This is a genomic window from Fodinibius sp., from assembly GCF_041642155.1.
Classification (GTDB): Bacteria; Bacteroidota; Rhodothermia; order Balneolales; family Balneolaceae; genus Fodinibius.
In genome coordinates this window covers 1-45,092 of record NZ_JBEPWZ010000003.1, presented here as the reverse complement: position 1 = coordinate 45,092, position 45,092 = coordinate 1, and the positions used below count along the sequence as shown (strand labels likewise).

Annotated in this window: 26 protein-coding genes; 10 read left to right on the top strand and 16 right to left on the bottom strand. The window is 45.6% G+C overall.

The window, feature by feature from the left end; translation table 11 throughout:
• The 6 genes from ACESLU_RS00620 to ACESLU_RS00595 all read right to left on the bottom strand — a co-directional run.
• Window positions 1-1,181, bottom strand: a 1,181-nt coding sequence (locus ACESLU_RS00620) for a hypothetical protein (protein ID WP_372633676.1), incomplete at its 3' end; no start/stop codon positions are given.
• A gap of 242 nt (window positions 1,182-1,423) precedes the next feature.
• On the bottom strand, window positions 1,424-2,635 hold the full coding sequence (locus tag ACESLU_RS00615) for a hypothetical protein (protein ID WP_372633674.1): 1,212 nt from the start codon (window positions 2,633-2,635) through the stop codon (window positions 1,424-1,426).
• 966 nt (window positions 2,636-3,601) lie between these two features.
• Window positions 3,602-13,258 carry a neuraminidase-like domain-containing protein gene (locus ACESLU_RS00610; protein ID WP_372633671.1) on the bottom strand — a complete coding sequence of 3,219 codons (9,657 nt, stop codon included), beginning with the start codon at window positions 13,256-13,258 and terminating at the stop codon, window positions 3,602-3,604.
• Between the two features lie 185 nt (window positions 13,259-13,443).
• Window positions 13,444-21,615, bottom strand: a complete 8,172-nt coding sequence (locus ACESLU_RS00605) for a SpvB/TcaC N-terminal domain-containing protein (protein ID WP_372633668.1) — start codon at window positions 21,613-21,615, stop codon at window positions 13,444-13,446.
• A 383-nt stretch (window positions 21,616-21,998) separates the two neighbouring features.
• The gene (locus tag ACESLU_RS00600; RefSeq protein WP_372633666.1) at window positions 21,999-22,310 is read right to left on the bottom strand and encodes a type I restriction enzyme endonuclease domain-containing protein; all 312 of its coding nucleotides are present in this window, start codon (window positions 22,308-22,310) and stop codon (window positions 21,999-22,001) included.
• A 230-nt stretch (window positions 22,311-22,540) separates the two neighbouring features.
• Window positions 22,541-22,738, bottom strand: a complete 198-nt coding sequence (locus ACESLU_RS00595) for a hypothetical protein (RefSeq protein WP_372633663.1) — start codon at window positions 22,736-22,738, stop codon at window positions 22,541-22,543.
• Between the two features lie 427 nt (window positions 22,739-23,165).
• On the opposite strand from ACESLU_RS00595, the gene ACESLU_RS00590 reads away from it, so the two are divergent.
• The 3 genes from ACESLU_RS00590 to ACESLU_RS00580 all read left to right on the top strand — a co-directional run bounded on the left by ACESLU_RS00590 (window position 23,166) and on the right by ACESLU_RS00580 (window position 25,940).
• A complete protein-coding gene (locus ACESLU_RS00590; RefSeq protein WP_372633661.1) occupies window positions 23,166-23,963 on the top strand; it encodes a tryptophan-rich sensory protein in 798 nt (265 codons plus the stop codon).
• A gap of 217 nt (window positions 23,964-24,180) precedes the next feature.
• Window positions 24,181-25,263: an App1 family protein gene (locus ACESLU_RS00585; RefSeq protein ID WP_372633658.1), complete on the top strand. Its 1,083-nt coding sequence runs from the start codon at window positions 24,181-24,183 to the stop codon at window positions 25,261-25,263.
• A gap of 329 nt (window positions 25,264-25,592) precedes the next feature.
• On the top strand, window positions 25,593-25,940 hold the full coding sequence (locus tag ACESLU_RS00580; protein WP_372633655.1) for a DUF6122 family protein: 348 nt from the start codon (window positions 25,593-25,595) through the stop codon (window positions 25,938-25,940).
• Between the two features lie 82 nt (window positions 25,941-26,022).
• Here ACESLU_RS00580 and ACESLU_RS00575 read toward each other — a convergent pair whose 3' ends face one another.
• The 9 genes from ACESLU_RS00575 to ACESLU_RS00535 all read right to left on the bottom strand — a co-directional run bounded on the left by ACESLU_RS00575 (window position 26,023) and on the right by ACESLU_RS00535 (window position 34,012).
• A complete protein-coding gene (locus tag ACESLU_RS00575; protein WP_372633653.1) occupies window positions 26,023-26,970 on the bottom strand; it encodes a YihY/virulence factor BrkB family protein in 948 nt (315 codons plus the stop codon).
• Complete coding sequence (locus tag ACESLU_RS00570; protein ID WP_372633650.1) at window positions 26,963-27,322, bottom strand: hypothetical protein; 360 nt, start codon at window positions 27,320-27,322, stop codon at window positions 26,963-26,965. Before ACESLU_RS00570 ends, ACESLU_RS00575 begins: the two co-directional genes overlap by 8 nt.
• A 150-nt stretch (window positions 27,323-27,472) precedes the next feature.
• Window positions 27,473-27,694 (bottom strand): hypothetical protein, encoded by a 222-nt coding sequence (locus tag ACESLU_RS00565; RefSeq protein WP_372633648.1) that lies wholly within the window; start codon window positions 27,692-27,694, stop codon window positions 27,473-27,475.
• 800 nt (window positions 27,695-28,494) lie between these two features.
• A complete protein-coding gene (locus ACESLU_RS00560) occupies window positions 28,495-29,343 on the bottom strand; it encodes an HAD family hydrolase (protein WP_372633646.1) in 849 nt (282 codons plus the stop codon).
• A 4-nt stretch (window positions 29,344-29,347) separates the two neighbouring features.
• Window positions 29,348-30,043, bottom strand: a complete 696-nt coding sequence (locus ACESLU_RS00555) for an SDR family oxidoreductase (protein ID WP_372633643.1) — start codon at window positions 30,041-30,043, stop codon at window positions 29,348-29,350.
• A 6-nt stretch (window positions 30,044-30,049) separates the two neighbouring features.
• The gene (locus ACESLU_RS00550; protein WP_372633640.1) at window positions 30,050-30,757 is read right to left on the bottom strand and encodes a phosphoribosylaminoimidazolesuccinocarboxamide synthase; all 708 of its coding nucleotides are present in this window, start codon (window positions 30,755-30,757) and stop codon (window positions 30,050-30,052) included.
• Window positions 30,758-30,776: 19 nt separating this feature from the next.
• Window positions 30,777-32,252, bottom strand: a complete 1,476-nt coding sequence (locus ACESLU_RS00545; protein WP_372633638.1) for a hypothetical protein — start codon at window positions 32,250-32,252, stop codon at window positions 30,777-30,779.
• A gap of 1 nt (window position 32,253) precedes the next feature.
• Window positions 32,254-32,658 (bottom strand): hypothetical protein, encoded by a 405-nt coding sequence (locus ACESLU_RS00540; protein WP_372633635.1) that lies wholly within the window; start codon window positions 32,656-32,658, stop codon window positions 32,254-32,256.
• Between the two features lie 391 nt (window positions 32,659-33,049).
• Window positions 33,050-34,012 (bottom strand): NAD-dependent epimerase/dehydratase family protein, encoded by a 963-nt coding sequence (locus ACESLU_RS00535; RefSeq protein WP_372633632.1) that lies wholly within the window; start codon window positions 34,010-34,012, stop codon window positions 33,050-33,052.
• A 1,458-nt stretch (window positions 34,013-35,470) separates the two neighbouring features.
• Between ACESLU_RS00535 and ACESLU_RS00530 the strand changes: the two genes are divergently transcribed.
• Entirely contained in the window at window positions 35,471-37,660 is a 2,190-nt protein-coding gene (locus ACESLU_RS00530) for a DUF5916 domain-containing protein (protein ID WP_372633629.1), read from the top strand.
• A 92-nt stretch (window positions 37,661-37,752) separates the two neighbouring features.
• Here ACESLU_RS00530 and ACESLU_RS00525 read toward each other — a convergent pair whose 3' ends face one another.
• Window positions 37,753-39,099, bottom strand: coding sequence for a Gfo/Idh/MocA family protein (locus ACESLU_RS00525; protein ID WP_372633626.1), 1,347 nt, complete (start codon window positions 39,097-39,099; stop codon window positions 37,753-37,755).
• A 432-nt stretch (window positions 39,100-39,531) separates the two neighbouring features.
• On the opposite strand from ACESLU_RS00525, the gene ACESLU_RS00520 reads away from it, so the two are divergent.
• The 6 genes from ACESLU_RS00520 to ACESLU_RS00495 form a co-directional block, all read left to right on the top strand.
• The gene (locus ACESLU_RS00520) at window positions 39,532-39,711 is read left to right on the top strand and encodes a hypothetical protein (protein WP_372633623.1); all 180 of its coding nucleotides are present in this window, start codon (window positions 39,532-39,534) and stop codon (window positions 39,709-39,711) included.
• A 259-nt stretch (window positions 39,712-39,970) separates the two neighbouring features.
• Entirely contained in the window at window positions 39,971-40,294 is a 324-nt protein-coding gene (locus ACESLU_RS00515) for a hypothetical protein (RefSeq protein WP_372633620.1), read from the top strand.
• Between the two features lie 19 nt (window positions 40,295-40,313).
• Window positions 40,314-42,008 carry a TrkA family potassium uptake protein gene (locus tag ACESLU_RS00510; protein ID WP_372633617.1) on the top strand — a complete coding sequence of 565 codons (1,695 nt, stop codon included), beginning with the start codon at window positions 40,314-40,316 and terminating at the stop codon, window positions 42,006-42,008.
• Between the two features lie 160 nt (window positions 42,009-42,168).
• Complete coding sequence (gene mnmG / locus ACESLU_RS00505; protein WP_372633614.1) at window positions 42,169-44,058, top strand: tRNA uridine-5-carboxymethylaminomethyl(34) synthesis enzyme MnmG; 1,890 nt, start codon at window positions 42,169-42,171, stop codon at window positions 44,056-44,058.
• Between the two features lie 12 nt (window positions 44,059-44,070).
• The gene (locus ACESLU_RS00500) at window positions 44,071-44,706 is read left to right on the top strand and encodes a 16S rRNA (guanine(527)-N(7))-methyltransferase RsmG (RefSeq protein ID WP_372633612.1); all 636 of its coding nucleotides are present in this window, start codon (window positions 44,071-44,073) and stop codon (window positions 44,704-44,706) included.
• 123 nt (window positions 44,707-44,829) lie between these two features.
• The coding region (locus ACESLU_RS00495) for a helix-turn-helix transcriptional regulator (protein WP_372633609.1) at window positions 44,830-45,092 on the top strand (263 nt) is incomplete at its 3' end.

Here is a 45,092-nt window from a genome sequence, read left to right as displayed (position 1 = left end):
AAATTCAATGTAAAGAGCTCGTCTCCCTTTTCGTTGTTTACTTCTATATCAGAAAGATAACGGGTTTCGTATTTCGATTGGTAGGCATCCGGATCATTGGTGGGCGTTGCCTTATATGGATCGGCGTATTCCCGGGGACTTTTGGGTGTGGAGTCATCGTAGGTTTTTTCTTTATAATTAAAATGTATGGTCCGGCCCAGTACACCTGTGACCTTACTGAGGTAAGTGGCTTTGATATAGGGTAATCCATCGGCACCGACATTTTGAAGTACCTGTTCATATTCAAAAGTCACCCGGTCGTTCCAAATGGTGTAAGAAGAAGCAAAGTGCCATACTTTAGCATACTGGGTCTGTAGACGCTTATCGGAATCCGAGCTGCTGTGAGTAAGGATACCGGGACCATGCCAATTCCCGATGCGAACTCCCCATTCGATGGTTTTGTTACGGGACGATTTGACGCCATCGGTAACGGTGAGATTGCCTCCGAATACACTGGTTATCCCATTGGAAAAGGTAATTTCCCAGCGCTCAAACTGTTCATAATAGCGAATACGGGAGAAATCGTAACCCTGCATTTCGTATGAATAGCCTCCGTCAAATACTTTGATCTTCGAAGCCGCGCTCGCCAAGCTCAGCCGGAGGACGAATTCATTTACGGGATCGGTGATTTGCCAGCAGCTTCCGGCCGTTTGAACAGTGACTGAGGAAGAAGTATCTGTCCGGAGTCCCTGGGTAAGCAGGGCTGCAGATAGTGCTTTGCTGAAATTTTGATTATCAAGATCATCTGCCAGGCTCTTATCGATCTCACCTCTTAACCAGGATTTATTATTGCGATAGAGCCGATTTCGAATCCCAGTCCGAACAAAATAATAAATATTGTCTTCCCGGGTTCCTGTCCCGTTGGTTTCAACTTCTATCCGGTCTACAGGCATATCCCAGCCTAATCCAAGAATAGAAGTGGGAGCCGTCAGATTGCGAGTGACGGCCTGCTTACTGATATTACTCTTGTATAAGGCCGCAACCTGAAGATCCAAACCGTTTCGACCGGTGAGGGAAACCAGCGGAATCTTGAAATTTACATCTCCCCTGAAAAGATTGACCGTCTTTGCAATTTGATCACTGCTGTTATCAAATTGAAAGGGATGTATCTGTGGCGTCTGAAGTATGTCTTGCGAATCCAATTCCCAATGATTTAATGATTAGGATGATCAAATCTTCCGGCCTTTGGGTCGGAATAAATTGAAAGAAGGTATGCAAAAACACCTATATTTCCTTTAATGGGATTAGAGACTCCGACATACATCCTACGTAGTTTTGCTACTTTAACGTCATATTCGGATGTAACGAGGGTCTATGGTAAGAACAAACTAACCTTTGCGTACCTTCTTTATATAGTTAATCCCCAAGCTTGCAGCGGGAATGTTCATTTTTCAGTAACATAAATAGTTCCCGGAGCCCCTGTCTGTGAGCCGGGTTTTCCGTTACCACCGGAATTGCCAGCATTACCTCCGCTTCCGTTAGAACCGCTACTTCCTGTAGGGCAACCGGAAGCGCCACCACCACTTCCCCCCTTGCCACCTTTACCGGGATCGCCACCGGGACCGCCCAATCCCCCATTACCCGGATTGGCAACAGAGCTTTGTTTAACTATTTTTTGGGCATTGCCGGTTGGAACGGTCACATAAATATCATTGCCGGCTACGGCATCGCCACCGGTTCCACCATCGCCACCCGTGCCCCCATTGGCACCATCGCCACCATCAGCACCATCTGTATGTTCACAACCACAGGTTGCTCCATCACCACCGTTACCACCATCACCTCCATTACCTCCTTTACCGCCTTGTCCACCTTGTCCACCGTCGCCGGAGCGGGTGTAGATAACAAACTGATCAGCACTTCCTCCTATGCCTCCCGAACCAATAGTAATATTGGCTGTGAGAGATGGAAGTCCTTGCCCCCCTGTTTTACCCTGTGAACCTGTACCTCCGCTGCTTCCATTCGCACCGGGCTTTCCGTTATCTCCGGCGATACCCCCGCCTGAGCCACAAGTACCATCTTTCCCTTTTTTCCCTTTGGCACCATCACCCCCTTTGTCTGCCTGTGTAGGGGTAGTTCCCGTTACTCCGAAAATGCCGAGATCATAATTCGGTCCTTTAGTGGATCCCGAATTTCGAATTAGCTTTTGTACATCCATTTTCAGTACCGTATTGGCAATTTTGATGGATGAACCTGCTTCCATCGTCAGTGTACCAATGTTTAAAACAACAGGACTGGTTGAAGTTCCTAAATCCCATTCTTCTCCGGGCCCAAGCTTTTTGTCTGGCAAAGAGGCTACCTGAACATCCATTGGAAATTTTCCAGCAATCTGAGTACGCTCCTTATCGCTCAGAGATACATCGCTAAATACATGATCCTGGGCCTTCTTCGCTAATTGCTGGGTTAACGTTTGGTGTATATCAGGGTCGATCCCACTCGGTCTCTCCATCCGGATATCTTCGCTTAAGCCATCGTGAAGCAATTCTTTCAGCTCCTCGATATTTTTCACTGTTACCTTATGAGAAATGCTTTCTCCCTTTTTGAGCTTATCTACATCCTGTCTCAGCTGTTTTGCTTTTTCTAAGAAACCATCCATTTTTTTGTAGTTTTAATAGGATTATAATTATTACAAGAAAATAATATATTTGCTACAATAAAATAATAAATATATATATTTTCCAAACAATTACGAATTTCACTTACAAGTATCAGATGAATATTTTATGGCTTCCTTTACTTTAGTTGCCCAATCTGTTGTATGTGGCCTGGCCTGACAGATTATGTTAGCCCCATCGGCTAATGATCTATATAGAACTGAGAAGGGATCATTTAATGCCAGTTTTGTGGTTCCTCAATTTCTGTAGTATATTTTAGATAATTAAAGTTGCCCTGCCGGATATGCGCTATGCCGTTATATCTCTTGAATATAGTCTTTTCTGGAAACAAATAATTTTGATTATTCATCATTATTTATAGAAGCAGAATTAATAAGTGAAAACTTCAAAAGAGTGAATAATCAACTGAGTGATACTAACTTAGCCGCCGAATTTATCAAAGGATTATTTCGAGATATTATTTATAGATAATTTGTATATTCGGAACTTGAAGCTTGGCAAGAAGCATCAGTATTACTTTGCTTTGGTGCGTATCAAAGTTGGGTTACGACTTACATTAACTCTTGTGCTGGCCTCGTTGATATTAGCAATATGATTTCAAGAAGGGTGTATGCTTACCCGAAAGTTGACCGTTTGAAAGTAGATAAAATTGGCTACTAAACCTGTTCCAAGTGGCATAGGCATTGTAGAAGTCTCGAACACAGTTACTGGAAAATTGTTCTTAAGCTTTTACGCGTATTACGCCGGTCTAATTTTTCTGCTTGCTTTTAGTATAGTTGCTGCCCGAGCAATCCATCAATTACTGCATAATTTTCACTGGGAAGAAAAAAATTAGGAGATATCAGATTCATTTTAGGCAACCTAAAACAGCATAGTAGTTTCCACACAAACTTCACTACGTTCTTTTTATTTCTTGAATATACGTTACATCAATCCCCCCCAATTGATTACTCTTTTATCTTTACAGTAAGAACCACAAAAATATCATCCATGATCTTATCCACATCAGCTACAGAAACATTTGACTGATCGACAGAAACTCCTGCCTCAGAATGCAGGTCATTATATAAGGCTATCAGTTCTTGCTTGCTGAATTCAATAGTAGATGACAGGCTTTCCTCACTAATGGAGACATTAGCTCCGGAGGTATCAAAAGATGCATGAGGAATTTTATCCTGAAAGCCCATTATACCGTTATTCTTCTTTAGTATTTCGCTTCCTGCAGGTGATTGGTTATCCGCCCCAAGCTTGAGTTCTGCAGAAATGGGGCCTGCACCGCCACTTCCGTCTGAATAATATTCTGACCACTTCTTATCCAGCTTAAACCCAGCAACTATCTGTTTTAGCTCAAGCTTTTCCTGGTGCAGGAAGTATGGAAAATGGCGATTATCCAGCTGGACGGTAATTTTCTGCTTATCTCCGTCATGGGTGCGGTACATTTGTCTGAATTCGGATGCATATTCCTGTTTCAGGCTGAAGCCGCGGCTAACGCCGCTGTCACTTGCGAGTTTATTGAATTCTTCGCGTAAATTATCGACCACCTTGTCCCGAAAAGCCCCGTCCTCTTTCGCCGTATAGCTGATATGAACCAGAACATCCGAAATACTGTCATAATCAAATGAACGGAACGTATCCGGAAGCTGTAATTTCCAGTCACTCACTGCTCCTGCACCTTCAAAAGGCATATATCGCTCCTGGTTAAAACTCAGTTCGAATACACCGCCATCATTCTGGGCCTGGCTGGTGGCAATGGAGGTATTCCGCGAGCGAGGTTCTCTCTTCAATTGATCCTCTCCCTGTCTCGGCTCTTCCCGTATATATGCCTGCAATAAGGTGAGTTTCGCATTTACATTCACGTATGGGCCTGTAACACAAGGGATAGTAAGCCGAACAGACTTGATGCGGCGTTTGTACTGCCCGGGATATGCAACATCGAAAAATGGTTCCGCTATTTTAAACTCACAGTTCCCATTCTCACGAAGTTTTTGTAGCGCAAGCGGATCAATCTGTGCCAGCGAAAAGGATTGATTTACCTCATAATCGCGCTGATTATTTTCCAAATAAGCCTTGTCCATCTCTTGTAACTGGATCATCAGCTTTTCTCCTGAAAGCAGTCCCTGGTGTTCACCATCCCAGTTGTCAACCGCAATAAAGTTTGTTGTCTCATCGTCCATTTCGTATTGGTAAGCCTTTTCTGCCATCTGGGCAACTTCAAGGGCCATGTGATAGGCATTACGGTACAGCTTTTTAACCTCAGAAGATAACCAGTTATACAATCCAAGGTTTGAAAACTTGCTTTCATAGAACTCGTAAACTTCTTCGGTCTGTTCCATCTGTTTTTCATGGATTTCAAGTTCTTTCTCAGCAATATCGGCTCGTATCTCTGCTGCGGCAATATCTTTTTCGATACGATCGACTTCCATATCAGCCATATCCCGCTGAAATTTCCACTCCTCCATCCTGCGATCGTAGCTTCCCAGGGTAGATGCTATCCCGGCGCCCATATTCAGACCGGTTGATACATCACGGAGAATTTGCGCTGCCGACTCGGCAGCACCCCCGGCTTGCTGACCGCCATACTTAACAGTGGCATAGCCACCCAGGCTGGCATATCCAACCTCTATATCGGGCGCAGCCTTGGCGGGCGGGGCCAGCGCAGCGAGTACGGTAGCCACACTATGAGAGACAAGGGCCGAACCTGACAGGGCCAGAGAAGTAATTTCAAATTCATTCAGTCCCTTATCTATCTTTTCCTGGAGATGCTTTTTTCGTTCTTTTGAACGCTCTTTCTGCTTTTTGAGGCTATCAACAGACATCTTTGCCACCTCTATCTGCTGACTACGTATCTGCTTCGTCATTCTCTGGATATTCTGTTTATGTACGGAACGAAGCTGAGCCAATTCTTCTGCATCCTTTTTCTCAAGTGCAGCCAATAATGCCCCTCCGAGACCACGAAGTGTTGAAACATACTCCTTCGCTTTCCCAATAAGATAAGAGAAACGATAAGAAGGCAACTCACCCATAGCCGATCCCATAACCTCTTCAATAGAAAGACCGGCAGCTCGTGCCTTCGCTAACATCATGGGAGAAACAGGAGGTTCAAAGAGAGCCAGCGTTCGGCGTACCCCTTCTATATTCATGCAGTTCCGGATCTTGAACAGACGGTCTTCAACACGATCCCAATAGGAGCGTAACTTTTTATTTTTGGGAATACAGAATACCGGCCGGTCGGAAGTATAAGGTATCAACTTACCTACTCCAGCTCCCAGCTCGGCTGCCGATATATCTCCAATCTCGGCTAAAGGCTGATCAAAAGGTAAATTATTAGCATCTGTTATTTCCATTATTGGGCTAACTCCACGGATCGTAAAATCAGATCCACGACTTACTGATCCTATACCACTACTGTTATTGACCGTGCTCATTGTATTAAAAGAGGAAAAAGCTTCTGATAAAGAACCGTTATCAGAGCCGTTGTTCCGGCCATTTAGTGTCATGCTCATAGGACGGGTATTGCTGTAGGCGTTCACCATATTTTCAACCGTTACAATAAATCCTTCATCTGTTTCCAGAGAATCATAGGTTGTTTCCGGAGCCGGCGTCTCGCAGCTGCCCAGGGCATCGGGACGCTCACCCAGAATATCAGCAGCCGTAATATAGAGCAATGTAGCCTCATTAATCGATTCCCGCGTGTCACGCGTAAAGAGCTGATCGCCCCAGTCGAGTAGGTTGTCAATGTACTTCATCACCACATTCCGCTGATAGGCTGTTGGCCGCAACCTCGCTATCGCATGGGGATTGAACGGATCTTTCCGGTAAGCGCTGTATCCAGAGCTACTACCGTTAAGTATCTTTTTAAGCTTGGGAAGATCGAGCTTATGAAGTTCCAAAAACCGCCAATTACGATCTTTTGGGTAATAGAATTTCTGTTTCTCCCGAACCGGCAGCTCTTCACCCATTGGATCAAATATCACATTAAACCAGCGTTCAGCTTCTTCGTACTTATCCCGTGCATTTAATGTATTGGCGATTAACAATGGAGTATGAAAAAATATCTCCCATATATAACTGTCATAAGACTCTGCTACTTGTGTCTGGAAGGTTTTTAAGATAGTCATTTGATTCTCAAACAACCGGTCTTCATGCAGGTCGTATTGCGTATCTAAGCTCAACATCGACCAGATACCTTCGCGAAAGAGTTTTTTCTGAAGATCCCGGGCAATGCGCGTACGAAGTTTATATCCTATAATTTCCATTTCCCCGCTTCGCTCTAATAACATTGCTCCATCGTCCTGCTGGTAAATCCATAAATGCGGAGCATTATTAACCGATTCCAAATGTGAATGGAACGGGACCCTTCCCAGCATCGGCTTCCCGGGGTCAAGTTGAATTCCGAAAGGTTCTGTCCGGTCCTTTTCTGATTCGTAATAGTACCGGTGTTGATCAAAAGTAGCACCACGGACTAAGTGTAATGCGACTGTATCTTTATATTGTTCCCATTTTTTTTCGCGTTGAATCCACTCTTCCTTCTTCGCCAGACGTATTTTTCCTGCAGTGAATCCTCCAAAATAGTTGAAGTTTTCTGCAGTCACCTCACCCGATGCGGCGTATGCATCTCTGGCACGGACATTTAAACGATATACCGTCTCCTCATCACCATATTGAAAGTACAAACGATCGCCGTAAACCAAGGGAAATATCCTGGTAAACATGCGGTCCTTTAAAGTATATCCTTCAACTGGTTCCGGCTTAAATTTAAGACCATAGTCATACTCGTATTCCCCGTGTGATGGGTATTCCGTCTTTTGGTACTTGGGTTGTAACATCTTAATATCATGATCGTCATAGTAGGGATCGTGAACTTCAACCAATGGATCTTCAATAACATCGATTCCGGACGGCAATGATACTTCCTGAGGAGCTGACCAACTATCATCAGCTTTCTGTACGATATATTTTAACGTAATATCATGCCGGTAACCACGAAAACTTTCTTCGTTTTCAGAGCTTTCCGTCCTATTCCAGGGTTTAGTCTTAATTTCAACCCAGAAAAGATAGAGCTGGTTCAGATAGATAATCGGGGATATCTTGTCGGCGTTGATTTCCTGGTCAATCTTTTCCCAGGCCGACCAACTATCACCCTGCCTGGTGCGCAAATAAAATTGAGCAGGCTGGGCAGCGGTTTTCCCGATCAGGTACAGGGTTCCTTCATTTTCTTTTTGTGGATTCTGCTCAAAATAACTACCCACAATACGCAGATCGGCCACTTCGGAAAACCCATTCAGATAATCCCGATACAAGCGCTCAGCCCCCTCTGCATCCAAATCTTCCTCCATTAACTTATCTTCAAGTCTCTCAAACGCTGGGGTCTTATTATCTCTGAGCTCGGGCTCCAGGTAGTTCTCTGGATACAGGAATACCTTCCGGTTGGCCTCCCAGATCCGGTATTTCCGCCGCCAGTCCCATTCAGCTTCAGGTATTTGATCAGGTTTGACTCTTATATCTCCATTCTCGGTCTGTTCGAGGTTCATCCGGCAGCGGTGTACATAAAGCTGAAGGCTGGATGTACCGGCAACTACCCGCGATGTTTTGGCACATCCTTCCATCTCCGGATCCAGCAGAAAGTAATAGTACAGATCTTTAGAATCGTCAAAGTCCAGTTCCGGTCTCGCCAGAAGATGACTAACGAGCACATCCCGCTTCCGGCCAAGCATTTTTTCTCTGAGTGGCTGTAGGACGGCCTGCCGATTATCAGGATCATCATATTGGTCCCGCAAAGCGGTATAGACCATATCCCGTGCCTTTCGAATATCATCATAACTCTCAGAATGAAGCTGCTGCAGACCGTTGCCGCTTGTTCCCATTCTTTTTGCCAGATCCCATGCATCGATGAGAACAGACAGCGCCGGTACCGCTTGTCCGGGATAGGGTACCTCTCCCAGCAACGTACGTGCCAGTTCTTCCGTAGCTGTGGTCAGATCACTGAATAATTTTACTATACGATCTTTCTCCGACTGATTGAGTGAATCAAACGGATCCCCAAAAGCCTCATCAGTAAGTATTGTATGTAAACGCTCATAACGATCTTCAAATCTGTCATATAACTTCGAATAAATAGCAAGCAGCCGTAATGCCTGTATTCCCGCAGGCTGATCTTGTCCTGCCTGCAAACCGAATAAGCCAGGATTCTTCGCAGCAAATTCAAGAGACGGTCTGCTGATCTCCAGCCTTTCGAAAATCCGTTGCACCTCTTCCAGCGGTTCAAAGAAATCGAGAAGATCCGAACTGGCAGTCGAACTCTTACTGAGCTTGATTCCAAGCTGCCTGTCCAACACCCGACCATTTCCGGCAAATGATCCGGCCACAATAGCCGCGAGACTTCGAAGACGACTTTTAGTGGTCTCCAGTTTTCCAGCAAGCAAATCTGCAGCATGCACCTCCGGGATGTAACGATCCAAAATGGTGGAAAGCGTATCTTTTTGTTGCTCCAGTGGTTCTTCGGGAAGTTGAGGCAGACTGCCCTGATTATATGATGGGGTCAGGCGATACCTTTCATTGCTGCTCCCTGCCTTGGAAACAAGACCTTCGCTGACCAGGAATGTCATGAGTTTATCCAGATGATTATCCTCCAGTTCCGAAATTTCGCTAAAGGCACTCTTGGTAAACGTAACCCGTTCTTCCAAGCTCTTTGCAAATTCGTCTGCCGTTGTTGAATCAAACAGATACTCATCTTCATGCCCGCCACCGGTTGAAAACTCCACGTCGTTCAAGGTAAGTCCAGCCTCCCGGATCCACTGCAGAAACTCCAGAAGATCGTCCAGATCATCCATATTTTTCACATATGGGTGATTTCTCGTCTGAATCATATCCAGCGCCTGGAATAGTTCATCCACCGACAAATCACGATTGTGCATGATTAAAGCATGTCTGTAGAGAAGGGACAGGTTTTCAATATTCAGCTTAATGTGATAGCGTTCTTCATTACCGTTCCCGGGTATTTCACGGAAAGGATTTAAATGAGGGCGAAGTGCTTTCATAAGCGAAACAAATGCCTCCTCGGAAAGTTCGAGAGCACTCAATAACCGCGGCAAGGCAGGGTCACTACCTTCATCCGTTGCCGATGGAGATTCGAAAAAAGGACATTGGAAATGAACGGGATTTGAAGGATTAAAACGCCCTTCCTTTTCGACATAAACCTGGGCATTAAAGAGCTGGTCGTAAAGTCCGTTCTCTTCCACTGCCAGGCTTTGTACAGGAATACGGTCGGCAAGCACACATACCTCCTCGACAGAAATATCGAGTTTATCCTGCAAGCGAAGTAGTCTTGATATTCCCTGAAGTGCATCTTCATCGATACCATCAGATACATTCAATCGTTTAAACATGTCGAGCACATGGTCCAGTGCTTCAAGAGTCCATGGCAAGGAACGCCGTAATCTGACAAATCGAAATATGTGATCCAGCCGGTCAGAATCTAATCCCCTGACCTCTTCTCCCGTGGGCTGAACGGCATCTTCATCGTGAATTGTAACGATACGCAACCCGGACCCACCAGCGTCGATATAATTCAGCTTTGCCAGCCGTCCCAATTCCTCACGTGTCAAGTCCGCGGCCTTCATCAGCTGATCGGTAGTCAGCTTTGTCAGGTCGGCATCATCGGTGAGCCCGTATCGCTTTCGAATAACATTTTCATCATCAGCGATAGAAGTGGTAACAGTTGAAATTTCTTCTTCTGATAATCCAAGCCACGCTCTTTTGAGTTCATCCTTATTTCCGCCTGCAACTTTAACAGCCTCGGGGTATTTGATGCCGAGACGTTCCATACCCATTCTTAACTCTTCAAGCGGGAGGTTTACCGGCTGATCAAAGGAGCGGTCTCCACTGCTAAATAAGGAAAATACCGCTTCTTCTCTGGTCTCATCCTCTTGTGGTTCAAGTTCTTCAACATTGACAATGTAGTTGCTCAATACCTCGTTCACGATTTCGAGGTAGGGGACATATTCAGTTGCATTTTTACAGGAAAGCTCAAGCTGATCCCAGAGATCGGGTCGCCTGGTGTTAAGATGAATGGGATGATCCGGTTCTTCATTGAAGGTGGTGCTCAATATCTTGTCCTCAATGAAAGACAACAGATCTACATAATAAGCCAGCGGTCCGAATATCGACTGGCAATGTGCACAGTCACAGCCCTGTTGACTTCTGAAGAGATCTTCAAAACCGTCCAGATCACGAAGTTCATTCACCAGGTCCTCATTGATATTATCGGCCTCCGTGCGCAAGTTCAGTTCAGGAAGCAGGGGCAGTATGCTACCGACCACATAATTTGTATGATCGACATCGAGTACCGCCTGGTTATGGATGCGGGCAGCTTCTTGCACCGAGAGATCAATTTCTTCTGAGAAATTCTTCAGATTTGCACTGGAGATATCATAAGCCGAGCTGTAACCCGAACTCAATAAAGTGTTGGCAGTATCTACATTGGGTGCCACCGAATATACACGCTGAAAAGTCATCATTTGCCGCCTTACACGGGGCTTCATTGAATCCTCAATACCTTCAAAATTCAATTCGTCCTGCTCCTCTCCCGATTCTGAATCTCCATTTTTCGAAAGGCCTATAAAATCGGCGCTTCGTATATCCATACCCTCGTTTTGGCTGATAAAGGTTTTGACAGGCTCTATACGCTTTTCAACCTCCTCGATCTTCTCCGAACTGGAGAGATCCGCATCGTCCAGTACTTCCGGAACACCAAGGTGGGTAAAGGTGCGGGCCAAGCCGGCCAACTCATTCAAATTTTTCTTCGTCTCCTCATCGGCATCAATCTCTTCTACTGTCTTACGATGATTGACAATATTGGTAAAAAACTCTGTATCTGAATCAAGCAGCGCCTGAACATTATCAAATTGATTTGCAATATTATTCAAGTCCTTTTGAACAACGCGGTGAGAAAATACGCTCGTGGGGAAGTGATGTTCAACCGAACGGGCAAGGCCATTCGCATAGCTATCCACATCCTGGCCGGCGGGAGCCTCAATTTCATTACTCTTCAATATATTTTTCCAGTCCTCCTCGTCTAAAGCACCCAGATCCCGGGCAGTATTTATCGTATTGTCCATACCCGGAAGAGATGTTGTTTTAAGCGTCTCCACAAGCTTCGGCTCTCCTCCGGTTACTTCAGCAAGATCGAAAGTGAGTTTAAGGTCGGGTAGTTGATTTTCCTTGACCGCCCCTTCTTCTACAAGCGCTGCCCAGGTCTCTTCAGTTGGAGTGCTACCCTCAAATCGGTCTGCTATAGATGCCGAGGCATCTTCATCCAATCCCGCAATTTCTCCCAATTTCCGAGCTTTTTCTCTCTGTTTGATCGGACTCTCAATCGCATTTGATGCCTTCAGTCTTTCCAAATTATTCCGGATAGAACTTCTATTCTCCGCAATGTGCGAAGGAATCTGATGCTCTTCCAACGCTTTATCCACTACTTCTATAAGTTGGTCTACGGAAATTTCCAGCACCGCAGGCAGGTTTATGCGGGGAATACCATTTTCATTGGAAGTATAAACCCCAATTTCATTTATCGCGAGGCCGAAAAATACCCCTTCAGGCATGCCTGTTTTAGACTGGAGCTGAGCATCGGAAACCACAAAGGCAATTTCATTGAGACCTCGACCCGTCTCATGATGCAGGAAATAGATATCTTTATCTATAAGATCGTTAAGGGTAACCTCATCTGGTAAAGGTTCGATGGCTGAAACAACTTCCTCATACAGGGAAGTTGTACCTTCACGTTTAGTTATGCTCAAATTAATAGTCTCCTCTTTATTTGCGTTAAATAAAATTGAGGAGTCCCCGATCTTTGTCAGCTCTCTGTTGTCAACTTCAGTACCTACTCTTCGATTGCCCGACTTTGTATAGACACGAACATCAAGATCTGCGCTTCCCTTTTCGGCACTGCCGTAAGCAGCAGGTGAATACCGAATAGCATACCTGCCCTGTTTATCCGTCCGACTCTCTCCCAGCCTGATTTCACTTCTAAGATCACGGTCAAATACCCTGACTGTATATCCCACCGCAGGTTCTCCGTTCTCAAGAGCGATTATACCCTGTACGACATACTCACCTTCAGTCTCCGGCTTATCGGGCCTGGGAGAAGCTGCGGTAACAACCAGCTGGTAATCGCCATCGGTAGCTTCAAAACTTTCCCACCGAAAAGGTTTGTGAATTGATTTCACTTCACTGTCTTCTCTCCGAACGCTCACTTCAATCTCCGGACGCTCGTCAGTAAACATTTCATTTACCAACCCTTCAAAGTCCAAAAATGCTACTGTTCCCTGCTGGTTGGTAACTCCTTCGATAACGGATTTACCATCTCCAGTAACCTCCACCTTAGCTTTTGAAACCGGCTCACTGGTTTGTCGATCCAAGACTTTTACGGTGAAGGCAGGTTCGGTTTCACCTGCCGTTTCCTCCACTGTTGCCTTCGCCCCGGCGGCTTCCAGGATAGAGGCTGTATGCTTCGCCGCCCGTTCATTAAGGCCACGAATTACCACGCCTCCTTTCTTTGCGAGCTGCTCGGCCCTACGCCGGCTGTCGGGTCCGAGAAAACGCATAATCCTCTTAATTAGAGGTTCTGTCTCTCCTGATACAGGTTCAATTCGTACAAGGTATTTCATAATAGCAAAAGTTTAAGAATTAATATTCTCTAAAACTTTCTGTTTGATTTAGTGAGTTAATTCATCGAGTTACATAAGAGTATGCGACTTTATTTAAAGTCAGACTTCTTTTCCGTACAGTTTCAATTTACCTCATAGATCCATCCCCTAATGGGAGGAGCTCCGGCAACCGTACCTTCTGTAAGCAGACCAAGTTCTTCCCACATTCTTGCCGTTTCCAGATCAACAGGTACCCCGGAATTTCCACCGATCAGAACTCCCTCGGCATCATCGACCCATCCACGTCTGCTCTCAACCGATCTTCCCGTCCAACTATTAAAATCTGCATCTTCCAGCACAAGCCGATCTGGATCGCTTTCATCGAGCACATATTTGCTGCGCATATGTCCGGCTTCAACTGACGGCAACTCCTCTCGGCCACGTCCAGACCGTAACGTGCCGTCTTCGTCAAGCAGAAAACGCAGAGGATGATCCTCATCACTCCTTATCTTCCGGGCAGCATCTCTTCTGAATTTGGCCTGATTCAGACCTCTTCTATATTGAATATCTGAATTGTTTCCGCTTTTGGGGTCAGTTACAAAATTTCCGGTCTCTTCATCATGTAAACTCCCATTTCGGTCCCGATATGTGTTGGGGGGATCGTCTGAATAGCGGTACCTTCCCTCAGGCAACCTTTCTATTGTCGGTGAAGAATTGTTCCCCGGCATATCCGCACTTGAATTTTGAGTTACATCATCTGCACTCCGTTGTGCCCGTCGGCCGGTATTTGCTGCATCTAATCCAGTATCTGCAGCCCTGGTACTTTTCGAGGCCCCTCTGAAAGCTCCTCTTCCCTTACCCGGTCCGATTAAACCTACACCAATCTCTGTAATAGTTGAAACGGTATTAGACAATGCTTCTTTATCTCCCATCATGGCATCGGCCAGAGTATTGACCGCAGCCTCATGCAACCTCGATATGGTACCAATCGGATCATTGGCGATGGTTCCAACTGTGCGAGCTGCACTGTGTATTCTTGATGAAAGACGACAGCCGAATTCCATTGTTTTACCTTCCGGTACGATGCCGGCAGCTTCCCCTGCGGCTGAGAGGCCTAAGCCAATTACATCTGATCCGGTATCGAGAAGTTCCACAGTTCCCACCCCGATAGAACCTAAACCATTAAGCACTCCAGTACCGATTGCAAATCCGTAGCCGTGGTTTTGGGCTTCACGTGCCAACAACTCCTGATCCGACTGAACACTCTCGGCCCATTCTCCCAATGCCGTCTCCTTAATTTCTTCACAGACTTTTCCCTTGGGATCTCCAAACGGCTGGCGTCTGCTGTCAGGTTGAGCTTCAGGACTCTCATTTCCCTGGGTGTTTTGAGTGTCGCCGGATCCTTCAGCGCTGTTTTCTGCTTCTTGTCTTTCTGTATTATTTTCTCGCCTGCCTGATCCGGATGAGGTATCAGAATTTTCTGAATTCCCAGAGTCAGTAGTTTCCTGATCGCCGCCGGTTTCCACATCAGATTCACTGCTTTGGCTTGTGTCAGTGCTTTCTTCTGATTCCTGATCTTCTTCCACAAAACTGCCAGAAGCAGAATCGGACTGCTCTTCAGGATCCAGTTCTGATGGCACTCTTACAAGAGTGAGATCATCATTTTCTTCTACCGTCTCTTTTAAACTTATGATATCCCCAGGATCGGAGGTAAAAATTTCCCCCTCTACATCCTCACGTGGATCTGTGGGAAAAGCATAATATTTTCGGCCGGCCTCTGCTTCTTCTTCCAGTCGTTGATTTAAATTCTCTTGATACCCCTCCTTTTCTTCTTCAGTAAGATCTTCTGGCCAATCAACCTCACTTGGTGATAGTGCTCTATTTTCGAGATATTCTTCAGCTCTTCTTAACTCCTCTGCGTCTTGTGACTGCGCACCCGTAGTATCCCGAAGCCCAATAGGATTATTCCGGGCAAACTGATACAGGTTTAGTCCATCCACGGGCCCCATTGGATCGGGATTCAACCACCGGCCGAGCCAGGTCGCCAGATACCGGAGCCCATAGTAATAGAGACCGGTTGCGTCATCATACTCCTTACCACTATAGCGGTATTCTTTACGGATCACTTCCTTAATTTTGTCCCCGGCTATCAAAGCACTTCTACCAAAGGGGTAAAATTCCTCATAGCTGATGATATCTCCATCCTCGTCCAGCTCAAGAGACGATGAACCCAGCCTGTCCTCCAGCTGATAATGAATAGCCGGCGTACCTACATTGTCGGTCTCCAGTGCATTTTCATCCTTTGTCCACTGGTGAATCAGGGCAATTCGTCCACGGTCGTCCTTTACATGGGTGGTTTTCCGGTCCAGCGTCACTCGGTCGCCTCTTCGTTCACGCTTGATTTCACAGCCTCCCAGGTAGATTTTTTCTCTTACCACCACATTGCCGTCCTCCAGGGTCTCTTTTACCTTGCGTACGCGCTGCCCTCCTGAGCCATATACATAATATTCGGCATCGTCAATGCTGCTTTCACCGGAACGCTCAATGATAGTGGCCTTGGCAAGTTGATCGCGATAGTTCCACTTCAGTGGTCCGTCCAGGTGGTCCAGATCGGTCAGGTTGCCGGCTTCATCAAAGAGCTCTTCAGGATTGCTGCGGATAGTACCACCCTGAGTTTCCTCAGTTATACTTCGATTCGACCTTTCGGATATCCACATATCACGGGTCCAGGACACGTCACCGACCTGCTTCATCTGACTCATATTACCCGCTTTATCATATTTGTATTTGCGCGTATAAGGGGTCAGCGCCTGTCCATTATTCAGTGACAGGTGGCGGGTTCCCTTGAAAGCTTCTGGAGGTTTTCCATTCTTACCATAATCATGCTGCTGCAGGGATTTACTCATCCACCCGGTCGCTTCCTTCAGACGATACAGCGGATCATAGGTATAATCACAATAACGACGCTGCTGGTCATGGTTTGAGGGCATACTTCCGAAGATATGGCTGCGCGTCTGATCGTCTTTTCGGGTCAGGTTACCAACAGGATCATAGGTGTAATCGATATCCTGCCGGGTGCGAACCGTGTTATTATCTTTGTGCTTTGAGACCATCCGCTTGAGACGAAAAGTATCTTTATCATAGATATAGTTGGTATGCACATCGTTGTCATATCCCACATGCGTACGCTGGCCCCTGGCATTGTATTCAATTTCCTGGACTATCGGAGCATCAATATCTCCCCCCTCCGTCCGGACATGAATACGTTTCATCAATCCACTAATATGATAGGAAGGCCTGTGAATACTCCCATCGGCCTGGCGTTTCTCTTTCACACGCCCAAGTGCATTATATTTGAATGTAGTTGTAAAAACCTCATCATCCAGCAGTACATTACTGGACCAGTCGGCCTCTGTTTTATAGTCCGAGCGGATCTGTCGGGAGGTCTCCAACGGTCGGCCCCCAATATCACAGCCTTCAATTTCGACCAAACCTGCCTGGTCTCTTTGTTCTGCCAAGCGGGTCAACAGGTTCCTGCGTTTGGCCTCATCAGTATCGTTGAAGTCCTCGCCAAACCTATTCTTTTTCACTACGTGGTCCAATCCCCCGGAATTATTCTCGTCAATTACCCGGACTTCCACGGGACGAGAAAGTGAATCAAAGCTTGTAATGGTATGAAAATCACGCGCCGACCACTGATGTACCGGTCGGTCCAGGACATCCGTAAATTGACGGCGTGTTCCGCTGTCTATACTTCTGTTCAACAGTGAATTCCCCATCATATCATACACGGTTTCTAAGGTTGTCACCTGCTCGTCCGCAGATCGCTGTTCATTGAGCGACTGCTGCCGGGGATCGATGGAGCTAAGCAGATTGCCTTGTATGTCAAATTTGTTGCGGGTTTCCAGGGTTTCAGAGAGGCCGACAATCTGTTTTTGCAGAATCCTCCTGCCCAGTGGATCAAAGACCTTTACATCCGGCGTGTCAAAATGCTCTTGAGCTTTTTCTATGGCATCTTTTTCGGCACCATCAACAATGCCGGTTTCCACTTGAGATTCATAATAGAAAGAACGTTCTACCGTATCGTTTTCATCATACTCCCGGATCTCCCACGGTGTATAAATCGTCTCGGTGAAAAAGCCTTTTGGAGTGTCAGTTTTAATCTTTCTGCCAAGCGGATCATAATGCTGTTTTGATGTGACTCCATGCCGGAGAAAGGTACTTCCCGATTCAAAGCGTGGTGAACCCGTAAAGATCGGCTCGTATTTTTTAACAGCCAATCCTTTGTTGTTGTAAACAACACCTCCGGTTGCCACCCACCGGTTCTGAACGTCATCCATCTCAGAGACAGTACCGTCCTCAGCAGGTACATATGCTGAACCGGGTTCTACCTTCTTCTTGGTTTGGACCGGCCGGCCAAATCCATCAACATAATGAACCTGAGTTTGTAACCTGCTTGTTTCACCTTCTTCAACATTACTGACATGGGTTTCCCGTTTCAGATTTAGCGTAGAGGGAGGAGTTCCCGACCGTTTCCATGCAAATAGATCATAATAATAGAAGGTTGTTGCACCTTGGAGGAAACGTTGAGGGGCATTCAGGATCTCTCCCTTCGGATCGGTCACCGAATCTATATTCTCAGCTTCGGGCTGAACAGTATATTCGTTGAGTGGCCTGTCTCCCTGTCGGACATACTGTCCATTGTGATCCACGGCTTTGCCATACATTGAAGTTGCAAACGCTCGCCCCAGTGGATCAAACCTGATCTCCCGGACATTCTCATTCGGATCAACAATACGCTTAGGCCGTACAGCATGAAAGTCCATGAAGTATTTCGTTACATTTCCCGCTTTATCGGTACGGCTTTCGATAGTCAGGTAATCGTCATTATATGCGAGGATCTCACTATTACCAAACTGATCAATATTTTTCTTCGGCTGATAAAATCCCTCTGCTCCCAGATATTTCCTCACGTCGGAGGGTTGCCACCAGTAACCGTCGTGGCTGGTATAATTCAGGGCTTTTATGGATGTCGCATCCAGGCGAGAACCGAAGACCTCTCCAAGAAGAGAATCGTTAAAAGCAGCCTCTTCGGTATGGTGCAACCGGAGAGGCAAAGAAATCTTCAAAGGGTCACGCGTAAATTCGTCTTCACTCGAGTAATAAAACTGTTTGTCCCAGCCAATAAGCCGTGCGGCGGGATCCGTTGGGGAATCCAGATTTGAATCAAAAGGTTTCAATGACTGCAGGGCCTTATCCACTTGCCGATTCAGGCTTTTCCATGAGAAATAGTCGTCACTATCCGTTTGAAGCCCGCCAACTTCGAACATCCGGCTTTCCACAGGGATGCCGTGTCTGTAAACGCCATTATCTATATGCTTTAGCTCCTGCTCCTGAACTGTCGCATAAAGTTTTGATTGTTCTGAAGTAACATTCGGCCCTTCTCGCCGGGGATAAGCAATCTCACTCGTCCGAACCGGATAACCTAAATCATCGACTCTCAGCACAAATTGATGGGTAATACGCGGATCTTCTGGCTCTTGTTCATACTGATAGGTCAGCTCCTGGCTCTGATATGCCTGGTAAGATCCATGTGAATCCTCCTGAGCCGGTTGCTTTATACGAACTCTATAATTTGTCTCATCAACAGAATAGGGGTGGTCAGATATTTCCCCCTTCTCCACGGCATACACCTCTTCACGGAGTGCTTTCCCTGATAATACCTTATGCGCCTCGGAAATTGTTTTAGTATCGTAAAGGTCACCCTCTTCAATAACAGGACGAAACATACATTTACTTTTATCGTCCTCTTTGTAGTAATCCTGCCTTCTCAAGTCAGCCCGCGGCCTGTCTTTTCCACTGGCCCCATTGTGAAACCAGGTTTTTGTACATGTCGGTTGCACATAATCATCGCTCTCCAGTTCCGGATAGCACTCTTTGCTGAAGTTCTCAGTATCATACTGCTCCACAAATGAAAAACCGCGAAACTCTCGTTCTTCCCCATCAAAGTAACCGTCATGATAAATGTATCTAGAATGAGACCGCGTATTCGAAATATGATCGATATATTCCACCCGCTCTACCACTGGAACATGGGAATGCAGCTTGGTATGCCAGGATCGGCCCGCCTTCATGTCCGCTAAATAAAAATCAGCTGAGGAAGCATAGCTGAAATTTACTTCACGTCCCATATTATTATTGATCGTTGCAAGCAGATTAGGAGTTGTATCTCCAGTCAGACGAATATACCGAAGGGGAGCGTTGCTATCGGAGGGTAAAGACGAGGACCAAACAAGACAGGGGGTGCCCTCTCCAAGCAAGTCCATAACAAATACCGTCTGTAAATTACTTACAGCGGGGAAAGAAGATATTTCATGGGCGTTGCTGAACCCATTTCCCGATTCATTAATCCAGTATCTTGCTCCTTCACTGTTAATATAGAGCAGATCGGAAGTTCCTGTCCCTGTTAAATCTACAAGATGAAGTCTCTGGGGATCATAACTCTCCGGCCTATCAAAAAATGGCGCATGGTCCATTACCACTTTTTTTCCGTAATTGCCATATCCCAGGTTGGGCCAGTAGCAAACCTCGTTATTTCTGACCCGTACAACATCCTGACCATTGCCTGATATATTAGCTACATAATAACCTTGTGACGGATCAGTATTGACTTGTGGTGGACTTTCATCCTGATTATAGGACAAGGCGTTCTGTCTTGGTTTGTCAAAGCCTTTCTTACCTTCCGAACCGTACCAGGTAATCTGTCCAGGCTCACTTATTGCCAAGTCGGCCCGTCCGTTACCGGTAAGATCTGTGGATTGCACGTGCGGACCGCCCATTCCCACCTGTGCAGCCTGTTCAAAGGTGTCAAATGGCTGCCAGGATCTCGTATCAGGTTCCACTTCATAATATCCCGCTTCCTCCCCATTTAGATGAATAAGATCGGGGTGGCCGTTGCCATCCACGTCGGAAAGTTGATAAGTGCCGGGTTTGGAAGCTGGACGATTATCGGTAGCACGGGGATGCGAAAACGATCCGTCTCCTTTATTTTCCTGGTAGTACCAGGCTCCATTTCGCTCAGCTAAAATACCATTAAGACCCTCCCCATACAGGTCGAAAGGTTGGTAATAAATACCATCAATCCCGGTTGGCAGGTGGGTATCTTCCAGCCGGTGTATTTCCTCCTCAACTTCGGCTTCGGTATACCTGATTTCCAGAGGTGGAATCTTCTGGGACCATCGTTCCCCTGACGTATTCTCCTTGAAGCCTATACGGGATAGGTTAGTAATTGTCATCCCGGCACGGCCTTCAGGATCACGTTCACCGGCTACACTTCCATATTCTATTTTAAAACTGCCGGTGTGAACGGAATCCGGACCCAACTCTTTAAAGTGGTGAAAAAGCAATACCCGGCGGCACAACCGGTAAGTTCGCACTTCAAAACCCGACTGATAATTGGAAAAAGGGTCCGGACGCATAGACCAGTCCTGTGTTCCTTGAGGCTCTGGTTCTTTCTCTCTGTGTTCTCCATAGTCAAGCACAACCTCGAAAAGCCACCGATTATCCTCCGGCATTGTTTGAGAGTCGGGATCAAAGGGCTCCGTATTACCGTATTTGATTCGCTTCAAATACCGGTTTGTAATCAAATTACTCTGTAGTCGGTGAGATTCTGAGGCATGATTAGTTTTAACCCCCTTCAGGTTTTCCTTTTTATATTCATAAACCTGTATATTTCCACGGTCATCATACCTCTTCTCCAATAGCCACCGGTAAACCTTGGTATTATCAGAGGGATCCGCAATACGTCCCTGCTCTGTTACGCCAAATATCGACGTAACACCATTTCCATTAAAGGTCCGCCAATGCATCCTTCCGTTTCTGGTATTAACCCATCGTTCCACTCGCATACCTGAATCATCAGACCTCGTGCGGTAACGGTATATTTCAAAACCGTTCTGTTTTCTAACCTGCTGAGACCACTTACTACCTGCTTCCTTTAAAGCAGATACCAATTCTCCGACTCCACTCAGCTGAAAACTATCTTTCTCATCGAAATCTTCGTAAGTCGGCCGACTTTTGTGTGAAGAACGGGATATACTATCAAGAGACAAGTTCCATCCCATTCCGAAAGGCCCGTTACTATGCCCTTGGAACATCAAGTTCATCCGGGGAGAAAAATCCGATCGATCTTCCGGCAGTGGAATAGGTACCTGGAAAACTACACTCCCGGTATTCTTATTAACATCGACCTGCTCATTCATACCCAGTATTTCGTTTTCAGAAGATGACTCAGTACCTCTTGAATACTCTTGCATACAACTTTTTTAAAATTAAGCTTTCAGCTTGCGTATTTTAGCCCCCCTGTCTTCTGTTAGCCAAAAACCGTATCCACAGTAATGCTGACTTTCCAAAAAAATTAGAATCCTCTTTTTGGTCTCTTTTAGTACAAATAGCCTCTTAATTCATCAAGAATAATTATTTATAATATTTAAATAATTATCAAACCATACAAAAAAATGGAAATTAAATCATATACATAGGAAAATCCATAATGATTTCAATACGACTGATACACATGATCAAACACTTCATAACAGCTCTGCACGAAGAGCTCCTGGTCATATTTGTCTGGTAGAATGTCATCCAGCTCTTTTTCGATGGTGAGCTTCACATCGGCAACGCACTGCTGTTGTTTGGTTCAGTACATCACCAGTTTTTCCTGCTTGAACTTCTCGGTGAGCTCAGTAATGCCCTTCTTTATCTGGTCGCGCTCTTTCTTGGTCAGTTCTATTTTCTCGAGCTGGGTAACGATATCGAATACCGCCAGCTGCTCTTCGGAGAGGTTTTCGCGGTCGTGCCGCTCCTGCTCCTCGTTTAAATCCTGGACGAAGTCAAACAGTTCCGATTTATCCTTGACCGGATTGGTCGCCTCAGGACCGACTTCTTTATGTCCGGTGGCATAGACGGCCGGGGCTTTCTGCAGGTTGCGAACAACGCCTACGTAATCCACGAAATCAAACCGTTGTTTTTGTCACCGTGCACCTGATTCGCCCGCACGATGATTTGCATAAGGGTATGGTTCTTGATCGGCTTGTCGAGATACAGATCTCTGGGATGCTGCGATGAAGAGCTGTACTGCTTGAGATTTGAATTTTAGGAGGTAATTGATCCTTACTCTCTGTATTTTAAATAAGGTAGATATACTTAACGGAAACATTTCTGCCAGTTGTTTTGGTCGTATTAATCTTTCTCAACAAATAAAGCCTTATTATGCCTTACTCCATCCTTCAGTGTCTCCATGGCAATATCAAGGCCAACCTTGTCCCGAAACTTGAAACAATCCGTAATAGTCTTGGCTGGATTGCACACCTTACCCTCTGCCCCATCCACTTCATAGGTTTCTATACCTCCGGTTAGGCTTTTTTCTTGAGAAGCCATAAAATCAAAGCGGTCGATAATCTTACTCAGGGTGCCCAGCCTCTCCAGATCCGGAGACTAATTTTTTAAGATTTTTAGCATTTAATAGTAGGAGTTCTCACCACCCACAGGCATTATTTTAACGGCTGATCTCACTATCATTCGTTCATTTATCTGATTTACTGTCTTTGTTGAAAGCCCTTGATCCTCCTTGGAGATAAGCGTAGCCGACCGAACCTCCGAATCAAGCTTCCAGTCATATTCTTGAATCCAAGTAGAAGGTCGTATGCTCATCATGCTATTCGGAAAATGGAGATCATAGGCGTTGGAATGTTAACCATCCGCTGAAAAATGTTTTTTATGGAATGATATTGATGCTTCTGAACTTGTTGGTTTACCGTAGCTTGCTTAAATCATCCAAATCAGTACCTAATGACCCGGTGACAAGATGAGGAAAAAAATACTCCAAATAACAAATGGGATTGCCCTCATCGCGGCGATAGTGATAAATTATCTCGCCACAACCGGCATATTTAATGGAAACACGATAGGCAGTGTTTCTGAACAATATCAAAATTACTTTACGCCCGCCGGTTACGCTTTTTCAATCTGGAGCCTTATTTATCTCGGCTTGCTGGCATTTGTTATTTACCAGGCACGCAGTCTTTTTAAGCAAGAAGCGAGCGATGAGATCGTATTTCAAGTCGGGTGGTGGTTCGTTATTTCCTGTCTTGCAAATATTTTTTGGATTGTAACCTGGATGTATGAATTCACCGGTTTATCTGTCCTTATCATGGCTCTGCTCCTTTTTTCACTGATCAGGATAATCATACGGACCAATATGGAGATGGAAGATGCTCCGCTACAGAAAATAGCTTTTGTCTGGTGGCCTTTTTCGTTTTATTCCGGATGGATTACCGTAGCTTTTATCGCTAACATCGCCGCCTATTTAACTAAAATCGGATGGCGGGGCTTTGGAATATCAGATATTACTTGGACGGTCATCATAATTTTGGCAGCGGGAGTGATCAATGTAATTATGACCTGGACTCGTAATATGCGCGAGTTTGCCCTGGTTGGTGTATGGGGTTTGGTAGCTGTAGCTGTTGCCAATTGGGGAGAAGTGCAAATCATCGTATATACTGCGCTTTCCGTAGCTGCCATACTATTTATCAGCAGCGGAATTCACGGGTTTATAAACCGAAAAAGCTTTCCGCTGTACCGTATGAATCATGAAAATTCCTGATGGTAATAAGGATTCGAGCTATTTTATCATTTCAACTGGAAACAAGAAGTTGTCAAAGCTTCGCAAGCGAGACACATAGCTACGGTTGCAAAAAACTAACTATTCGAGCCAATAATCTGGTTCCCGATCAGGTGGCAGGTTAAGTGAGGAAAATTTTATGGCCAACGTAAAGAAGAAAGTACTTTCCGTCCTATATCATATAAAACACAGGCTCTCCATGTCAAAACTGCGGCTCGGGAAGAAGCTTGGTTTTATCCGTTCGGTGATGATCATGCCATACCATGGTTTTGGCAACGGGAAAGAATTGTTCTTCCTTGGAAGAGTGTTGAAGGACAGGGGGATCAGCATTTCGCAGTTGGAGGACAGCAAGTGGCGAAACTTCAAGAGAATGTACAAGCGATTCATGACATGGGAAATTCCGGATGCGAGGGTGGAAGCAACTTTTGATGGCATTACAAATTCGGCGACCACCGACGATGAAGGGTATTTTGAATTCAGGATCGAACTTCCTCAGCCCATAATAAGTCAAAATCCATGGCAAAAAGTTCGGCTGGTGCTGGCAGATAAGGTGATCAACGGCCAAAAACCTCCGGTGGTTTACAACGATGTTTATATACCCTCGGAGAATGTGGGATTCGGAGTCATTTCTGATATCGACGATACCATTGTGCCCACGGGTGCCACAAAACTGTGGGATATGCTGAAAACCACTTTCCTGGGTAATGCACATACACGGGTTCCATTTCCAGGAGTAGCTGCGTTTTACCAAGCACTGTCCAAAGGACTTGTGGGACGTGAAAACAATCCTTTCTTCTACGTCTCGAGCTCTCCATGGAATTTGTACGGTTTTCTCAGGGAATTAATGAACACTCATAATCTTCCGCAAGGACCGTTGATGTTAAGAGATATAGGATTGTCACGGGAGTATTTTCTTGCCGGCAGCCACATTAAGCATAAACTTGTTCAAATTGAAAGAGTATTCGATATTATCAGTGACATTCCTTTTATCCTGGTCGGCGATTCAGGTCAGCATGATGCCGAAATCTACCTGCAGGTAATCAAGAATTTTCCCGGCAGGGTCAAAATGGTTTATATTCGCGACGTCGATCCATCCAGTCATACGAAGGTGCTAAAAATCGCTGACGAAATCCGGAAGTTGGATGTTGAAATGATGCTGGTCTCCGATACGATAGAAGCCGCTCACCATGCGGTTTCCAAAGGGTGGATTTTAGAAGAGGATATTGCCCATATTGGAGAAGAAAAGAAGGAGGATGAAAATTTAACTGGATCCTTAACTTAGATGAACACAGAACTATTCTCTACAGAGATCGGCGGATTTATTTTAACGCAATTAAACGGCTAACAGGCGAAATTCCGAACCTGTCCGTCGCCAATGTTGGTAAGTCTTCCCCGTCTGAGCAAGAGTATCCTGCCCGGTAATGAACTATTTGAGTATTCAGAGAACAATCCCGTTATTGAGAAGATTACGCCCACTTTCATGACATCTGAGTCATATAGCATTGGCTTGTACGCATAGGGACTCGCGCCGTCAGTGGATGCGCAGGCAAGGCACAAAACGTGGATAATGTCCCTGTTGATATTGAATGAATGTAAAATATACCCGTTCTAATGATAGTACATATCGTTCTGCACTTTGTGGTACCTGTGATTGTGGCTCACCTTTTCTATAAAGAACAGTGGAAACAGGCTGCCTTAATTATGGTTCTCACGATGCTGGTCGATCTGGATCACCTGTTAGCAAACCCTGTATTTGACCCAGAGCGGTGCTCAATTGGTTTTCACCCTCTTCATACTATTCCCGCCATCGGAGCTTATGCAATTCTGTTTGCACTACCTTTACTAACAGGACTTAATACAAAGAAACATAAAACCCATCCTGTGAAGAACAAGCTCCATTTGATAGGTTTAGGCTTGTTGATACACATGTTGCTGGATTGGATCGACTGCCTATATTAAAGCAATAAGGCAATAAAACCGTAAGAATCAACCCATCTCACTAGATTTTATTGAACCAATTGAGGAATTGCCAAACTTATCATTAATCCGCCACGTGATCGGCATGATACGCATCCCGCTGGCCCATGGGTCTGTCTTTGCCTATGGTAGTATCTTTGCGGGTCTGGTGCTCCATTTCAGAGTTGATTTCCGCACCCAGCAATATTACATAGGCCGTGATATAAAACCATAGCATCAGAATAATCACTGCGGCAAAACTACCGTACATTTTATCATAATTGCCGAAATTACTGATGTAAAAAGAGAACAGGATTGAGCCTGCCAGCCATAAGATTGTTGCTATAACAGCTCCCCAGTTAACCCATCTGAATTCAGGATTGCGGCGATCCGGGGCTATCTTATATATCATAGCCAGAACTCCCATCAATACCAGAGCCAGAACAGGCCACCGCAACCATTGGACAATAATTTCAACCCCGTAAGCAGGAAGATTAATACCCGCAACAATCGCAGGGAAAACCACAACCAGTGCGGTACAAATTATACCTATCACTATTCCACCCAGGGTGAAGAGCAGGGTTAATCCGTTATATTTGAAAAAACCACGCTCGTCAATTTCATCATAAGCCACATTAATACCTTCAAACACTGCCTTTGTCCCTTGCTGGGCACTCCAAAGGCTGAAAAGCACACTCAAAACAAGGCTCCAACCCAGCGTCGCCTCCGACTTACTGGTAATATTTTCTAAAATACCCGATATCATTTGAGAGGATTGCTGTGGCAGAATATGAGCTACCTCGCTAATTAGCTGTTGAATCTGGGCCGGTTCCATGACCAGGCCAAAAATTGATACAGCCGCTACGAGTGTGGGAAAAAGCGCCAGGAAAAAGTAATAGGCCACACCTGCCGACACGATTGCAATATGATCTATGGTAAGTTCACTGCTTACGCGCTTACCGATTTGCTTCCAACCCTGCCATGACAACTGAATGGGTTTTTCTGCAGAGTGTATGTCTTTGGTTTCATTCATTCTTCTCTTGCCTGTTAATTCTACATCTGATTGGATCCGGGAAATGGATGGCATGTTCATTAATTATTAAATAGTAAGAGCCAGGATTCCCGGGGGCAGAGGCTCCTCCCGAAACAATAGCTGCAAGAAATACCCACCATGCTGCTGCTGCCGCTTTTCTGGCAGCTTCTATTTGTCGCATGGATTCCCGTTTAGCTTTTTCAGTCTTCTCTTTCAGCTCTGCCTCTATTTTATTCATCTTCCTAAGGACTTCGTCCCGCCCTTGTTCAATTTTATCTACCACTCTTTCTGCTTGTTCGCGATCAATTTTTGGGTTATTACTCACCAGCGCAATAAGCGATTCCCGATCCATTCGCTGAAGTCGCTTTTTCAGGATCGAGGGTGACCTTTGGATCATCCATAATACATTTAACATCATACTTCATATGACCATAACGCAGTTCTGGCTGGTCCATACAGTCAAACTCATTGCTTAATCGCTTGCTTGGCGTCCCCTTTACTATCACGCGCCTGTGCGGTTGAATTTGTCCCGCTGTTGTTTTTCATCATCTATGTCATAATGAGAGGATGAATAGCGGGAACGGTTAAACTTATCTTGCACATTACCAACTGCCGTTATTCCTGTTACAACGGCTAAATTTGTCAGTAAAAATTGAAATGTAAAAGCCAGTAGTACACCAGCTACTACGCCGATAAGAAAGTATCCATATCCTTCGTAAACCATGTCCCAGTGCCTGTTTGCGCAAACGAAGATGCTGCCAAGACCGACAGCATAAATAAGCCCTACGTATCGGTAATAAGTGACTTATATTTCATAACGGTGGGTGATTATATTTTATAATGATATAAGAGCTTCCATTTTCCCAGCTTTTGTAGAGTTGCTACTCTCGTTGGACGTAGAATATGAGCGGCATCGCAAGCAAAACTGATCCCTATACATATTGTAACCTTCCAGTTCCTTCTTTAGTTCCCTTACAAAGCTTCCTTGTTCGAAATAGGTTTTGCTGGAAGTTATTTGCCATTTATGCCCACTAGTTTAATATAAGTTACCCGAAAATATATGGATTCTTGTACATATATAGTTGTAATAATTCAAATTAAGAACCATATTGAATATAAATGTGGCTGAATAAGCGCTTTTCCTATTCTTGATTTCGGGCAAACTGGGAGTTTTCCAGTTTAGAACAAAAAAAGATGCTCATGAGGGGGCTGTTTAAAAAAATATCATACTGCTCACTTCTTAATATCAATCCTTATGAAAAGGATCCGGGATATAAAGAACTGCTCAGATCAACAGCGCAACAGGGATTTTTTGCATATGGCTTGTTGGGAACCTTGACCCTACTTTTCCATATATTGTCCCCTATTTTTATCATAGGTAAGACTATTGCCTGGATGTACCACTCAAACAGTAGAGATTCGGGTACCCGGACTGGATCTCTGTATTGATTTTGTAGAGATGCGCGGAGCGACAATTTTTGGCGGCCCGTAAGTCGGTGGGAAATAGGGTTCCAGGAAGTTGCTTTACTGTGGTCTAAACATAGCCTCGAGATAGTTGGCAACGCTGTCTTCCATATTGGTTCCGATTACTTCATGAGCATGTTTCTTGAGCCGTTCATCCGCATTTTGCACAGCAATACATTGGTGTGCAATTTTAAACATCTTGATATCATTGATGTGATCTCCAAAGACAATGAGCTCTTTATCCTGGTGGCCGAATTCATCTTGTAGCTGTTGAATAGCCCTATCTTTTGTTGCCCTGTAATCATGAGCAGTAAGCCAATACCAACCCCTGGAGTAAAGATTTTCGAATAAGTGAATTTCTACTTTGTCTTGAAACTGGTCAAGTAACTCTCGTTTTATTTGAAGTAATTTTTTTTCCTTATCTATAAACGTAAAACAAGTTATATAGTGGTCTCTGAGCTCTTTGATAGATATAGTTTTTTTAAGCCGCTGATCATTGCTGGCAATACGGTCCTCATAATACCACTGCAGTCCGCCATTATTAATCTGATTGTAAAATAAAAAATCCTCCCCGTTATGATGAGTGGAGATAAAAACACCTACATTATGCTTTTCGACATACCCCCGGATACCTTGTCTCACCTCTTGCTGAATTTCATTGATGACAAGATGTTTTTTAGTATTGTAATCTGAAATATATGCGCCGTTCAGGCAAATTACCGGGAGGGATAGCTGCAGGTCCTGGAGGATATAGGAAATAGTGTGAAGACTCCTGGCACTTGCTACGGTAAAGTTCAAGCCGTTGTTGATTAATCGCTGTAACTTGGTCCGGCTGTGCTTAGATAATAAGCCATCGTTATTAAGGAGTGTGCCGTCAAGATCAGAAACGACGAACGTATTATTATTCACAGCATTAAATGTATTGGATTTTAGCAATACCCCGCTCCGGAGGTGTTACCGTATGTAAAGGACGTAATTCTACCTCGCCAATGAGCAAATTTCCTGAAGCCTGGGCAATTTCATAAATAAATTCAGCAAGCTTCTCAGGTTCTATTTTTTTGTCGTCATGAGTTTTGGGCCTGTTTTTAATGGCTCCGGCATTGATTAAAGTTGTGCGGATTCCATTATCTCTTGTTTCCTGGATATATACTTCCGACAGTGCTTTAAGAGCAGCTTTTGTGGCACAGTAGGCTGCTCCCTTGTCAAAATAATGTTCGCCGGCATGACTTCCCATAATAATTACTCTACCGTCCTCTGAAGATTCCAAAGAGGGAGTGAGGTACTTCAGGAGAAAAAAAGAGGCATTTAGATTTGTATTGACAGAATGTAACCAGTCTTTCTCATGCATGTCCTTGATAGAGGCAAGTTTTCGCACAGCAGCGTTGAGAAAACAGAGAGAGATGGTTTGTGTTTTTTCTTTTAAACGGTCGACAGCTGAACGAATATTCTGCAGCTTCGAAAGATCGCACTGGATTTCATTCATCCATTCTTCTCCTTTGAGGGTCTTGTTTAGAGAATGAATGACATATCCTTTTTGATAAAAATATTTTGCAACAGCATACCCCGTTCCTCGATTGGAACCGGTTATAACCATGTTTTTTTCTTCCAAACTTTATTAGATTAAATTAAGAAGTCGCTTCCATTCTGTTCTGATGTCCTTGTGTGAGGCTCCTTTTCTAAACAGATCTTTATCAAGTGATCGGCCGGATTCAGATTTTAGCCTCATGCCATCAGGAGAAATTTCAGAAGTAATAACATATTCTCCACTGGGATCCTTTCCAAAGATCAGGCAAAAATCCACCAGCACCAGATCAGACATCCATTTTTTCAGGGCTTCGTTGACACTCAAGGCAATGGTTTTCAGCGCTTCAGGATCTTCTCCATATTCCCGGATATAATCTGCGGCAATCGGTTGGTCCTCAGGGTTGGTTCTGTAGTCGAACTTGACGATCGGGCGGTCAAACTCAGCATTTTTTTTAAACAACCCTGGATAAAATTTCAAGGTGGAACCGATGGCAAAATTTTTGACGATTACCTCGAACGGAGGATTGGTACAGTGTCGGGCAATATAGCGTCGGGAATCCACACGTTCCACAAATGCCGTTTTGATGTCCTCCTTCTTAAGCACATCGACTGCCTTTTCATAGAAGTCCAATCGCAGGGCATCGGTACCCTCAACAAGTTCATGCCGATCATAGGTGTAGCTTGTTAAAGAGGGAATCAATTCTACAAGCAGGAGATTATCTTTGTATTCGTATATACGTTTACTTCTACCTTCCATTATCGGAGAATCGGATATCACACGGTCAATAGAGGTATTCATATAGCAGGATATGGATATGTTAAAGATTCCAGTAATCTCGTTCAGAAAGAGTATTCGGTGCTGCTAATCGGATGTTAACATCAGCAGTATTGTCTTGAAGCCGGGAACATACTTCCGAGGTAAGATCTGTCGTAAGACGTTTTAACATCATTTTTTTTGTTTTTTCGACAAGCTCGGACCTTTCTTCAGGAGAAAAAGTTAACTCAGCGGTGAGTTCTAATAAATAGTCATCGTGAGGCTTTTTTATTTTGAATTTTGGCCAGTTCGGAGCCGAGGGTTCCTTGAGTATTGAAAAATCAGAAGGAGGACGGCTCAGGCCGGGAACATCATCGATAGCTTTGGCTACTTCAGCCTCACCTACATAAATTTTGGGAGCTATCTTTACACTCCGTTGAAGTCGCCCTTTAAATATATAAGCTTTTTTTCCGGCAGGGCAGTCGGTGCCATAGACTTTTACCAGGTCCGAGGTTTTATACCGTATAAGAACAAATCGTTGGCTAAAAGGAAAGAGCGGGGTTATCACGAGTTCTCCCACCCCTTCATCAATGCGGTCTCCGTTTTCCAGGTTCAGCACTTCGGGGACCACAAAAGGCTCAAAGTGAAACCCATGGCAGTTATCACAATAGCGGGCTCCGCCAAACATTTCGGACATGGAGAAATTATCGGTGATGCTTGTTCCAAAAAAATCCTCCATGACCTTTTTTCTTTTCGGCGGCACGGGCCACCCGAATATGGTAATAGCATCCAGCTGATCTTTAGGAAGGCTGATATTTTCCTGTTTCAGGTACTGGTAGAGAACACAAAGGCCCATGTAGGTTACATTCAATTTGCTGATCTTCTGCTGGTGACCGGGGAAATCAAACTCATTCTGTAAAAGCCAAGCGGTACGTAATACCCCGTAATCCCTGATCAGTTCAACCATAAAGTTATAACCGAATCCGGGTATTTTCAGAACGGCACCATGATTCATAGACCCTTCTGAGATGCCCAGAGGCTGGGATGCTTCGGATTCAAACTGTTTGGACTGCAGGACCGAAAAGAAATTTTGCAGATACTGCTGTTCTTCAAGTGACCTCTGGATAAGCAGCGGTCGCTGACTAATGGTTCCCGTAGTAAAAGTAACAAATCCAAAGGTAGTAATATCAGAAATGATTCCGTATTCGTGCTGATATATGTTATCCTTGGTTATGAGGGGCAACTCTTCCAGCTGATCATAGCCCGTGTATTTGTTTTTAGCTGTTTCAAAACTATTCCCGTAATAGGAGGTGTTCTCACAGGCCATCCGTACCGTAAGATCAATCATCTTATCCCTGAGAAGAGCAAAACCTTCTTCATATCTGGCAGGATGAGCCAGCACATGAGAAAACAAGGGAGCCATAACTGCCGATCCGACATGTTCGGGTTCAAGTCGGGCCGGAAGGTCCTTTATCCAGTTTGTATATTCTTCTAATGTAGGCCCGGGAGCAACGTAACTTTCTTCCTGGGTGACACACATACTATTTTGAACCTATTTCTTTGGTAACACCCGCAATAGCTTTACCGAATTCTGCAGGTTCGGCAGCGGCTATTTCTGAAAAAACAGCGGGCTCGGCTGTCATAACCCTGCCAATTAAAGCAGGATTTTTTTCAGCCACTTCGGAAATGATTGACGGATTAGAAGCCAGCGCCTTACTTAAAATTACGGGCTCTGCCGTAGCAATCTCCATTATATTATCAGGAGATTCTTTGATCCTTTCGCTGATTGCCATAGGTTCTGCAGACATTATTTTGGAAATAGAAGAAGGATTCATCCGGGCAATTTCACTTGCTACCGCAGATTCGGCGCCCGGATATTCAGCTAATTGTGAAGATCCTGCCGGTACATAACCTTCCCTGTCTCTACCTTTTCCTGATTTTTCCATAATAAAATTTCATTTATTAGTCTTTATTAAAAAGGTATCCCAAACCTTTTCATCATCCCATTTAGTCCGGGGGGCAATGATAGATGATATAAGTCTACACCCCTCGACTGCATCGATCGAAATCTACAATCACTGGCAAGCTTTAACCTTGCCAATGTTAAAAATTCCTCTAAATAAAGGGCAATAAAGATTGATTGAATGTAGGATGAAATTCAATATAATATTTTTTTACGAATTCCATAACGATTTTTTTACAAAGTGTTATGAATGGACATGACGAATATATTATATACAGTATCATGATATTTCCAGGACCGCTGTTAATTTAAGGGTAAGTGACATTGATCCTGTCCCGGATGACGATACTTATGTAACCGGCCTTGTAATGCTATCATGATGGCCTCCCCTTTAATTCATACTCACTCAAAAGACCCTTCACCGACTCCCGGACGGCTTGCAGGGAGTTGTATCGGGGCTGGTACTTTAAGTGTTCTTTCGCCTTCTCTATGCTGGCATTGGTGCTATGGGCTATGTGATCCCAAGTCAGATCCGCTTCTTCCCGGCTGACCGTCTTCTTCCACTCTTCCCACGGTAAAAATCGCAGATTGGCCTCCTGGCCCCGCCATGCCGCCATGGCTCTGGCATATCCCCGGAGCGTAAGTGCCTGTTCGGAGGCCACATGGAAGCTTTCGCCCACCGCCTGGTTCCAGTTATCCATCGCGTTCACAAATGCCTGGGCCACATCATCGGCATGTACATGATGAACCGTCTCCATGCCAATATTGGGTAATACAACTTCTTTGCCCTCCGCCAGTCGGTTGAAGATACCGGGATCAAGATTTCCTGCAGGATTGATGGGCACCCAGCCCGGACCGGTAATATGTCCGGGATGCAGGATGGTAGCGGGAAAACCTTTTCGGCGGGACAGAGAAAGCAAATATGATTCAATGGCGGCCTTTTGTATTCCATACTCCCCAAATGGGTTCCGCGGCTGACTTTCACGGGTGGGAACCCGCTCACTGTGACCATGAACCCAGAGGGTCCCACAGTGCAGAAAATGTTGTATTTGGCCCATGAGAGCCTCTGCCAGGCATTTCGCACTCCCAAGCGTAAAGCAGATCATGTCTATTATCACATCAGGATTTAATTCCGCGATCTGCTTCCCAAACAGATGCTTCTCCTCCGCCTTTGTGCGGTCAATAGCCACGTTCGTAACAAATTTCCATGCAGAATGTGATCGATAGGGCTTGCTTTTTTGACGACTAACACAAATTACCTCATACCCGTCCATGACTAACCTCGGAACCAGGAAGGTTCCCACACGTCCTGTCCCCCCGATAATGACAACTCTCATTTTGCTTTATTTTTTTTAAAATTTGGATTAATTCCACTCTTTATGTCCGTGGAATACGGTTATAAAATAAATCCTTATTGGGATTCATTTTGTTATGTATACAAAGAACACAAAATAGTCAAAAATACCGCCTACAGGGACCATAAATCTCCAAAAAGAATCATGCAAAAATTTATGTATTCGCGCTTTTATACCTTTTAAACAGGATAATTTCTTTTACCTATTGCTTTTTGTAATATAAAGTTTTACTATTGTTATATAATATTTATTACAGTTGTTTTCCATTGCCTCATTTTTTTGAAAGTCAATATGAAACAGTCAGTAAAAGGACTGCAAGAATACAATAAATACGGACAATATAAGGACTTTTATAAACACAAAGTGCGTAGTTCAGCGTTTACCGGACAAATTCACGTTACGTTTACAAATGGTATAACAGAACTTTTTGCCAGCGGGAGGCATAGGGAGGAGGCTTTCGAGAAAATCTTCGATCAAATTGACAGACTGGCTTCCCGTAAAAATGGCCGGTCATATCGTCAGGTGCCCCCTCCCAGCTAACCGAAACCGCAGGTGTCGACCGGTTATGACCGGCTTGAAGCAGTTTCGCGGCACATTAATTGTTATTTCTTGCAAAATTGACTGGGGAATGTTATCGATATGCCAACTACCATTTTTAACTATTCATTTTCTATTTCTTCGCCATGAAAACTACCGACAACCGCCTGAAAACATACTACACAACAGGAAATTATAAGGGGTTTTACAAAACCAAGGAGACTAAGGCGAGGCTATCCCGGAATCCCCGTACCCAGCTTATCTTTTCAAATGGGTCTAAGGAAATTATTGCTTCAGGGCAATTCAATGAGGATGCCTTAGAAAAGGTATTCGACAAGATAGACCACTACTTCGACTCCAATTTCATCCGGTACCGATCCAGCCGGGAAAGATCGTTTGCTGCCTCGCCAGATAAATAAATAGGGTTGAGAGGAATATACCATGGACGACCTGGCTTTTACTGCCCTATTTATAATGGGATGTTATTATGGATTGCTTTTGCCGCCCCTTTAAATTTGGCGATTCATGTTCTCAATTAGCTCCTCCCATCGCTTTTAGTCCGCTCAAACGGTCCCATAATCCCCGTAACAATACATAAACCTACCCACAGACTGAATCGATAAGGTGACTTCCATCAGGACAAGGCGATGCCCCGGATATCACCAAAAAAGTACAATTTATATTGGTTCTTAAGAAAACCTGAGTATCTTCTTAGCCAGATATTGTAATTATATTTTTTAATTTTTAAGATTTCCTTGTGTTTGATTTTAGGTGTGTGACGACTTCCAAAACCCCCGCAGGAATACTTCTGTTATCTACTCAGGACATACCCAGGACGAGTACCTTTCTGTCAGTCGCTTCACAGTAATATGATATTCCGTAAAAATAATTACCTTCCCCTTAATGGCTTTTCAAAAATCGGTTTTGATTACTTTGTTGTATCTCGCATTTCTGGTGATTTCCGCCCGTGCCCAGAAAATAAATGACGCTTATCAATTACATATCAATAAGGCCTCTTCTCCCATAACGGTAGATGGCAAAATGGAAGAATCCGCATGGCGAGAAGCGGAGCCGGCAACCGACTTTCACATGATTACTCCGATGGATACCAGCCGCGCCCGGCTTCGTACCGATGTTCGCATGACCTATGACGACAGCAACCTGTATATTATTGCCGTCAACTTCCGCGGAAAATCGGATCCCAATGTTGTGGAGTCGCTGCGCCGGGATTTCAATTTCGGCAACAATGATAATTTCCTGCTTTTCCTGGATCCGTTCGATGATCAAACCAACGGTTTTTCGTTTGGTGCTAACGCCGAGGGAGCCGAATGGGATGGACTTATGTACGACGGGGGCAGCGTAAACCTGAGCTGGGATAACAAGTGGGTTTCAAAAGTGAGAAATTATGAGGACCGGTGGGTCTTTGAAGCCGCAATCCCTTTCAAGTCCCTGCGCTATGATCAGCAGATCACGACCTGGGGTATCAACTTCAGCCGCTATGATCTGACCTTTCAGGAAAAATCGGGATGGGCGCCGGTCCCCCGGCAGTTTCCTTCCGCTTCGTTAGCATACACCGGAAACCTGGTATGGGATGACCCGCCACCACCGGCCGGATCGAATATCTCCGTCATTCCCCACCTCCTGGGGGGATTAAGCAATGATTTTCAACCCTCCGGTAGCCCCTCTTACCAGAGGGAAGCGGGATTAAATGCAAAAATAGGTCTCAACTCGTCGCTGAATCTCGACCTGACCATCAATCCCGATTTCTCACAGGTTGAAGTGGATGAACAGATCATCGATACGGAACGATTTGAGCTCTTTTTTCCTGAGAAACGACAATTCTTTCTCGAAAATGAGGACCTGTTTGCCAATTTCGGCAACGAAGATATTCGGCCGTTCTTTTCCAGGAGAATAGGGCTGGATGCCCCTATCCTGTTCGGGGGACGCCTGAGCGGACAGATCAACCGGGACTGGAGAGTGGGGGCCATGAATATGCAGACGGAACGCGTCTCGGAGCACAACATTCCTTCCCGGAATTTCTCCGTTTTTGCCCTGAAGAGACGGGTTTCCGACCGGTCCAATCTCGGCCTTATTTTCGTGAACAAGGAATCCCTCGGCTCGCAGTCCGACATCGGGGACGGGGAAACCGCTGCCCATGCCGGATATAATCGCAACATCGGGGTGGAATACGACCTTGCGACCTCATCCGACTTATGGAACGGCAATTTCACGATGCTTAAATCTTTTTCATCCGAAACTTCGGGAAAGACATTCAGCCATACCGCCAGCGCCCTTTACTCCGACGGTAACTGGAAGGTCCAATGGGCACAGGATTATGTCGGAAGTGACTTTACCGCTGAAACCGGGTATGTTCCCCGAAAGGGATATATCCGGCTGTACCCGGAAGTCGGCTACCTGTTTTTCCCGGGCAGTGGACGCGTGTTGAGCCATGGCCCCACCGTTAGCACGTCCAACTACTTTGATGAGTCCCTGCACAACACCGATTATGAACATAAAATCACCTACAACGTCAATTTTCGAAACGGGGGCACGCTCAGCAGCTGGGTTACCCATCGATTCGTAGAATTACTCGATCCCTTCGATCCCACGAATGTCTCGGGACACTTTCTGGAGGCGGGGAGCAGTCATACCTGGAACAATATGGGACTGGAGTTTGCTTCCAAGCCTCAGAGTCTGTACACCTATCTTTTTTCCGTACAGCAAGGCGGTTTTTTTGCGGACGGAACCCGCTTTTATGCCCGCTCAGAGCTGGGATTCAGATTTCAACCCTACGTCAATATCTCAGCCTACACCAGCTACAACAGGCTGGTTTTGCCTCGCCCCTGGAATCGCTCCGAATTCTGGCTGGTAGGCAACCGCCTGGATATCACATTTAGCAAAAACATCTATTTCACCACCTTTGTCCAGTACAACGACCAGCTGGATAACATCAATATCAACAGCCGGTTCCAATGGCGTTTCCAGCCGGCATCCGACCTGTTTGTAGTTTACACCGATAACTATATACCGGGATCCTTTTCAGTGAAAAGCCGTTCCCTGATGCTGAAATTAACGTATTGGTGGAATTTATAGAAAATCAGCGAGAATGGCTGTCGCTCTCCCTTATCCATTCCACCTACGTAAAAAACAATATTTCCCCACTCCTGTATTCATATTCATTACCTTCAAATGATCCTGGTGTCGTCACCGGGAATGGGCACCGGATAGCTTCCGTCCTCGCGGGGAAGAACGGGCGGCTCTGAATCATCTGACAAGTCGTCGGGAACCATTACCACATCCGAGTTCAGGGCATCCTCCCATTCTACGAGTTTGCCCGACTGAACCGCCATTCGTCCCATTATGCTCGTCATCGTACTCTTGGCTCCCCATTCCGTATCATTGACCGGGTTCCCGCTCCGGATGGCCCTGTAGAGCACCTCATGCTCGGTTTGGTACGGATTAGGGTCCCCCGAATCGTCGTAGCTCCAAAGCGTCTCACCCTTGCGGCTTTTGATCTCGGGACCGGAGCCGCCCGAGGCATGAGCAACACCCCGACTTCCCTCGAAAGAAAACGTTCGATTGGTCCAGCACCCCTGGATGTGGCGGGTACGGCTGTGCAAGCTGGTCCCGTCCTCATATTCATAATCTATATAGTAGTGGTCATATATATTGCCCTGTTCGGGTCCCTCCAGGGCTGCCCGGCCACCTGTTCCGAATGCCCGCACGGGATATGAGCCCTTAGCCCAGTGCGCAATGTCCTCGAAATGGATCGTAAGTCCCGCCGGGGATCCCCCCCACAGCCATTCGAACTGGCGCCAGTTCCGCAACTGGTACTCCAGCTCACTATCGCTTGGTTCCCGGTCAACTTGTTTGACGCCAGCCAGCAAATAATTGCACGACATGGAGGTGATATCACCGAGTTCACCGGCATTCACCTTTTCGACAAGCTTTTGAAACCGCCTGGAATACCGGTATTGAAGCCCCACTACCACGCTTAACCCTTTTTCCTCTGCCACTTTCCCGGCCTCAAAGACCCTGCGTACTCCCGGTGCGTCGGTGGCCAGCGGCTTCTCCATAAAGACGTGTTTGCCGGCTTCCACAGCCGTCTCGAAATGCAGGGGACGAAAAGCCGGGGGCGTTGCCAGGAGAACCACATCGGCCAGGTCGATCGCTTTTTGATAAGCATCCAAACCCACAAACTTATGATCGTCGGGCACCTTTATTCGATCGCTGATACTGTCCACACGCATCAGGTTCTCATAACTGTCGTTGAGCTTCTCTTCAAAAACATCTGCCATTGCAACAAGCTCAACGCCCTCCTCTGCCTGTAAGGCATTGACTACGGCACCGGCTCCTCTCGATCCGCTGCCCACCAGCGCAATTTTAAGTGTATTTGTTGATGCTCCGAATGCATTACTTCCGCCTGCCAGCGGACTCAGGAAGGCTCCTCCCACCAGGGCGGCAGAACTCCCCAGGAACGTTCGGCGTGAAATACTGCTACTTTTGTCTTTTAAAGTGAATTCAGGATCCATGGTTATGTGAATGTCTTTATAGGTGTACTGTTAAGGTCTAATCTTGTATTAAAAGAAATTTTGCTTTGCAAGGCCGGGGTATGGAGGCACAGCCCCTGTGTGGTCCGATTTTCAATGCCTGTCCAATAAAAGAAGAAAGATATAAAACAAAAAATATAAAAGCCTGCTTTCTTTCGGAGTTATCAGCCGTCCTCTGTCAAACTGTTCGCTATAGCAACTTCTCAGTTTGCTATTTATTACCTGATGGTTTTTTGCAACCTTGGTCCTTCTTCTCAAGATCAAGCCTCAAGCCTGTAGTTTTTTAACTCTCACACTTGCTATTGCTGTCCCTTTGTTTCATCGTTTCTGATAAAAGTTCTGTCAGGGTAGTTACGTCCCTTCGCAACGGTGTAATACCGTTTTAATCATTGATAACCCTATAATTTTATTCTTATGATAACATCGATAAAAAAATTAGCTGCTCTCTTTCTATTAGCAACCGTCGTTTTATTAGCAACCGTCGTTGGATTTACGGCATGCGATGACGATGACAGCGCCGGTCCCAATAACGAGCTCAACGCTCTGGAAACCATCGAAAGTGAAAGCCAGGTCTCCCTTCTGGTTTGCCAGTAACCGTCTCCCCCTCACCGGAAATCCTCCTTTCTACTCTTCTTTTTTTAATTATCTTTAAAGGCAATATATATCCATGTGGTACAATCCCAATTAACACAAAACCCGGGCAGATTAGGGATAGTGGACCAAACATTTTATCCTGCAACGCCTTCGCCTGGTTGTAGTTGGAGTACGAGAACATTCACGGGAATCAATAAAAGACCTATAAGTACCATACGCTCAAATTATAGCCTAATATAATAAACCATCCAATTTTATTATGACGATGCAACAAGAAGAAATTAACAAGGGAAGCAGGCTCATTGAAAATATAATGGGCAGTACCATTAAAATAGAGCAGGACGATGTAAAAGACATACCGCTGGCTTTCCTGTCGGTTGAAGACATGAAATTTCACCAGTCATGGAAGTGGATGATGCCGGTCATTGAAAAGATTGAGGAAGACCTCGGCTATCCTGTTACGATTAAAGGGAAAAGCTGCAAAATCACAGTCGATGACGATACGGTCTTTGAATACGAGGGTGACACGAAATTGGAAGCTATCTGGCACGCGGTTGTCAGCTTTCTCGAGTGGCATCAGTAGATCTTAACAGTATCATTCGATGAAATTTTTTACTTCCCAGCTTAGCTTTTTCCTGTCCAACCGAAGCACGACCGTCAATATCAAACGGTTGTTCCGTTTCCTGGCGGGACTTACTGCCCTTATTATCGCCTACAGCATTCTGTTTCATTTTATTATGGTGTATGAGGGACAGGAACACAGCTGGGTCACCGGCTTCTATTGGACACTCACCGTTATGTCCACGCTGGGGTTCGGGGATATCACCTTTACCAGCGATCTCGGACGTACTTTTTCGGTGATCGTGTTGCTCTCGGGCATGATGTCGCTGCTAATCCTGCTGCCCTTTACCTTTATTGAATTTTTCTACGCGCCCTGGCTTGAGGCCCAGTCCAAAGCCCGGGCGCCGCGGGAGCTTCCGGAAGATACCAGCGACCATATCATTATCACGCATCTTAATCCCATCTCCCGCTCCCTCATCCAGAAGCTCGATCATTATAATTACCAGTATGTGCTGCTGGAGGAAGATCTCCAGGAGGCGCTGAAGTATTATGACCAGGGGTACCACGTGGTCTTTGGCGATCGGGATGACCCGGAAACCTATCATAAATTACGGGTCCAGCAGGCCTCCATGGTTGTTACTCTCGGCAATGACATGACAAACTCCAATATCAGCAACACAGTCAGAGAACTTGACGAGCATGTCAGTATTGTAGCGACCGCAAACTCGGCCGACTCGGTAGACCTGCTGAAACTGGCCGGATCCAATCACGTGCTTCAGCTGGGTCGTATGCTGGGACGCTCCCTCTCGCGCCGCACCATCGGACAAGATCGGCGGGTCCATGTTATCGGCCGTTTTGAGGATCTAATTGTAGCGGAGGCATCGGCCTTCCAAACGCCCCTGGTCGGGAAGACGCTCCGGGAAAGTAACATCCGGGAAAAACTGGGCATTAATATTGTTGGACTGTGGGAGCGCGGGGAGTTTATACCCGCCCTGCCGGATACACTTATCAAAAATGAAAGCGTATTTGTTATAGCCGGCTCCCTCGAGCAGCTCCGCACCTATGACGAATATATGGCTATTTATAAAACTTCAGATAAACCGGTGCTCATTATAGGGGCGGGACGCGTGGGCAGGGGGACGGCAGAAGCCTTTGAGGAACGTGGAATGGACTATCGCATCATCGATAAAAATCCAGACCGGATTAAAGATAAAGACAACTACATACTGGGAAGTGCTGAAAATAAAGACATTCTTGAAAAGGCGGGGATCCGTGAGGCTCCCTGTATTATCATTACCACCCACGATGATGATGTCAATATTTATCTTACTATCTATGCACGGCAGCTGCGTCCCAATATCCAAATCATAAGTCGAGCAACGTTGCAGCGTAATGTATCAACCCTGCACCGGGCAGGTGCAGATTTCGTAATGTCGTATGCCACTCTGGGCGGCAATGCTATTTTTAATATCCTCGAACGCAATGACGTGCTGATGATCGCCGAGGGACTGAATGTATTCTCGATTGAAACCCCTGCACCCCTGCGGGGCAAAACACTCAGCGTCAGCGGTATCCGGGAGGAAACCGGGTGTAATGTGCTTGCTATTAAAAACAGTAAGAGCGACGAACAGCTGACAAATCCCCCTCCGGATACCATTATGACCGAGGGGAGTGAACTTGTATTAATTGCCAGCCGGGAATCAGAGGAAGCCTTTATGAATACCTACCTGGACTAATCATCACCCGATTCACGGCTAAATTTTCTCCCAAAAAAACCTTATTTTAGGGGCTTCCCGTAATTTATACAGGCATCCTGTATTCTCAGGGTGCGCGGGATGCAAGGAATTGCTCATTATATAAACACATAAGTGTAATAAAAACATACACTTAAGTCCTATGAAGTCCCTATATCCCACATATGATGTCATTGTAGTCGGCGCCGGACACGCAGGCAGCGAAGCAGCTGGTGCCGCCGCTGAAATGGGCGCTCAAACGCTGCTTATTACCATGAATCTCGACGCAATTGCCAAGATGTCGTGCAACCCGGCTATTGGCGGCGTCGCCAAGGGACAATTGGTGCGTGAGATTGATGCCCTCGGCGGGCTCACGGGGAAGGTCGCCGATAAATCGGCCGTTCAGTTTCGCATGCTGAATACCAGCAAGGGCCCCGCCATGTGGAGTCCCCGCTGCCAGAGCGACCGAGCCCTGTACAGTGCTACCATGCGTAAAGAATTGGAAAGCAAAGAAAACCTGCACTTCCGGCAGGACAATGTAGTCGATGTCTTGACGACGGATAATGGGGAGCGTGCCACCGGCGTTCAAACGAGTACCGGACAAACCTTTAAAGCACAAGCAGTTATACTGACTACCGGTACCTTTGGAAATGGCTTGATGCATATCGGGGAGACCAACTTCGGGGGCGGACGATCGGGCGAACGAGCCTCGATTGGTATCTCCGCCTCCCTCGAAAAGTTGGACTTTGAAGTAGGTCGCCTGAAAACAGGGACCCCTCCCCGGCTCGATGGCCGCTCTATCGATTACGAGCGGCTTGAAATACAATACGGGGACGACAATCCCAGCCCTTTTTCCTTTATGACCCATTCCCTGCCATCCCGGGAAGAGCAGCTTACCTGCTGGATCGGCTTTACCAATCAGGAGGTGCACGATATGCTTCGGTCCGGCTTTGATCGCAGCCCTATGTTTAATGGGACGATCGAATCCACCGGTCCCCGTTACTGTCCCAGTATTGAAGACAAGATTAACCGCTTTTCTGAGAAAGACAGTCACCAACTCTTCCTGGAACCGGAAGGATGGGATACCTACGAAATGTACCTCAACGGGTTTTCTACATCTCTGCCCGAAGATGTTCAGTACAAGGCACTGCGCACCATTCCCGGATTTGAAGAAGCTGTAATGCTCCGCCCCGGCTACGCCATCGAGTATGATTATTTTCCCCCTTATCAGATTCGGCGCAGCATGGAAACAAAAATCACCGGGGGACTCTTTTTTGCAGGACAAATTAACGGGACGACCGGCTATGAAGAGGCCGCGTGCCAGGGACTCATGGCGGGTATCAATGCGGCCCGAAAAGTTCAGGGCAAGGAAGAATTTATACTGAAACGCTCTGAAGCTTATATTGGCGTGCTGATTGACGATCTCATCACCAAAGGAACCGAAGAGCCCTACCGCATGTTTACCTCACGCGCCGAACATCGTATTCTGCTGCGTCAGGATAACGCGGATCTTCGGCTCACGGAACTGGGCCACAAAATCGGTCTTGCGTCCGACGAGCGATTTCGGCAGTACAAAACAAAAAAAGAAGCGGTAGATCAGCTCCATGACCTTATTGCGGATTATACGGTGTATCCGAAGAAGATGGACCCAATGCTTCAAAAACAGGGCACGACCATACTTTCTCAACCCGTTAAGGCTAAATCACTTATTCCCCGGCCCCAGCTCTCGATATATAATCTGTTTGATGCCGATCCTGAATTACTGGAGAAAGCCCAGGTAATTACCGACGACCGCGATGTGTTCGACCAGGTGGAAATCCAAATTAAATATGCTGGATACATTGAAAAAGAATTTGAGATGGTCGAAGAAATGCGAAAACAGGAGGACACTATTATTCCCGATAGCCTTGATTATAACAAAATAAGCAGTCTTTCGGCCGAGGGAACCCAAAAAATGGAGCGTATTCGTCCCGAAACCCTGGGACAAGCAAGCCGAATAAGCGGTGTTTCCCCGAGTGATATCTCTGTTTTAATGGTATATCTCAAAAATTAACTATTGTTTCACGTGGAACATCCAACCCTCACAACCTCAAATGTTTCACGTGAAACATTTGAGAACACCCGTCAACTCTATTTAAAGCATGAAAAAGACCTTGAACACTACCTGGACAGGCTATTCTGGTGGAATAAGCGCGTAAACCTTGTCAGCCGCAATGTTTCACGTGGAACAATTAAGGATCATCTTTTTCACTCTCTCCTCTTATCACAGTTCGAAGTGTTTTCTTCGGCCCACAATATTTTAGACGCCGGAACGGGTGGCGGGCTCCCGGGCATTCCCCTGGCGATCACTTTCCCTGAAAAACGATTTACGTTAAATGACATTGCTTCCAAGAAATGCCTGGCAATAAAACAGATCGTACAAACTCTTGGTTTACAAAATGTAACTATTTCAGATGGTTCTATCGATCAAATCAAACAGGATCAACCCTTTTTACTGATCTCCAAGCATGCGTTCAAAATCAACGAACTGTACGCCATGACCTCCCACATGCCCTGGAAATCGATGGTGCTCTATAAGGGTATACGTATAAAAGAGGAACTGCAAGGTATAAAGGACCCGCTCTCCATTCACCGGTATGATCTTTCAAAAGGGCCGGATTTTTATGCGGGCAAAGCCCTGATCCTGATCAGACGGGCATAACTCCTATCCCTTTTTCGACAATATCAAGCTTCTACATTAAGGACTGATCCCCCGCTGTAACTATTCCTCAGATCACTTATATTGGAGCAGATTTCTTACTAACTTATAGAATGATACATCTTTATGAACAGCTCCGAGCGGAGAATGAAGCTTATCCTCATGCTTCAGCAATCCAATCATCGTATCACGGTCAACGATATCGCAGAAAAGTTTGATGTCAGTCGTCGCACCGTATTTCGTGATTTCAATGCACTATCGGAAATGAATGTCCCCGTCACCTGGGATGAATATAAGGGGTACGGAATCATGCATGGTTATAAAATTCCTCCTCTGATGTTCACTACAAAGGAGCTGGCGACTATTTTAGTGGGACTCAATTTTGTGAA

Excerpts from the sequence above, each read along its gene's own strand:
- ACESLU_RS00615 (WP_372633674.1), bottom strand. The coding sequence starts at position 2,635 with ATGGATGGTTTCTTAGAAAAAGCAAAACAGCTGAGACAGGATGTAGAT.
- ACESLU_RS00610 (WP_372633671.1), bottom strand. The coding sequence starts at position 13,258 with ATGCGTTTTCTCGGACCCGACAGCCGGCGTAGGGCCGAGCAGCTCGCA.
- ACESLU_RS00605 (WP_372633668.1), bottom strand. The coding sequence starts at position 21,615 with ATGCAAGAGTATTCAAGAGGTACTGAGTCATCTTCTGAAAACGAAATA.
- ACESLU_RS00595 (WP_372633663.1), bottom strand. The coding sequence starts at position 22,738 with ATGGCTTCTCAAGAAAAAAGCCTAACCGGAGGTATAGAAACCTATGAA.
- ACESLU_RS00590 (WP_372633661.1), top strand. The coding sequence starts at position 23,166 with ATGAGGAAAAAAATACTCCAAATAACAAATGGGATTGCCCTCATCGCG.
- ACESLU_RS00585 (WP_372633658.1), top strand. The coding sequence starts at position 24,181 with ATGTCAAAACTGCGGCTCGGGAAGAAGCTTGGTTTTATCCGTTCGGTG.
- ACESLU_RS00580 (WP_372633655.1), top strand. The coding sequence starts at position 25,593 with ATGATAGTACATATCGTTCTGCACTTTGTGGTACCTGTGATTGTGGCT.
- ACESLU_RS00575 (WP_372633653.1), bottom strand. The coding sequence starts at position 26,970 with ATGAATGAAACCAAAGACATACACTCTGCAGAAAAACCCATTCAGTTG.
- ACESLU_RS00570 (WP_372633650.1), bottom strand. The coding sequence starts at position 27,322 with ATGGATCGGGAATCGCTTATTGCGCTGGTGAGTAATAACCCAAAAATT.
- ACESLU_RS00565 (WP_372633648.1), bottom strand. The coding sequence starts at position 27,694 with ATGGTTTACGAAGGATATGGATACTTTCTTATCGGCGTAGTAGCTGGT.
- ACESLU_RS00550 (WP_372633640.1), bottom strand. The coding sequence starts at position 30,757 with ATGAATACCTCTATTGACCGTGTGATATCCGATTCTCCGATAATGGAA.
- ACESLU_RS00545 (WP_372633638.1), bottom strand. The coding sequence starts at position 32,252 with ATGTGTGTCACCCAGGAAGAAAGTTACGTTGCTCCCGGGCCTACATTA.
- ACESLU_RS00540 (WP_372633635.1), bottom strand. The coding sequence starts at position 32,658 with ATGGAAAAATCAGGAAAAGGTAGAGACAGGGAAGGTTATGTACCGGCA.
- ACESLU_RS00535 (WP_372633632.1), bottom strand. The coding sequence starts at position 34,012 with ATGAGAGTTGTCATTATCGGGGGGACAGGACGTGTGGGAACCTTCCTG.
- ACESLU_RS00530 (WP_372633629.1), top strand. The coding sequence starts at position 35,471 with ATGGCTTTTCAAAAATCGGTTTTGATTACTTTGTTGTATCTCGCATTT.
- ACESLU_RS00525 (WP_372633626.1), bottom strand. The coding sequence starts at position 39,099 with ATGGATCCTGAATTCACTTTAAAAGACAAAAGTAGCAGTATTTCACGC.
- ACESLU_RS00520 (WP_372633623.1), top strand. The coding sequence starts at position 39,532 with ATGATAACATCGATAAAAAAATTAGCTGCTCTCTTTCTATTAGCAACC.
- ACESLU_RS00515 (WP_372633620.1), top strand. The coding sequence starts at position 39,971 with ATGACGATGCAACAAGAAGAAATTAACAAGGGAAGCAGGCTCATTGAA.
- ACESLU_RS00510 (WP_372633617.1), top strand. The coding sequence starts at position 40,314 with ATGAAATTTTTTACTTCCCAGCTTAGCTTTTTCCTGTCCAACCGAAGC.
- mnmG (WP_372633614.1), top strand. The coding sequence starts at position 42,169 with ATGAAGTCCCTATATCCCACATATGATGTCATTGTAGTCGGCGCCGGA.